Source organism: Leisingera sp. SS27, assembly GCF_028368855.1.
GTDB lineage: Bacteria > Pseudomonadota > Alphaproteobacteria > Rhodobacterales > Rhodobacteraceae > Leisingera.
In genome coordinates, this window is the sequence record NZ_JAQNCY010000005.1 from 56276 (window position 1) to 109542 (window position 53267).

62 protein-coding genes (2 of these 62 running past the window's edge) are annotated in these 53267 nt (G+C 63.1%); 20 read left to right on the forward strand and 42 right to left on the reverse strand.

Annotated features, from left to right (window positions below):
• On the forward strand, window positions 1-395 hold the 3' portion of the coding sequence (locus N6L27_RS12220) for an electron transfer flavoprotein subunit alpha/FixB family protein (protein ID WP_271907533.1). It extends 535 nt beyond the left edge of the window; the window shows 395 of its 930 coding nt (coding positions 536-930); its start codon lies beyond the left edge, outside the window; its stop codon occupies window positions 393-395.
• 98 nt (window positions 396-493) lie between these two features.
• Here N6L27_RS12220 and N6L27_RS12225 read toward each other — a convergent pair whose 3' ends face one another.
• A complete protein-coding gene (locus N6L27_RS12225; protein WP_271907534.1) occupies window positions 494-1315 on the reverse strand; it encodes a DUF6473 family protein in 822 nt (273 codons plus the stop codon).
• Window positions 1316-1469: 154 nt separating this feature from the next.
• On the opposite strand from N6L27_RS12225, the gene N6L27_RS12230 reads away from it, so the two are divergent.
• Entirely contained in the window at window positions 1470-2345 is an 876-nt protein-coding gene (locus N6L27_RS12230; protein ID WP_271907535.1) for a 3-hydroxybutyryl-CoA dehydrogenase, read from the forward strand.
• 93 nt (window positions 2346-2438) lie between these two features.
• Here N6L27_RS12230 and N6L27_RS12235 read toward each other — a convergent pair whose 3' ends face one another.
• From N6L27_RS12235 to N6L27_RS12265, 7 genes are read right to left on the reverse strand one after another with little or no spacing between them, the layout of a single operon-like run.
• The gene (locus tag N6L27_RS12235; protein ID WP_271907536.1) at window positions 2439-3335 is read right to left on the reverse strand and encodes a lysophospholipid acyltransferase family protein; all 897 of its coding nucleotides are present in this window, start codon (window positions 3333-3335) and stop codon (window positions 2439-2441) included.
• Between the two features lie 34 nt (window positions 3336-3369).
• Complete coding sequence (locus N6L27_RS12240) at window positions 3370-3639, reverse strand: HPr family phosphocarrier protein (RefSeq protein WP_271907537.1); 270 nt, start codon at window positions 3637-3639, stop codon at window positions 3370-3372.
• Window positions 3640-4047, reverse strand: a complete 408-nt coding sequence (locus N6L27_RS12245) for a PTS sugar transporter subunit IIA (protein WP_271907538.1) — start codon at window positions 4045-4047, stop codon at window positions 3640-3642.
• Window positions 4048-4056: 9 nt separating this feature from the next.
• The gene (rapZ, locus tag N6L27_RS12250; protein ID WP_271907539.1) at window positions 4057-4935 is read right to left on the reverse strand and encodes an RNase adapter RapZ; all 879 of its coding nucleotides are present in this window, start codon (window positions 4933-4935) and stop codon (window positions 4057-4059) included.
• The gene (locus N6L27_RS12255; protein ID WP_271907540.1) at window positions 4928-5365 is read right to left on the reverse strand and encodes an HPr kinase/phosphorylase; all 438 of its coding nucleotides are present in this window, start codon (window positions 5363-5365) and stop codon (window positions 4928-4930) included. The genes rapZ and N6L27_RS12255 overlap by 8 nt, the downstream gene beginning before the upstream one ends.
• 14 nt (window positions 5366-5379) lie before the next feature.
• Window positions 5380-7086, reverse strand: a complete 1707-nt coding sequence (locus tag N6L27_RS12260; protein WP_271907541.1) for a sensor histidine kinase — start codon at window positions 7084-7086, stop codon at window positions 5380-5382.
• Window positions 7087-7138: 52 nt separating this feature from the next.
• Window positions 7139-7843: a response regulator transcription factor gene (locus N6L27_RS12265; RefSeq protein ID WP_039186681.1), complete on the reverse strand. Its 705-nt coding sequence runs from the start codon at window positions 7841-7843 to the stop codon at window positions 7139-7141.
• A gap of 341 nt (window positions 7844-8184) precedes the next feature.
• Here N6L27_RS12265 and N6L27_RS12270 point away from each other — a divergent pair, with 341 nt between their 5' ends.
• Window positions 8185-9783, forward strand: coding sequence for a phosphoenolpyruvate carboxykinase (locus tag N6L27_RS12270; RefSeq protein WP_271907543.1), 1599 nt, complete (start codon window positions 8185-8187; stop codon window positions 9781-9783).
• Between the two features lie 69 nt (window positions 9784-9852).
• Here the strand turns inward: N6L27_RS12270 and dgt are convergent, their stop codons facing one another.
• From dgt to N6L27_RS12285, 3 genes are all read right to left on the reverse strand, one after another.
• A complete protein-coding gene (dgt, locus tag N6L27_RS12275) occupies window positions 9853-11214 on the reverse strand; it encodes a dGTP triphosphohydrolase (protein ID WP_271907545.1) in 1362 nt (453 codons plus the stop codon).
• A 63-nt stretch (window positions 11215-11277) separates the two neighbouring features.
• On the reverse strand, window positions 11278-12174 hold the full coding sequence (locus tag N6L27_RS12280; protein WP_271907546.1) for a cation diffusion facilitator family transporter: 897 nt from the start codon (window positions 12172-12174) through the stop codon (window positions 11278-11280).
• Between the two features lie 17 nt (window positions 12175-12191).
• Complete coding sequence (locus N6L27_RS12285) at window positions 12192-12959, reverse strand: sulfite exporter TauE/SafE family protein (protein ID WP_271907547.1); 768 nt, start codon at window positions 12957-12959, stop codon at window positions 12192-12194.
• Window positions 12960-13104: 145 nt separating this feature from the next.
• On the opposite strand from N6L27_RS12285, the gene N6L27_RS12290 reads away from it, so the two are divergent.
• From N6L27_RS12290 to N6L27_RS12300, 3 genes are all read left to right on the forward strand, one after another.
• Entirely contained in the window at window positions 13105-14790 is a 1686-nt protein-coding gene (locus N6L27_RS12290) for an acyl-CoA dehydrogenase family protein (protein ID WP_271907548.1), read from the forward strand.
• A 172-nt stretch (window positions 14791-14962) separates the two neighbouring features.
• A complete protein-coding gene (locus N6L27_RS12295; protein WP_271907549.1) occupies window positions 14963-15646 on the forward strand; it encodes an SGNH/GDSL hydrolase family protein in 684 nt (227 codons plus the stop codon).
• Window positions 15647-15884: 238 nt separating this feature from the next.
• On the forward strand, window positions 15885-16277 hold the full coding sequence (locus tag N6L27_RS12300; protein ID WP_271907550.1) for an META domain-containing protein: 393 nt from the start codon (window positions 15885-15887) through the stop codon (window positions 16275-16277).
• Here the strand turns inward: N6L27_RS12300 and recO are convergent.
• The 4 genes from recO to N6L27_RS12320 form a co-directional block, all read right to left on the reverse strand.
• The gene (gene recO / locus N6L27_RS12305; protein ID WP_271907551.1) at window positions 16261-16986 is read right to left on the reverse strand and encodes a DNA repair protein RecO; all 726 of its coding nucleotides are present in this window, start codon (window positions 16984-16986) and stop codon (window positions 16261-16263) included. The genes N6L27_RS12300 and recO overlap by 17 nt on opposite strands.
• A 69-nt stretch (window positions 16987-17055) precedes the next feature.
• The gene (locus tag N6L27_RS12310) at window positions 17056-17385 is read right to left on the reverse strand and encodes a DUF1491 family protein (RefSeq protein WP_271907552.1); all 330 of its coding nucleotides are present in this window, start codon (window positions 17383-17385) and stop codon (window positions 17056-17058) included.
• 82 nt (window positions 17386-17467) lie between these two features.
• The gene (gene era, locus N6L27_RS12315) at window positions 17468-18373 is read right to left on the reverse strand and encodes a GTPase Era (protein WP_271907553.1); all 906 of its coding nucleotides are present in this window, start codon (window positions 18371-18373) and stop codon (window positions 17468-17470) included.
• A gap of 298 nt (window positions 18374-18671) precedes the next feature.
• Complete coding sequence (locus N6L27_RS12320; protein ID WP_271907554.1) at window positions 18672-19547, reverse strand: LysR family transcriptional regulator; 876 nt, start codon at window positions 19545-19547, stop codon at window positions 18672-18674.
• A gap of 84 nt (window positions 19548-19631) precedes the next feature.
• On the opposite strand from N6L27_RS12320, the gene N6L27_RS12325 reads away from it, so the two are divergent.
• A complete protein-coding gene (locus tag N6L27_RS12325) occupies window positions 19632-19928 on the forward strand; it encodes a YciI family protein (protein WP_271907555.1) in 297 nt (98 codons plus the stop codon).
• A 214-nt stretch (window positions 19929-20142) separates the two neighbouring features.
• Here the strand turns inward: N6L27_RS12325 and rnc are convergent, their stop codons facing one another.
• The 9 genes from rnc to folK all read right to left on the reverse strand — a co-directional run bounded on the left by rnc (window position 20143) and on the right by folK (window position 27291).
• A complete protein-coding gene (gene rnc, locus N6L27_RS12330; RefSeq protein ID WP_271907556.1) occupies window positions 20143-20820 on the reverse strand; it encodes a ribonuclease III in 678 nt (225 codons plus the stop codon).
• On the reverse strand, window positions 20817-21653 hold the full coding sequence (gene lepB / locus N6L27_RS12335) for a signal peptidase I (RefSeq protein WP_271907557.1): 837 nt from the start codon (window positions 21651-21653) through the stop codon (window positions 20817-20819). Before lepB ends, rnc begins: the two co-directional genes overlap by 4 nt.
• A 58-nt stretch (window positions 21654-21711) precedes the next feature.
• Window positions 21712-22143 carry a holo-ACP synthase gene (acpS, locus tag N6L27_RS12340; RefSeq protein ID WP_271907558.1) on the reverse strand — a complete coding sequence of 144 codons (432 nt, stop codon included), beginning with the start codon at window positions 22141-22143 and terminating at the stop codon, window positions 21712-21714.
• Window positions 22140-22559 (reverse strand): ABZJ_00895 family protein, encoded by a 420-nt coding sequence (locus N6L27_RS12345; protein ID WP_271907560.1) that lies wholly within the window; start codon window positions 22557-22559, stop codon window positions 22140-22142. The genes acpS and N6L27_RS12345 overlap by 4 nt, the downstream gene beginning before the upstream one ends.
• Complete coding sequence (locus N6L27_RS12350) at window positions 22559-23311, reverse strand: pyridoxine 5'-phosphate synthase (protein WP_271907562.1); 753 nt, start codon at window positions 23309-23311, stop codon at window positions 22559-22561. Before N6L27_RS12350 ends, N6L27_RS12345 begins: the two co-directional genes overlap by 1 nt.
• A gap of 106 nt (window positions 23312-23417) precedes the next feature.
• Entirely contained in the window at window positions 23418-24059 is a 642-nt protein-coding gene (locus N6L27_RS12355; protein ID WP_271907564.1) for a DUF2062 domain-containing protein, read from the reverse strand.
• Between the two features lie 43 nt (window positions 24060-24102).
• Window positions 24103-26238 carry a RelA/SpoT family protein gene (locus N6L27_RS12360; RefSeq protein WP_271907565.1) on the reverse strand — a complete coding sequence of 712 codons (2136 nt, stop codon included), beginning with the start codon at window positions 26236-26238 and terminating at the stop codon, window positions 24103-24105.
• Window positions 26239-26274: 36 nt separating this feature from the next.
• Window positions 26275-26628: a DNA-directed RNA polymerase subunit omega gene (gene rpoZ / locus N6L27_RS12365; RefSeq protein WP_039186722.1), complete on the reverse strand. Its 354-nt coding sequence runs from the start codon at window positions 26626-26628 to the stop codon at window positions 26275-26277.
• 93 nt (window positions 26629-26721) lie between these two features.
• On the reverse strand, window positions 26722-27291 hold the full coding sequence (gene folK, locus N6L27_RS12370) for a 2-amino-4-hydroxy-6-hydroxymethyldihydropteridine diphosphokinase (protein WP_271907566.1): 570 nt from the start codon (window positions 27289-27291) through the stop codon (window positions 26722-26724).
• 137 nt (window positions 27292-27428) lie between these two features.
• Here folK and N6L27_RS12375 point away from each other — a divergent pair, with 137 nt between their 5' ends.
• Window positions 27429-27998, forward strand: a complete 570-nt coding sequence (locus N6L27_RS12375) for a LabA-like NYN domain-containing protein (RefSeq protein ID WP_019296609.1) — start codon at window positions 27429-27431, stop codon at window positions 27996-27998.
• A 65-nt stretch (window positions 27999-28063) separates the two neighbouring features.
• On the opposite strand, the gene N6L27_RS12380 is transcribed toward N6L27_RS12375, so the two are convergent.
• Window positions 28064-28522, reverse strand: a complete 459-nt coding sequence (locus N6L27_RS12380) for a c-type cytochrome (RefSeq protein WP_271907567.1) — start codon at window positions 28520-28522, stop codon at window positions 28064-28066.
• Window positions 28523-28664: 142 nt separating this feature from the next.
• On the opposite strand from N6L27_RS12380, the gene ispH reads away from it, so the two are divergent.
• From ispH to N6L27_RS12405, 5 genes are all read left to right on the forward strand, one after another.
• Window positions 28665-29615, forward strand: coding sequence for a 4-hydroxy-3-methylbut-2-enyl diphosphate reductase (gene ispH / locus N6L27_RS12385; RefSeq protein WP_271907568.1), 951 nt, complete (start codon window positions 28665-28667; stop codon window positions 29613-29615).
• A gap of 101 nt (window positions 29616-29716) precedes the next feature.
• Window positions 29717-30331 (forward strand): LysE family translocator, encoded by a 615-nt coding sequence (locus tag N6L27_RS12390; RefSeq protein WP_271907569.1) that lies wholly within the window; start codon window positions 29717-29719, stop codon window positions 30329-30331.
• A 22-nt stretch (window positions 30332-30353) separates the two neighbouring features.
• Window positions 30354-30953, forward strand: coding sequence for a class I SAM-dependent DNA methyltransferase (locus N6L27_RS12395; protein ID WP_271907570.1), 600 nt, complete (start codon window positions 30354-30356; stop codon window positions 30951-30953).
• A complete protein-coding gene (gene rnhA / locus N6L27_RS12400; RefSeq protein ID WP_039186736.1) occupies window positions 30946-31410 on the forward strand; it encodes a ribonuclease HI in 465 nt (154 codons plus the stop codon). The genes N6L27_RS12395 and rnhA overlap by 8 nt, the downstream gene beginning before the upstream one ends.
• A gap of 16 nt (window positions 31411-31426) precedes the next feature.
• Complete coding sequence (locus tag N6L27_RS12405) at window positions 31427-32050, forward strand: trimeric intracellular cation channel family protein (protein ID WP_271907571.1); 624 nt, start codon at window positions 31427-31429, stop codon at window positions 32048-32050.
• Between the two features lie 9 nt (window positions 32051-32059).
• On the opposite strand, the gene N6L27_RS12410 is transcribed toward N6L27_RS12405, so the two are convergent.
• The 4 genes from N6L27_RS12410 to def (N6L27_RS12425) all read right to left on the reverse strand — a co-directional run bounded on the left by N6L27_RS12410 (window position 32060) and on the right by def (N6L27_RS12425) (window position 34407).
• On the reverse strand, window positions 32060-32296 hold the full coding sequence (locus N6L27_RS12410; RefSeq protein ID WP_271907573.1) for a GlsB/YeaQ/YmgE family stress response membrane protein: 237 nt from the start codon (window positions 32294-32296) through the stop codon (window positions 32060-32062).
• A 12-nt stretch (window positions 32297-32308) separates the two neighbouring features.
• A complete protein-coding gene (gene fmt, locus N6L27_RS12415; protein WP_271907574.1) occupies window positions 32309-33214 on the reverse strand; it encodes a methionyl-tRNA formyltransferase in 906 nt (301 codons plus the stop codon).
• Window positions 33215-33377: 163 nt separating this feature from the next.
• The gene (def, locus tag N6L27_RS12420; RefSeq protein WP_271907575.1) at window positions 33378-33875 is read right to left on the reverse strand and encodes a peptide deformylase; all 498 of its coding nucleotides are present in this window, start codon (window positions 33873-33875) and stop codon (window positions 33378-33380) included.
• 13 nt (window positions 33876-33888) lie between these two features.
• Complete coding sequence (gene def / locus N6L27_RS12425) at window positions 33889-34407, reverse strand: peptide deformylase (RefSeq protein WP_065266824.1); 519 nt, start codon at window positions 34405-34407, stop codon at window positions 33889-33891.
• 99 nt (window positions 34408-34506) lie between these two features.
• On the opposite strand from def (N6L27_RS12425), the gene N6L27_RS12430 reads away from it, so the two are divergent.
• The gene (locus tag N6L27_RS12430) at window positions 34507-35679 is read left to right on the forward strand and encodes a MalY/PatB family protein (RefSeq protein ID WP_271907577.1); all 1173 of its coding nucleotides are present in this window, start codon (window positions 34507-34509) and stop codon (window positions 35677-35679) included.
• Between the two features lie 2 nt (window positions 35680-35681).
• Window positions 35682-36212, forward strand: a complete 531-nt coding sequence (locus N6L27_RS12435; protein ID WP_271907578.1) for a L,D-transpeptidase family protein — start codon at window positions 35682-35684, stop codon at window positions 36210-36212.
• Window positions 36213-36221: 9 nt separating this feature from the next.
• Here N6L27_RS12435 and N6L27_RS12440 read toward each other — a convergent pair whose 3' ends face one another.
• Complete coding sequence (locus tag N6L27_RS12440; protein WP_039147151.1) at window positions 36222-36590, reverse strand: hypothetical protein; 369 nt, start codon at window positions 36588-36590, stop codon at window positions 36222-36224.
• 214 nt (window positions 36591-36804) lie between these two features.
• Between N6L27_RS12440 and N6L27_RS12445 the strand changes: the two genes are divergently transcribed.
• The 4 genes from N6L27_RS12445 to N6L27_RS12460 all read left to right on the forward strand — a co-directional run bounded on the left by N6L27_RS12445 (window position 36805) and on the right by N6L27_RS12460 (window position 40994).
• Complete coding sequence (locus N6L27_RS12445) at window positions 36805-37779, forward strand: glutathione S-transferase family protein (protein ID WP_271907580.1); 975 nt, start codon at window positions 36805-36807, stop codon at window positions 37777-37779.
• A gap of 128 nt (window positions 37780-37907) precedes the next feature.
• A complete protein-coding gene (locus N6L27_RS12450; RefSeq protein ID WP_271907581.1) occupies window positions 37908-38870 on the forward strand; it encodes a threonine-phosphate decarboxylase in 963 nt (320 codons plus the stop codon).
• Window positions 38867-39778, forward strand: a complete 912-nt coding sequence (cbiB, locus tag N6L27_RS12455) for an adenosylcobinamide-phosphate synthase CbiB (protein WP_271907583.1) — start codon at window positions 38867-38869, stop codon at window positions 39776-39778. Before N6L27_RS12450 ends, cbiB begins: the two co-directional genes overlap by 4 nt.
• Window positions 39779-39824: 46 nt before the next feature.
• Window positions 39825-40994: a lytic murein transglycosylase gene (locus N6L27_RS12460; RefSeq protein ID WP_271907585.1), complete on the forward strand. Its 1170-nt coding sequence runs from the start codon at window positions 39825-39827 to the stop codon at window positions 40992-40994.
• Here N6L27_RS12460 and N6L27_RS12465 read toward each other — a convergent pair.
• From N6L27_RS12465 to N6L27_RS12480, 4 genes are all read right to left on the reverse strand, one after another.
• Window positions 40991-41335, reverse strand: coding sequence for a hypothetical protein (locus N6L27_RS12465; protein WP_442915770.1), 345 nt, complete (start codon window positions 41333-41335; stop codon window positions 40991-40993). The two genes, N6L27_RS12460 and N6L27_RS12465, sit on opposite strands and share 4 nt — an antisense overlap.
• Before the next feature lie 71 nt (window positions 41336-41406).
• Window positions 41407-41877 (reverse strand): YbjN domain-containing protein, encoded by a 471-nt coding sequence (locus N6L27_RS12470; RefSeq protein WP_271907588.1) that lies wholly within the window; start codon window positions 41875-41877, stop codon window positions 41407-41409.
• Window positions 41878-41942: 65 nt separating this feature from the next.
• Entirely contained in the window at window positions 41943-45398 is a 3456-nt protein-coding gene (locus N6L27_RS12475) for a chromosome segregation SMC family protein (RefSeq protein ID WP_271907590.1), read from the reverse strand.
• A gap of 165 nt (window positions 45399-45563) precedes the next feature.
• Window positions 45564-46772 carry an aminotransferase-like domain-containing protein gene (locus tag N6L27_RS12480; protein WP_271907592.1) on the reverse strand — a complete coding sequence of 403 codons (1209 nt, stop codon included), beginning with the start codon at window positions 46770-46772 and terminating at the stop codon, window positions 45564-45566.
• A 157-nt stretch (window positions 46773-46929) separates the two neighbouring features.
• Here N6L27_RS12480 and N6L27_RS12485 point away from each other — a divergent pair, with 157 nt between their 5' ends.
• Window positions 46930-47700 (forward strand): FadR/GntR family transcriptional regulator, encoded by a 771-nt coding sequence (locus tag N6L27_RS12485; RefSeq protein ID WP_271907594.1) that lies wholly within the window; start codon window positions 46930-46932, stop codon window positions 47698-47700.
• Window positions 47701-47703: 3 nt separating this feature from the next.
• Here N6L27_RS12485 and N6L27_RS12490 read toward each other — a convergent pair whose 3' ends face one another.
• From N6L27_RS12490 to N6L27_RS12525, 8 genes are all read right to left on the reverse strand, one after another.
• Complete coding sequence (locus N6L27_RS12490; protein ID WP_442915771.1) at window positions 47704-48771, reverse strand: M48 family metallopeptidase; 1068 nt, start codon at window positions 48769-48771, stop codon at window positions 47704-47706.
• A complete protein-coding gene (locus N6L27_RS12495) occupies window positions 48772-49827 on the reverse strand; it encodes a YjgN family protein (protein ID WP_271907597.1) in 1056 nt (351 codons plus the stop codon).
• Between the two features lie 255 nt (window positions 49828-50082).
• On the reverse strand, window positions 50083-50640 hold the full coding sequence (locus tag N6L27_RS12500) for a F0F1 ATP synthase subunit B (protein WP_271907598.1): 558 nt from the start codon (window positions 50638-50640) through the stop codon (window positions 50083-50085).
• Window positions 50641-50644: 4 nt separating this feature from the next.
• Window positions 50645-51172 carry a F0F1 ATP synthase subunit B' gene (locus N6L27_RS12505; RefSeq protein WP_039186781.1) on the reverse strand — a complete coding sequence of 176 codons (528 nt, stop codon included), beginning with the start codon at window positions 51170-51172 and terminating at the stop codon, window positions 50645-50647.
• A gap of 83 nt (window positions 51173-51255) precedes the next feature.
• Window positions 51256-51492: a F0F1 ATP synthase subunit C gene (locus N6L27_RS12510; RefSeq protein ID WP_008553903.1), complete on the reverse strand. Its 237-nt coding sequence runs from the start codon at window positions 51490-51492 to the stop codon at window positions 51256-51258.
• 88 nt (window positions 51493-51580) lie between these two features.
• Window positions 51581-52381 carry a F0F1 ATP synthase subunit A gene (locus N6L27_RS12515; RefSeq protein WP_271907600.1) on the reverse strand — a complete coding sequence of 267 codons (801 nt, stop codon included), beginning with the start codon at window positions 52379-52381 and terminating at the stop codon, window positions 51581-51583.
• A gap of 40 nt (window positions 52382-52421) precedes the next feature.
• On the reverse strand, window positions 52422-52766 hold the full coding sequence (locus N6L27_RS12520; RefSeq protein ID WP_442915772.1) for an AtpZ/AtpI family protein: 345 nt from the start codon (window positions 52764-52766) through the stop codon (window positions 52422-52424).
• 195 nt (window positions 52767-52961) lie between these two features.
• Window positions 52962-53267, reverse strand: partial view of a DMT family transporter gene (locus N6L27_RS12525; protein ID WP_271907604.1) — the 3' end only. 591 nt of this gene lie beyond the right edge of the window; the window shows 306 of its 897 coding nt (coding positions 592-897); its start codon lies beyond the right edge, outside the window; the stop codon is at window positions 52962-52964.

Here is a 53267-nt window from a genome sequence, read left to right on the forward strand (position 1 = left end):
AAGACAAGGTAGCCGCAAGCGACCGTCCGGAACTGACCTCGGCCGGCATCGTTGTCTCCGGCGGCCGCGGCGTTGGCTCCGAGGAAGACTTCAAACTGATCGAGAACCTGGCCGACAAGCTGGGCGCCGCCGTTGGCGCGTCCCGCGCGGCGGTCGACTCGGGCTATGCCCCGAACGACTGGCAGGTGGGTCAGACCGGCAAGGTTGTTGCACCGGACCTGTATGTCGCCATCGGCATCTCCGGCGCCATTCAGCACCTCGCCGGCATGAAGGACTCCAAGGTCATCGTGGCGATCAACAAGGACGAAGAAGCACCGATCTTCCAGGTTGCGGACTTTGGCCTGGTTGCCGACCTGTTCGAGGCCGTCCCGGCCCTGACCGGGAAACTGGGCTGAGCCCAGCCGGACAGCTGACCAATAGGAAGGCCCGCCATTTGGCGGGCCTTTTTCCGTTCTGAAGGTGCAGGCCTATTACGGGCCGGGGCGGTTGCCGCTCAGGCGCGCAGCAGCGGCTCCAGGCCGCTGGCCAAGGCTTCTGCGATCCTCAAATGCTCCTTGGGGCCGATCATGTGGCGCGCGGCCGGCAGCTCCATCGGGCCGAAGATCATGCCGGAGATATCCTGCGCCGCGGCGGCGGAGGCAGCCTTGAGTTCCAGGAGGCCCTGCACCTTGGGGCGCAGCGCCTCAGCCATGGCGCGGTCGACCAGCACCGGCTCCTCCGGGAAGCCTGCCTCGGCGTCCAGCGCATAGCGCAGCCACAAGAGAAGGACGCGGCCGTCCAGTTCCTCCACCAGCCTGGTCATCCGGTCGACCCAGCTGCGCTGCAACTGTTCACGCACCTGCTCGAACCGCTGTGCGGAGATATCACGCAGAGAGCACAGCAGGTGCTTGTTGAAGTGGAATTCGGTGAAGTCGACCTCGGGGTACAGGGTCTTGAGCGCGGGCTGGGCTGCCAGAAACCGGTCGTTGCGGCGCGGGTGCACCCGGTAGTAGGGGTTGGAGATATTCTGCGCACCCAGCATCTGCACCACGGTCAGCCGGGCATTGCGGGCCACATCAATCAGGGTGTCATCCTGCGCGAAGCTGTCCAGGCCCGCATTCACGCTGCCCAGATTGATGCAATCCATGCTCAGACGGGCCTGCAGCAAATCCACAAACGGAAATTCAACGAATCGCCCATAGACTTCGGTTCCGCCCAGGAAGGCGACATAAGGGTCATCCAGAGACCGCAGCGGCCCCCTGACAAGCAGCCTGGAGTCGCCATATCTGACTGGTTCCCCCGCAAGCCCCCCCGGGCTTTTGAGTTCATAGCTCATAAATACCACCAATTTTTCACCCGAGACTCACCTTGGCGGGCAACCATTGCAATTTCCCTAAAGTGAGAATTTGCCTCAAATCCAGGCCAGCTGCCCTTGTGCCTGCCCGCGCCCGGCCAGTATGGTTGCCGCAGCTATTTCAGGAGCCTGAGGCATGGAAATTCAGAAGGTTGGAGTGATCGGCGCGGGTCAGATGGGCAACGGCATTGCCCATGTCATGGCGCTGGCCGGATACGAGGTCGTGCTGAATGACGTCAGCCAGCAGGCGCTGGATGCTGCGCTGAGCCTCATCCACAAGAACATGGAGCGCCAGGCCAGCAAGGGCAAGATTTCCGAAGCCGACGTGAAGGCGGCGCTGGCGCGCATCGTGCCGTCGCTGAAGCTGGCAGACGTGGGCGCAACCGATCTGGTGATCGAGGCCGCAACCGAGCGGGAGACTGTGAAGCAGGCCATTTTTGAGGACCTGCAGCCGCATCTGCAGCCGCATACGATCCTGACTTCCAACACCTCCTCGATCTCGATCACGAGGCTGGCCAGCCGCACCGACCGGCCTGAGCGGTTCATGGGCTTCCATTTCATGAACCCGGTGCCGGTGATGCAGCTGGTGGAGCTGATCCGCGGCATCGCCACTGATGAGCCGACCTTCAAGGCGTGCCAGGACGTGGTGGCGCGGTTGGGCAAAACCTCCGCCAGCGCAGAAGATTTTCCTGCCTTCATCGTCAACCGGATCCTGATGCCGATGATCAACGAGGCGGTTTATACGCTGTATGAGGGCGTCGGATCGGTGAAGTCGATCGACGAATCGATGAAGCTGGGTGCAAACCACCCGATGGGGCCGCTGGAGCTGGCGGATTTCATCGGGCTGGACACCTGCCTGGCGATCATGAACGTGCTGCATGACGGGCTGGCGGATACCAAGTACCGGCCCTGCCCGCTGCTGACCAAATATGTCGAAGCCGGCTGGCTGGGCCGCAAGACCCAGCGCGGGTTCTATGACTACCGCGGCGAAACCCCGGTGCCGACGCGCTGAAACTGACCGGCGGAAGGGGGCGCTGCCCCCTCTTGGCCTCGCGGCCATTTCACCCCCGGGATATTTTCAGCCAGATGAAGAAACGGATCGGGCTCAGCCCTGCTTGCCGAGGCTCAGCGTGTGCTCGCGCAGCCAGGCCATGAACCCGCGCGGATCGGTTTGCAGCTGCGCCATCTGCTCATCGGTCAGCGGCTTGCCGACCACTGGCGCCTGAGGCTTGTTGCAGGAGCGGACGATTTCATGCAGCAGAAGGCCCTGGCGCAGGATCGGGGAAACCTGGCAGGCGATCTGATACCAGCGCGAGTTCGAGCCAGGATAAAAGATCGGCACCACCCGGGCACCGGAGCGGCGGATCAGCTGGGCGGTGAACACGTTCCATTCGCGCTCGACCGCAGGGCCGAACCAGCTGTCTGACGACATCACCACACCCGAAGGGAAGAGGGCCACGGCGCCGCCCTCCTTGAGGTAGGCCATGGTTTTGGCGCGCATATCGACCATCTTGCGCTGTGCTTCGGGGTCATGCGGGAAGGGCACCGGGATCATGAAGGAGGTCGCGGCCTCATCCAGGCCGGTCAGCACTGAGCGGGTCAGAATGCGGTAGTCCGTGCGGCGGCGGCCGATCAGGTCGGCAAAGATCATGCCGTCCACCATCCCGTGCGGATGGTTGGCGACAATCACCACCGGGCCGTCTGCAGGAATGTTGTCGATCTGCTCCTGCGGGGTCTGCAGGTCGATGCCCATGGTGTTGAGCGCGCCGCGCCAGAACTTCTGGCCGCGGTATTCGGCGTTGTTCTTCTCGAACTTGTTGACCATGCGCAGGATCGTCAGCTTGCCGGTCAGCCATTCGATGGTCTTGATCGCCAACGAGGTCCAGCGGTCGTCAAAGGAGTTGGCATAGGTCAGCGTGCGGCGGTCATAAACCTCGCCCGTTGTCTGCTCAGCGGTTTCCGGCGCGATGCCGGTCTTCCTGTCTTGTGCGGTGTCCGCCAATGTGCTTCTTCCCGTTCCGCCGCCGGCGCGGGGCCTAGTAGCCCTCGCCGAACTTGTCGGCCACCAGAGCCTCCAGCGCATGCGCAAGCGCTTCAGCATCGGGCCCCGAAGTCTCGACGTCAATAGTCGTTCCTTTCGAGGCTGCCAACATCAAAAGGCCCATAATACTGTCGCCAGAGGCCGACATTCCGTCCTTCAGCACCTCTGCCGTGGCGTCAAACGCTTCGACCACCTCCACCAGCTTGGCGGAGGCGCGGGCGTGCAGCCCTTTTTCATTGATGATTTTCAGCGTCTTCAGAGCCATTTAATGTGCCTGCTCCCCGTCAGGGTTTACGTTCTGGGCGTTGATGTACTTGCGCCCGGCCTCCATCGCCTGCCGCACCGCGTCGGCAACCGGAAGGTGGCGGGATTTTGCCAGTTTGATCAGCATCGGAAGATTGGCGCCGTAAAGAATCCGGCGGTCTGCGGGCGCGCAGGCCTTGAGGCTGAGGTTCGAGGGCGAGCCGCCGAAGAGGTCGGTCACCACCACAACGCCGCCGCCGCTGTCCACCTTGTTAGCTGCCGCGCAAATCTCATCCTGCTTGGCGGCGCGGTCATCCTCCGGGCCGATGGCGATGGCCATCAGGCTGGGCTGCGGACCCACAACGTGTTCCACTGCGGCAAGGTATTCCTTTGCCAGTCCGCCATGCGCTACGATCACTATCCCGATCAACCCGGCCTCTCACTTCTTTTGCTGGCCTTGCAGCTCGCGGTGTCTAATTGACACTTGCAAGCCGTCCTCTGCAAGGGCCTTGGCCAGGGTTTGTGCCATTGCCACCGATCTGTGCTGGCCGCCGGTGCAGCCAAAGGCGATGGAGAAGTGCGATTTGCCTTCCTCGCGGTAGGCCGGCAGCAGCAGCCGGGTAAGGTCCAGCACCCGGTCGAAAAACGGCTGGAACCGGGGATCTGCGCGGACATAGTCCTGCACTGCCGGGTCCTGGCCGTTCAGCGCGCGCAGGTCCGGCTCCCAATAGGGGTTGGCCAGAAAACGGCAGTCGAACACCATGTCGATGCCATGCGGCATGCCGCGCTTGTAGGAGAAGCTTTGCACCGACAGCGCCAGGGTGCGGCCGCCCGGGGCAAACCAGCGCTCGATCTCGGCTTTCAGCTGGTGGACATTCATGTCCGAGGTTTCCAGCAGAATGTCAGCCCGGTCGCGGATCGGCGCCATAAGATCCAGTTCGCGGCGCACGCCTTCACCCGGAGATTCGGCCGGTGCCAGCGGGTGGCGGCGGCGGGTTTCAGAGTACCGGCGCAGGAGCACGTCCGGCTGCGCATCGAGATAGAGCACGGTCAGCTCCAGCTCGCGGCGGCCTGACAGCATGTCGATCACGTCCAAGAGCGCGCGCGGCGAGAAGTCCCGGTTGCGGCTGTCCAGCCCCAGCGCCATCGGGCGCGGTGCGGCGGCGGCGTCGAACAGGCCCGGCAGCAGCCGCAGCGGCAGGTTGTCGATTGCCTCGAACCCGAGATCCTCCAGCACATTGATCGCGGTGGTGCGGCCCGCGCCGGAGGGGCCGGTGACCAGCACCGCCGGGACCGCCTGTTTGTTCTGTTCAGGCATCCGGGTCCAGCGCCCCGCATCTGAGGTATTGCATCAGCGCCGGGGCAAAATGGGCGCCATCAACCCGTTTCACACGCGCCACCTCCTGCCCCAGAAGCAAAGTAGTGTGGCGCACCGGTAGGCGTTCGGTCTCCGCCTCGTCCAGGTCTACCAGCGCCGTCACCGGCACCGGGCTGCGGATCTGCGCCTGCAGCAGCCCCATGTAGCGGGCCTCGATCAGCCCGCGGATCGGTTCCGGCGCGCTTGCGACCAGTTCGCCGTGCAAGAGCTGCACCAGCACCCGGTCGTCGGCCACCAGCTGGGCGCCGAAGGCCATCAGCTGCAGCGCCAGCGCCGATTTGCCCTGGCCTGAGATGCCGGTGATCAAAAGCCCCTGCCCCTCCAGCGCAACACAGGAGGCATGCAGGATGAGGCTTTGCGGTTCAGACATGAGCGGCACCGGTTTCAGACAGGCAAGCCTACCACAAATCGCGCACCAAGCGGCTCAGAAGTGACGTCAGCCTCGGTCGGGCGGATGTTTTCGGCCCAGATCACGCCGCCATGCGCCTCGACGATCTGCTTGGAGATCGCCAGGCCAAGGCCGGAGTTGTTGCCGAAGTGCTCCACCGGGCGCTGCGAGTAGAAGCGTTTGAAGATCTTGGAAAGCGCCTGATCGGGGATGCCGGGGCCGGTGTCCTCGACCACGATCAGCACCCGGTTGGCGCGGCGGCGCGCCCAGACGCGGATGGCGTCGCCTTCCTCGCAGAAGGAGATCGCGTTGGTGATCAGATTGACAAAGACCTGCGCCAGACGCGCCTCCAGCCCCTGCAGCAGAACCGGCTGGGCGGGCAGATCAGTGATGTAGTCGATGCTTTTGGCGCGGGCGTCCTCGCCCAGGTACTGATTGAGGTTGCCGAGCATGGACAGAAGGTCGAATTCTTCCTCTTCTTCCTTGACCAGTTCGGCATCCAGCCGCGAGGCGTTGGAGATGTCGCTCACCAGCCGGTCGAGACGGCGCACGTCGTGTTCAATCACCTCCAGCAGCTTTTGCCGCTGGTCGTCCCGTTTGACCATGCGCAGGGTGCCAACCGCGGATTGCAGGCTGGCGAGCGGGTTCTTGATCTCATGCGCCACATCCGCGGCGAACTGCTCGTTGCTGTCGATGCGGGAGTAGAGCGCCTTGACCATGCCGCGCAGGGCCCGGCTGAGGCGGCCGATCTCATCGGGGCGGGCGGAGAGGTCCGGGATCCGGATCCGGCCCGGGTTGGATTTACGGCTGCCACGGTCGCGGCCCAGTTCAGCCGCCTCCGCCAGGTCAGCCAGCGGATTGGCGATGGTCGAGGCCAGCACCAGGCTGAGACCGACAGAGACCAGGAGCGCCACGATGAACATCTGCAGCACCCGCTCCTGTTCGCTGCGCACCAGCGCGTCCACTTCGCCGGTGGGCGACGCCAGGGCGATCACACCTACGGCGGTGCCGTTGTGCATGATCGGGGTCGCGGCGGAGATCACCCGGCTGCCGCTGGTGTCCACCACTGTTTCAACGCCGGTGCCGCCGTTCATCGCCCGGTCCACCAGCCCGCCAAGACGGTCCTCCAACGAGGGGCCGGAGACAGGCGCCTGCTGCTCAGCCCCGCCGGCCAGCCCCCAAAGCCTGGAAAGCGCATCGCTGATCAGGGTGCGGCGTTCACCGCTGTCGTTCAGGACGTTCAGCGCATCGCTCCGGTTGACACCCTTGATGCTGGAAATGAGGTTTCCGGTGGTGTCGAAGACAAAGGCCTCCACCCCGCCGCGCAGGCTGAGGCCTGCCAGCGTGTCTTCCACCTGGATGCCGTCACCGGCGGCAAAACTGACAGCGCCGGCGGCAGGCATCTCTGCCTCGAACACGTCGGCGGCCAGCATCGCCTCGGACACCAGGGCGCCGGCGCGCTGCTGCACCAGGCTGTGACGCGTGGAGTTCAGGTACAGGATACCCGCAACCATGATGGTCAGCGCGATCAGGTTGAAGGTGATGATCCTGCGGGTCAGCGGCGAACCCTTAAGCGGCAGGAAGCCGCGGCGGGCACGCTTGACCTGCATCTCCCGCGTGACCGACTGGTCCGGGGTGACCCAGTCCTCGCCCAAGACCACATCGCCATCCTGTTGGCGTTGCATAACACTGGTATCGCGCATCCGCGCCACTCCCCTGGCCCCGGGGGCACAAGGCCCCGCTTGGATAGGCCGCTTACTCTTCGTTGTACCGGTAACCGATGCCATAGAGGGTTTCGATTGCCGCGAAATCCGAATCCGCGCTGCGCATCTTCTTGCGCAGGCGCTTGATGTGGCTGTCGATGGTGCGGTCGTCCACATAGACCTGATCATCATAGGCGACATCCATCAGCTGGTCGCGGCTTTTGACAAAGCCGGGCCGCTGGGCCAGCGCCTGCAGCAGCAGGAATTCGGTCACCGTCAGCGACACGTCCTTGCCCTTCCAGCTGACCGCGTGGCGCAGCGGATCCATCCGCAGGTTGCCGCGTTCCATCACCTTGGCCTCAGGCGACGCGGTGCCCTCGGCGTCGCTGCTGATGGCCTCCTGCCGGCGCAACAGCGCCCGGATGCGTTCCACCAGCAGGCGCTGCGAAAACGGTTTTTTGACGTAGTCGTCGGCGCCCATGCGCAGGCCCAGCACCTCGTCGATCTCATCATCCTTGGAGGTGAGGAAGATCACCGGCATCTGGGATTTCTGGCGCAGCCGCTGCAGCAGGTCCATGCCATCCATGCGCGGCATCTTGATGTCCAGCACCGCCATATCCGGCAGTTTCTTGTTGAAGGCATCCAATGCGGCCTGCCCGTCATTATATGTTTCGACCTCGAAGCCCTCGGCCTCGAGCGTCATGGAAACGGATGTCAGGATGTTCCTGTCATCGTCAACCAAAGCAATCTTCGACATCGGAATTGCCCCTAATCTGCTCTGTTATGTTTTGTTTTTACCATGTTCATCGCCGTTCTGGTGCGCCGAATCAATCCCATTTGAAGAATCGGGGCCATCTTTGGACACAATTGGGGCAAAAATACCTTAGCGTTCGCTGAACAGACGGGCACTTGCCGCGGCGCAGAACAATGGTTGCGCTAAACATCGCCTTGATGGCGCTAACTGGTTGAAACCGGCCTGTTCACCGCCCGAAACGCCATGTTAAGACCGCGCCACCGGCAGCGATGCCGTTTCTATTGCCCCACTGGCGCAGCCGCGCAGCCTGCGTGCCGCCCGCGCCGCCACAGGAGAAAAAACGCATGACATCTGGACGGGTTAACCCGCAATTCCGCCTCGAGGATCAGGGCATCGAGGGTCTGGGCAATGTCTATTACAACTTCATGGAGCCGGCGCTGATCGAAGCCGCGCTGAAGCGCGGCGAAGGCACGCTGGGCAATGGCGGCGCCTTCCTGGTCACCACCGGCAAATTCACCGGCCGGTCGCCCAAGGATAAACATGTCGTGAAATCCGACAGCGTGCGCGACACCATCTGGTGGGACAACAACGCGGCGATGAGCGCCGAGGGTTTTGATGCGCTCTATGCCGACATGCTGGAGCACATGAAGGGCAAGGACTACTACGTCCAGGATCTGGTCGGCGGTGCCGACCCGGCGCATGCGATCAACGTCCGCATGGTAACTGAGCTGGCCTGGCACAACCTGTTCATCCGCACCATGCTGCGCCGTCCCGACCGCGAAGACCTGGATGATTTCATCGCCGACTTCACCGTCATCAACTGCCCGAGCTTCCAGGCCGACCCCAAGAAGCACGACTGCCGCAGCGAGACCATCATCGCGATGAACTTCGACCGCAAGATGATCCTGATCGGCGGCACCGAATATGCAGGCGAAAACAAGAAATCGGTATTCACCCTGCTGAACTACCTGCTGCCGGAAAAAGGCATCATGCCGATGCATTGCTCCGCCAACCACGCCAAGGGCAACCCGGTCGATACCGCCGTGTTCTTTGGCCTCTCGGGCACCGGCAAGACCACCCTCTCTGCTGACCCGGACCGGGTTCTGATCGGCGATGACGAGCACGGCTGGGCCGACAACGGCACCTTCAACTTTGAAGGCGGCTGCTATGCCAAGACCATCAACCTGAATGCCGAGGCAGAGCCGGAAATCTACGCCACCACCTCCAAGTTCGGCACCGTGATCGAGAACATGGTGTTCGATCCGGAAACCAAGGAACTGGATTTCAACGACGACAGCCTGACCGCCAACATGCGCTGCGCCTATCCGCTGCATTACATCTCCAATGCATCGGCCAGCGCCCGCGGCGGCCACCCGAAGAACATCATCATGCTGACCTGCGATGCCTTCGGCGTGCTGCCTCCGATCGCGCGGCTGACCCCGGCGCAGGCGATGTACCACTTCCTGTCCGGGTTCACCTCCAAGGTGGCAGGGACCGAGCGCGGCGTGACCGAGCCGGAACCGACCTTCTCCACCTGCTTTGGCGCGCCCTTCATGCCGCGCCGCCCGGAGGTTTACGGCAACCTCCTGCGCGAGAAAATCGCCCAGCACGGCGCGACCTGCTGGCTGGTGAACACCGGCTGGACCGGCGGCGCCTATGGCACCGGCTCGCGCATGCCGATCAAGGCAACCCGCGCGCTGCTGACAGCGGCGCTGGACGGCTCGCTGGCGGATGCGGAATTCCGCAAGGACGTGAACTTCGGCTTTGACGTGCCGGTCAACGTGCCGGGCGTGCCGGAACTGCTGCTGGATCCGCGCCGCACCTGGGACGACAAGGACGCCTATGACACCCAGGCGGCCAAGCTGGTGCAGATGTTCTCTGACAACTTCGAGCAGTACCTGCCGTTCATCGACGAGGACGTGAAAGCCGCCGCCATCGGCTGACGCTTTCCGCTTTCGAAACAGAAAACCCGGCCAATGGCCGGGTTTTTTTGTTTGGGGTGCTGATACCGGTCAGACAGTCAGGCTTCCAGTCACCATGTCCCGCACCTTGACCGCGTAGCGGTCCGTCATGCCAGAGACGAAATCCGCCAGCGAATGCATGGCGGTATAGGCATCCTCCACTCCGCGCAGGTCGAGGTCCACTGCGCGGATCAGCTGCGCCCAGTGAGAATGCTGCTTGGCCAGCACTGCCTGATCCCAGCCGCAGGCGGCAAGATCGGTGTAAAGCTCATGAAAGTGGCCGAGGATGCAGTGCAGCACCTGGCGGCCCGCAACCTCCAGTTCTGTCTTGCGGCGCGCGGCAAAGATGCGTTCCACCGACAGGCGCTGCAGTTCGGCAAAGGCGTCCGCCTTGGATGAAGCGCCGATCAGGTCGCCGTCGAACTCGCCGCTCATGATGGCGTCGTAATTGTCGAGGAATGCCTGCACCGCGGCGCTGGTGGCGGCACCGATGGAGAGCGCGCGCAGCAGGGCGACACGCTCACCCAGCGGCATCGCGGCGTCTTCCTCGCGGTTGCGCTTGCCGGTGATGTCTTCCAGCACCGCAGCCACATCGGCGCGGTCCAGATCGCCCACTGCACCTGCGTCCTCGATATCCATGATCCGGTAGCAGATGTCATCGGCGGCCTCGACCAGGAAGGCGAGCGGGTGGCGGCGGTACCAGCCTGCGCTTTCGCGGATCATGCCGGTGGCGCTGCAGATTTCATCGAGCAGCGCCGTGTCGGAAGCAAAGACGCCGAATTTCTTGAGGCCTGCATATGGCGCCGGGCCGTCGCCGCAAACGGCATCGCGCACCTGGCGAGTGCAGGGGTATTTCAGGAAGGCACCCAGCGTCGCATAGCTGAGCCGCATGCCGCCCTCGCGCCGGGCCATTTCCAGCCGCCCGGCGATGCGCAAACCTTGCGCGTTGCCCTCGAAATGCGCGAACTCGGCCTGGCGGTCTGCCGGGATCCGGGCGGCCAGCCCTGCGCCTGCCTTGAACTGCGCGGCGAACCAGCCGCCGATGCTGTCCTCGCCGGAATGGCCAAATGGCGGGTTGCCGATGTCGTGGAGCAGGCAAGCGGATTGCACATGGCCGGCAATGCGCAAGACCTGATCCGGGTTGATGCGTCCTTCCTTCAGCAAAGCCTGGCCGACACTAGAGCCCAGCGAGCGCCCGACGCTGCAAGTCTCCATGCTGTGGATCATCCGGTGATGCACATGGTCGTGGCTGTAGAGCGGATGCACCTGGGTTTTCTGTGCCAGCCGCCGGAACGGCTCAGAGAACAGGATGCGGTCATAGTCCTGCAAATAGGCCTCGCGCCCCGGGGCCTCGGGATACTCCGGCCGGCACAGCCGCCCCGGGTTCAGCAGCCTGTTCCACTCCATCGCCATGTGCCTGCTCCTTTGCCTGTCTGAAGGCGGTTAAACGGGAGGCGGCAGGGAATTGCAAACGCTTCAGTGCGGTTTGATCCCCGCAGGCTCCAGCTTGTGCTCCGGCTCCACGTGAATCACCACTTGCGCCTCCGGCAAGGCGTCCCGGAGGGCAATCTCGATCAGGTCGCAGATGCCATGCGAGGCCCGCACCGTCATGGCTCCATCCACCACCAAATGAAACTCGATAAACAGCGCGCGGCCTGCCCGGCGGGTCTTGAGGCCATGCACCTGCAGCGCGCCTGCCGCCATGCGTTGGATTACCGCCTCGATTTTCCGGCGCTCCTCTTCCGGTGCGGCGGTGTCCATCAGTCCGTTCACGGATGCGGCGATCACCAGCCAGCCTTCGCGCAGGATGTTGACGCCGACCAGCAGCGCCAAGAGCGGGTCAAGCACCGCCCAGCCGGTGGCAAGCGCCAGCACCAGCCCGGCCAGCACACCGGCAGAGGTCCAGACGTCGCTCATCAGGTGGCGTCCGCCGGCCGACAGCGCCGGTGATTTCAACCGCCCGCCTGCGCGCAGCAGCACCCGCGCCCAGGCCAGGTTCACCAGCATCGCCAAACCGTTGACCACCATGCCGGCAGCCCCCCAGCCAGGATCGCCTGCGCGGGCCAGCGCGCTGAAAGCCTCATGCAGGATCACCAGGGCCGCAATCACGATCAGGATGCCCTCGATCACGGCTGAGAAGTATTCGGCCTTGTGGTGGCCGTAGGGGTGGCCTGCGTCCGGAGGCCGCTGGGCATAGCGCACCGCAAACCAGGCCATCACCGCGCCGCCGATGTTCACCAGCGATTCCAGCGCATCCGACAGAAGCGCCACGGAGCCGGTCATTTGCCAGGCGGCCACCTTCAGCGCCATCACTGCCAAAGCGATAAGGATGGAGCCGGTTGCCAGCTGTTCTGCACTGAGCCGTTGCTGCATGCTGCCCTGCCCGCCCATTACATCAGAACGCCGCGGCGCAGCAGGTTCAAACCGGCGATCAGCAGAACCACCAGAGTTGCGCGGCGGAACAGCACCTGATCGATCCGGTCATGCAACTGCCCGCCGATCCACATGCCCGCCACCGCCGGCACGATCAGCGCCAGCGAAAAGGGCGCGGTCTCAGCCCGGATTACGCCGGACCCGATGTGCGCCACCAGCAGCGCCACCGCGCCAAGGCCGTAGATCACCCCCTGCACCCGGATCTGTTCGGTTTTCTCAGTGTTCAGAGCGGTCAGGTAAGCCACGGTTGGCGGTCCCCAGACACCGGACACACCGCCGATCAAGCCCGCAATGCCCCCCACCATCGCCTCGCTGCGGCGGGAGGGATTGGCGTTGGTGAATGTCTTGCCCATCAGCTGGATGCAGGCAAAGACAGTGACCGGCAGGCCAATCACCAGCAGCAGCGCCTGCTGCGGAAGCAGCCGCACCATCTGGGCGCTGAGCAGCAGGCAGACCAGGCCGATCAGCAGAAACACGTGGAACTTGCGGATCGATGCCATGGCCGCCGCAGGCCCCTGCCGCAGGGCTTGCATGCCGTTTGTCACCAAGGTGGGCAGAACCAGCCCGGCCAGCGCCAAGTCCGGCGCCAGAAACATGCTGAGGCCGGAAATGAAGATCATCGGCATGGCAAAGCCCACCAGGCCTTTGACGGTGCCCGCCAGCAGCGCGATGCCAAAGGCCGCTGCCAGCTCTGCCGGGGAAAGAAGCGAAAACAATGCGGTCATCCTTCCGCTCTACCACATCCGCAGCGTGCTGCACGGGCAAAATCAACACGCAAGATTTGATCCAAACGACGCACCCGTGAGTATTTTTGTTGCGCTGCACCTGCAAAATGATTTACCACCGGGCGACCGAAGAAGGATCTGATTCATGGCCCACGACGGACAGGACTTGCATATGAAACCGACTCTCATTCCCGACCTGCTGGCGCTGACCGGCGCCGCGCTGGAACCGCTGGACCAGCTGCTTGAGGCCGCGCGCGCCTCTGTCAAGGATATGGTGAGCAGCGACGGCCGTGTGTCCGGAAAGCTGATCGAGGAAAACCAGGTGGCAGCGCATGGTCTGTCCTGGCTTGCCACTTACGTTTACTCGCTGCGCCAGATGCAGAAATGGGCTGAAAAGCTGCAGGCTGAGGGCAAGTTCGGCGAGATGGAGCAGCTGCTGCACCAGATCGGTTTTGGCGAATACCTGTGGCAGGTCTACGGCGGCATCCAGATGAACCAGGGCGAGATCATCCGCCTGCAGGATCTGGGCCTTTCTCAGGATGCCCAGCGTGCGCTGATGGTGCCTGCGGTGATGACGCTCTGCGAGCAGGGCAACAGCCAGACCGCCCGCTCCCGTCTGGTGGAGCTGATGGAGGAACAGGCCGGTTCCACCATGTTCGGCGCCTCCGGCCTGGAGGAAGAGCTGGAAATGATCCGCGACCAGTTCCGCCGCTATGCGGTGGAGAAGGTCGAGCCGAATGCCCATGACTGGCACCTGAAGGATGAGCTGATCCCGATGGAAGTCATAGAGGAACTGGCGGAGATGGGCGTCTTCGGGCTGACCATCCCGGAGGAATACGGCGGGTTCGGCCTGTCCAAGGCCTCCATGGTGGTGGTCTCCGAAGAACTGTCGCGCGGCTATATCGGCGTCGGCTCGCTGGGCACCCGCTCTGAGATTGCGGCGGAGCTGATCCTCTGCGGCGGCACCGAGGAGCAGAAAGCCAACTGGCTGCCGAAACTGGCCAGCGCCGAGATCCTGCCCACTGCAGTTTTCACCGAGCCAAACACCGGCTCCGACCTCGGCTCCCTGCGGACCCGCGCGGTCAAGGACGAGAACGGCGATTACAAGATCACTGGCAACAAGACCTGGATCACCCACGCCGCCCGCACTCATGTGATGACCTTGCTGGCGCGTACCGATCCGAACACCACCGACCACCGCGGGCTGTCGATGTTCCTGGCGGAAAAGACCCCGGGCACCGACGAGGCCCCCTTCCCCACCCCTGGTATGACCGGCGGTGAGATCGAGGTGCTGGGCTACCGTGGCATGAAGGAATACGAGCTGGGCTTCGACAATTTCCACGTGAAGCAGGAAAACCTGCTGGGCGGCGCGGAGAACAAGGGCTTCAAGCAGCTGATGGAGACCTTTGAATCGGCCCGCATCCAGACCGCGGCCCGCGCCATCGGTGTGGCCCAATCGGCGCTGGACATCGCCATGCAATACGCGCAGGAGCGCAAGCAATTCGGCAAATCGCTGATCAACTTCCCGCGCGTTTCCGGCAAGCTGGCGATGATGGCGGTGGAGATCATGATCGCCCGGCAGCTGACGTATTTCTCGGCCTGGGAAAAAGACCACGGCCACCGCTGCGATCTCGAGGCCGGCATGGCCAAGCTCTTGGGCGCACGGGTTGCCTGGGCGGCGGCCGACAATGGCTTGCAGATCCACGGCGGCAACGGTTTTGCGATGGAATACAAGATCTCCCGCGTGCTGTGCGATGCCCGCATTCTGAACATTTTCGAGGGCGCCGCCGAGATCCAGGCCCAGGTCATCGCCCGCCGCCTGCTGGGCTGACCGCTGACAGAGACCACCGCAGGGGAGCAATCCCTTCCTTGCCCGGCGTTCGCGCCGGGCATTTTTGTCCGGATCCTCGTTTTCTGCGTCCGGTCCGCAACCTTTGCGCAAAATAAATCTGTTTCCGATTCAGGTTATTCGCAGCCGGGCAAAACCCGTTTAACAAGGGTGTATGACTTTCCTTCGCTGCCTGCTTCTGCCCATTCTGTTTCTGCTGTCCGCTTGCGGCGATGCTGTGCCGGAAGGCCAGTCCGCACGTATCCTTGCGATGGGGGATTCCCTTCTGGCCTGGCACAGCCTTGCAGGCAAATCCATTTCGGACACGGTGTCGCGGGAATTGCAGGAACCGGTGGTGGACCGCTCGGTCTCAGCCGCGCGGATCCTCTACAAGCTGCCGGTTTCCGGTGCTGCGGGCATGAACATCGGCAAGCAGTACACCCCCGGCGAATGGGACTGGGTGATCGTGAACGGCGGCGGCAACGACCTGTGGCTCGGCTGCGGCTGCTTTGCCTGCGACCGCAAGATGAACCGGCTGATTTCCTCCGACGGGCGCACGGGCGCAATTCCGGCGATGCTGATCGGACTGCGCGAAACGGGAGCCAAGGTGATCTACGTAGGCTATCTGCGCAGCCCCGGAGTAGGATCACTGATCGAGCATTGCCGGGACGAAGGCAACGAGCTGGAAGCCCGCATCACCCGGCTGGCATCGCAAGAGGAGGGTATCTTCTTCCTGTCGAACAAGGACCTGGTGCCCTATGGCGACCGCTCCTACCACGCAGCCGACATGATCCACCCGTCGGTCAAGGCAAGCCACGAAATCGGCCGCAAGGTCGCGCAGATCATCCAGGAAAACTGAAACGGCAAGCTCCCGCCCCCTTGGCTGCGCATTCACAGAATGCGCGCACGGCGTTGGAGCTGGCGCCGTTGCTAGAGTGCGGCAGGCGCCGCGCCTTGGCGCGGCGCCGGGCCCAACGGACGCAAGGCATCTTCGATGCCGCTGCTGCGGCGGGCGGGAGCCTCCGCTGGCGCCTGCGGCCTTGCTCGGCCTCCCGCCCCGTTCCAAACTGCATGCAAACATCCTTTCGGAGGTCTCTATGCTGCGCGCCGTTCTGATTGCTTCCCTGCTGCTGCCAAGCGCCTGCACAAGTGATGAAACCCTGTCGGCCTATGGCGCCGCAGGCAACAAATGGCGGTTGCAAAGCATTGACGGCACCGCCTTTACCGCTGATGCCATCCTGACCTTTCCGGAACCGGGCGAGATCGCTGGTCAGGCGCCTTGCAACAGGTTTCTGGGCAGTCAGAACGCGCCCTATCCCTGGTTTGAAACCGGGCCGCTGGCGGTGACGCGCATGGCCTGCCCGGAGCTGGAGGCGGAGGCGGTTTTCCTGAAAGCGCTGCAGGAGATGACGCTGGCAGAGGTTGCCGGCGACGTGCTGATCCTCAGCAATGAGGCAGGGCGTGAAATGCTGTTCAAAGCCGGCGGCTGAGCAAATTCAGCAGCCGGGCCCGCGCCTCTGGCGGCGGGTGATTGCCCAGCGACGGGGCCAGATGCGTCTCCAGGAAATGCCCGGTCGTGCGCAGGGCCTGAACAATTTCCGCGTCTTCCGCATTGCCCAGGCCCAGCATCACTGGCGGCAGCGGCAGCAGACGGTCTGCCCAATCCCCGGCGCCGTCACGTGAAACAGCCCGGCCCGTTTTCGGTGAGACATAGGCCAGGCCGAAGCGGCTGCCGGTCACAGCACAGGCCGACAGGTCGAGGCCGAAGCCCATCTCCTCCAAGAGCGCCAGTTCCCAGCGCAAGTAGGCGAGCGGCCACAGATCTTCGTTGCCCAAAAGGTCCAGCAGCTGTTCGCTTCGGGTATAAAGACCGGCGTGCGGTTCGCGCTCCGGCAGGCAGAAGGACAACAGTGCCGTCACGGTATTGAGCCCGGCCAGAGCCAGCCGGCCGGAGAGGGCAGCGGCAGCACGGCTGCGCAGGGGTTCGGCCTGGTAGCTGCCCAGGTGATCTTCCAGCCGCGCCCGCCAGGTCACATCCAGCTGTGCGCCGGGCTGCAGGATTGGAGCCATCCGGCGGCCGGCGCCGCCGCGCACCACACCTGCGTGGCGCCCGTGTTCTTCGGTGAAGACGTCAATGATGGCCGAGCTTTCGCCATGGCGGCGCACCGAAAGCAATATGCCGTGATCACGCCATTCCAACACCTGACCTCCCTGTCCTGCGGCCCGCCCTACCAGAGCGCATTGCCGGATGGGCTGCAAGCGGGCGGATCATTCCAGACCGGGTTCGTCCAGCAGATGACGGCCCTGGCGGTCCTCCACCTCGATCACCCAGAGGTCAGGGTCGAAGTCGCGCTGGCGGCGGATGGAAGCGTCGACGTCCGTCTCTGCGCCTGCGGCCAGCTCATCCCATTTGCGGTTGCCGCTCATCAGGTCATAGGTGCGGTGAAATGCGCAGGCCTGGCCGTCCAGCGTGTTGAGCTTGACCAGCACCGCACCGGCGGTGTCGTCGCCATGGGAGGTTACAAAGGCCGGGATATCCTGGAACCGGAGACGGGCCAGGTAGGCATCAACCCAGAAGCGGGCAGTGAGGCGGGTCATGCCGCACCCTCGCCAGCGCCCGCGCTCAAGGCGAGTGCCTCCGGCGGGAGTATTTCTGCAAAGGTGAAAAGCATGGGCGGCGTCAATTGCCGTCTTTGAAGTCGAGGCCCATTTCGGAATAGCGCTCGGCCTCTTCCAGCCAGTTCGGGCGCACCTTCACCTGCAGGAACAGGTGCACCTTGCGGCCGAGAAACTCCTCCAGCTCAACGCGGGCGGCCTGGGACACGGATTTAATGGTCTCGCCGCGTTTGCCCAGCACGATGCCTTTGTGGCCGTCGCGGACCACATAGATGATCTGATCAACCCGGGCAGAGCCGTCCTTGCGCTCCTCCCATTTCTCGGTCTCGACAGTCAGCTGGTAGGGCAGCTCCTGGTGCAGGCGCAGGGTCAGCTTCTCGCGGGTCATCTCCGCCGCGATCATCCGCATCGGCAGATCGGCGATCTGGTCCTCAGGGTAGAGCCAGGGGCTCTCCGGCAGCTTGCCCGCCAGCCACTGGCGCAGATCGTCGACGCCATGACCGCGTTCAGCCGAGATCATGAAGGTTTCGGCAAATGTGTAGCGGCTGTTCAGATCCTGCGTAAGGCTCAGCAGTTTTTCAGCCGGCACCTTGTCGATCTTGTTGATTGCCAGCGCCACTGTGCGGCCCTCGCCGATCTCGGCAAGACCTTCGAGGATGGTTTCGACCCCTTCGGTGATGCCCCGGTGGGCCTCCACCATCAGCACAACAACATCAGCATCCGCAGCGCCGCCCCAAGCGGCGGCGACCATCGCGCGGTCCAGTCGGCGGCGGGGTTTGAACAGGCCCGGCGTGTCGACAAACACCAGCTGCGCGTCGCCCTCCATCGCCACACCGCGGATGCGGGCGCGGGTGGTTTGCACCTTGTGGGTCACGATCGAGACCTTGGCCCCGACCATGCGGTTCAGAAGGGTGGATTTGCCCGCGTTGGGCTCTCCGATCAGGGCAACGAATCCGGCGCGTGTGGTCATCTGTACTGGTCCTGTTTGCAGATCAGTGCCTCTACAGGAATTTACCCACAGGGGCCAGAGGCGTTTTCGGCGGGTTTAGAGCGTGTTCAGTTTCATTGGTTTCATCAGGCAACGAAAACGCGTTCGAGCGAAGGCGGGAAACAGCTTTTTCGTTTCCGATTGAACTGAACACGCTCTCGCCAGCGTTGAGGACTGTTCCAGCACAGGCTGGGTGCCAGCGCGGCTGGAGTTTTCAGTTTCCTGCCAAGACCTGTTGGACCTTTCTGCAGCTGCGCGCCCGCCTGCAAGCCCGTGTCAGTCAACGAAACAAATCTGCCTCAAGCAACCAGGTGATGATGGCCTCGATCCGGTCCACGCCTCGCATGTCAGAGTGACGAAGAAGCCAGACATCACGCGCCATGCCGGGCATGGCCGATGCGGGCTGAAGCTCGATCAAGCGCGATTCCCGGCGAGCGGCCGCTACAGGTAACACAGCGCGCAACGGTGCCGCCAAGCAAGCTTCAAAGGCGGTTTCCAGATCGTGCACCTGAATCTGAGAGCGCGGCCCATTGGTCTGACGCGCCAGTGTTTCCGTCCAGGCGGCTTGGGGGAGATGTGCCGCAACCGGGTCATAGACAAGCCAAGGGCGGTCTTCGGGGGCGATTTCCAGAGCGTCTCTGGCTGTGAAGGCAGAGAACGTCACACATCCCATCTTCTGCGCCAGAACCGCATTACCGCCTTCGCGTGGCTCGCCGAAACGCAGGGCCAGATCCACCTCGCGTCTGGTCAGGCTGAGGTTTTGGCTGTCTGGAATCAAGCTGATGTTCAGGCCGGGGTGACGAGTGGAATATTCTGCCAGACATGGCGCAAGCAGGCGGTTCAATAGAAACGGCACCGCAGTCAGGCGGACGGTACCGCGGAGTTGCGTATCCTTGCCAAGCAACGCCTGTGCCGCATGAACGTGCTGCTCCATTTGCTCGGCGTGCTCTGCAAGGTGCTGGCCGGTTTGCGTAAGCTGGCTGAGACCGGATTGGCTCCGATTTATCAAATGGGCTCCTGCCCGTTTTTCCAGTCCCTTGATCCGGCGTGACACCGTGGTGGCATCAAGACCCATAATATCAGCTGCACCGGCGAGGCTTTCGGCCCGCGCAATTGCGAGCAAAAAACGTAAATCGTCCCAATTCATCTGCTGCATAGATGCAGTTTATACCGGCAAATTTGAGCGTTGAGAATGCATTTTTGCTGCAGCAAACTCGACCTGTTCAAAACGGAGGCAAGTATGCTCTACGCAATCCACTTTCATGACAACATTGATGCAGACCCTGGCATTCGCCCGTTTTTCATGCAGCAACACCTCGCATTTCTAAGCGAGAACAAGAGCTTCGTTCGTGCCGCCGGGCCACTGAAGGAGGATGATGGCTCAGTGAAAAGCGGCCTCTGGCTGGTCGATGCCGAGACACTTGATCAGGCTTGGGCGTTGGTAAAAGCCGATCCTTTCTGGCCGACTGGTCTGCGTGACAAAGTAGAGATCAAGCACTGGGCGCAGGTCTTTGCAGGCGGGCATGCGCTTGTCTGACCTTGCCCTGTTCGCGGCACTGCCAGGCTGAGGATGGGCATTCTGCAGCCGCATCCTGTTTACGGCGGCTGCCGTTGCTCGTGCCGGGCAAATTGCCGTTGCGTCAGGCGGATGAGACCTGGTTTCCGACAACCCCGGCGACTGGGCCTTCCATTGCAATGTGAATGGTACAAAAGAACCGGACTGGCCGGCTGCATCCGAGTGGTCCGATGGATCAGCCGAGCTGTTCCAGCAGGGCCTTGGCAGCGGCCTGTTCAGCCTGCCGCTTGGAGCCTGCGGTGGCCTGCGCTTCGGTGCCGTCCTGCAGACGGGCAGCGATGGTGAAGACCGGCGCGTGGTCGGGGCCGCTGCGCGAAACCTCCACATAGGTGGGAACCTTCTGGCCGCGGGCCTGCGCCCATTCCTGCAGCGAGGTTTTGGCATCGCGCGCGTCGGTTTCAACGTGATGAATGCGGCTGCCCCAAAGGCGCAGGATCACCTCCGCCGCGGCATCAAAGCCCGCGTCCTTGTAGACCGCGGCAATCACCGCCTCCATCGCGTCGCCCAAGAGCGCCTGCTTGCGGCGGCCGCCGGACATCATCTCGGAGCGGCCCAGTTTCAGCACCGCGCCGAGGTCGATTTCCTTGGCGACGTCGGCGCAGGCTTCCTTGCGCACCAGCGCGTTGAAGCGCGGCGCCAGCTGGCCCTCGGTTGCGGTCTTGTCGTGCTCCAAAAGCGCGGTGGCCATCACAAGCCCCAGCACCCGGTCGCCCAGAAACTCCAGCCGCTGGTTGTCTTTGCGGGTCGAGGAAGACACCGACGCATGGGTCACAGCGCGCTGCAGCAGGTCGGGGCGGGCGAACTTGTGTCCGATCCGGTCTTCAAACGCGCGCAGTTCCTTGGACAGTTTCACTGGATCCCCTTGAAGAAGCGGTCGCTGCGCCAGGTCCAGAAGTAGAGCATCGAGCGCCCGGCGGAGGAGAACATGATCCGGTCGGCACGGCCGATCAGGTTTTCATACGGCACGAATCCAACCCCGCCCGCAGACTGCGGCAGCCGGCTGTCCGAGGAGTTGTCGCGGTTGTCGCCCATAAAGAAGTAATGGCCTTCGGGCACCTGGTAGACACTGGTGTGGTCAACGCCCTGGTTGGTGATGTTGAGCACGGTATGCTCATTGCCGCCGGGCAGGGTTTCGATCTGGCGCGACTTTTTGCAGATGGCGCCCTGGCCGACCGGCGCGTTCTCGCAGCGCGGCATCGAGCCTTGCGGGCCCTGGCGCTCCATCACTTCCTCAAAATCGCCTGCGTCCTGCAGCTTGACTGCTTCACCGTTGATGAAAAGCACACCGTTCTTCATCTGAATCTTGTCACCCGGCAGGCCGATCAGACGCTTGATGAAGTCGTTGCCATTGACAGGATGGCGGAACACCACCACGTCGCCGCGCTCCGGCTCGCCGCCGATCAGGCGGGTGTTGTCGCCGTCCAGGAAGCCGCAGATGTTTTTGGCATCAATGTTCACTCCGATCGCGGGCATGCGGATGCTGGGGCAGGAGGCGTAGGAATAGCCATAGGCCATCTTGTTCACGAACAGGAAATCCCCGATCAGCAGGGTTTCCTTCATCGATCCCGACGGAATCCAGAAAGGCTGAAAGAACAGGGTGCGGAAAACACCGGCGATCAGCAGTGCGTAGACAATGGTCTTGATCGTCTCGATGATCGAACTGCTGGTCTTTGCTTTGGCCGTCATCAGGCTCTCCGGTTTGGAAACAGGGTCCGGGGCTACATGCGGGCCTGAGGGGGGCAAGTCAAGTTCCGGCGGGCGATTCCGCAGGGTGCGCGGGGATTGGGCGTGCCTCGATCAGCACAAAGGCCTGCGCCCAGGGGTGATCATCGGTCAAAGTCACGTGAATCACGGCCTCATGGCCGGACGGGGTCATCTGCTCCAGACGTTCGGCGGCCCAGCCGGTCACATGCATCACCGGCTGTCCGGTGCGCAGATTAGTGACCGCCATATCCTTCCAGGCGATTCCCATGCGCAGGCCGGTCCCCAGCGCCTTGGAGCAGGCTTCCTTGGCGGCCCAGCGCTTGGCATAGGTGCCTGCCACGTCGCGGCGGCGCTCCGCCTTCCGCTGCTCTGTTTCCGTAAACACCCGGTTGCGGAACCGGTCGCCAAAGCGGTCCAGCGTACGTTGGATACGCTCAATATTGGCAAGGTCGGTTCCGATACCCAGGATCATTCTTCCAGCCGCTTCAGGCCCAATTTGATGCCATGGCCAAGGAACAGCCGGTTGACCATCAGGATGACTGCCAGCAGGAGCAGGAAGATCCCGGCAAGGTAGACGAAGGGAATTGTCTGCCGTGCCTCTGCCACCATCGGGCTGTTCCAGTAAAGCGGCAACTGGATGATGGTCAGCACCGCCACCACCCCGGTCATTGCCGCCGCACAAGCCCAAGCATCCCTGCCTGGCAGCGGTGCGCGGGTAGTCTGGGCAATGCGCATGCCTTCGACAACCGACGCTGCCATCGGCGGCAGCACCGTCGCCAGCCCGGCTGGCATTCCGATGCCGAACTGCGCCAGCAAAAACCCGGCCAGAAGCATCGCAACAGAGGCGCCCATCCACCAAAGCCCGTAACGGATCAGATTGACCTGCATCATCCCTGCTCCCGTGCGGCATCCATCAGACGGCGCATTTCCTGAACTGCAGGGGTCAGGCCGCGGAAGATTGCCTCGCCAATCAGGAAGTGGCCGATATTCAGCTCGCGCACCTCCGGGAAAGCAGCAACCGGCTGCACGCAGTCATAGGTAAGACCGTGGCCCGCGTGCACCTCCAGCCCCAGCGAGTGGGCATAGGCGGACATGTCCCGCAATGCCTCCAGTTCGCGGTCGCGGTCCCCGAACCGGCCTTCGGCGTGATAGTCGCAATAGGCGCCGGTGTGCAGTTCGATCACTTCGGCGCCAATGCGGTGGGCGGCGTCGATCTGTTTCCGGTCAGCGGCGATGAAGATCGACACACGGCAGCCGGCATCCCGCAACGGAGCGATGAAATGTGCAAGGCGATTTTCCTCGCGCGCCACTTCCAGCCCGCCTTCGGTGGTGCGCTCCTCACGCTTCTCCGGGACGATGCAGACCGCGTGCGGCTTGTGGCGCAGGGCGATCTTCTGCATTTCATCCGTCGCCGCCATCTCGAAATTCAACGGCACTGTCAGCGCCTCCATCAGCGCATCGATGTCCGTGTCCGTGATATGGCGGCGGTCCTCGCGCAGGTGCGCTGTGATCCCGTCAGCGCCCGCTTCCTCGGCCAGTTTGGCGGCGCGGACCGGGTCCGGATAGGCACCGCCGCGGGCGTTGCGCACGGTGGCCACATGGTCGATGTTCACGCCCAGGCGCAGCTGATGATCTGTCATGAGAGGTTACTCATCCGTCTGAAGTCAAAGCCTTGGCCCCGAGACTAGACGGACAGCCGGCAAGAGCAACCCTGCAGGCGATATTGGTACAATCCGGCGGCCCCGTTCACGTGCCGGTGTCGACCTCGGCGCGTTTCTTGATCGCCTCAAACTTGGCCTTGATCTTGGCCCGGCGGCGCTGCTGGTAAACCCTGATCACCGGCAGGCTGAGCAAGTAGCAGACCGTGGCAGCAACAACACCCGGGATGACGCCGCCAATCATGTAGGGATAGAACACCTCGTTGTAGAACAAGTGCAGGCCCTGCCAGTCGGCGGGTCGGTCCATGAACAAGGCGATCAGGTTGTCCTTCAAATCGCCGCCTGCGGCCAGAAACTTACCCACCAGGGATTTGTCGACTTCCTGGTCGAACTCGGTCCCCAACAGCCAGTGCCCGGTCTGCAGTGAGGCGACCCCGATTGGCACATAGGTCAGCGGGTTGCCGAAGAAGGTGGCGCTGAGCGACGCCAGGATATTGCCGTTCATCAGCCGTGCAATGAATGCGGCAACAAAGAAATGCAGCCCGTAGAAGGGTGTGAAGGTCGTGAACACCCCCGCCCAGATGCCGCGGGCGATGCGCTCAGGCGAATCGGGCAGGCGCCGGACACGGTGCTTTACATACAAGAACGCCCTGCCCCAGCCGCCGCGCGGCCAGAGGAAATCCGCCAGCGCCCGGAGGGGCGGACGTCTGTCCCGGCGCCTGAATACCAAAGCTGTGCGTCCTTCCCAGTTCCCGGCTCAGAGTTTCAGCGGCTTACCCCGGAAAATGGCGCTCTTCCGGCTTTTCCCGGAACCGCGCCACCGCGGCAACATCGCTTTCCGCCTCAAGCGTCAGCATCAGCGAGTGCAGCTGCTCCACATCCCGCAGCTCCACATTGATCATGAGCCGGTAAAAGTCTGGTTTCCTGTCTACAAATTCCAGGTCCGAAATATTGGCCTTTTTCTCACCGATCAATGTGCAAATACGCCCCAGCACGCCGGCGTCATTGCCAATGGTCAGCTCCAGCGTGGTGCCATAGGCAGCCGGGTGGGTACCGCTGTGCCACTGCACGTCCATCCAGCGTTCCGGCTGGTCCTCGAACTCGCCCAGCTTGTCGCAATCGGCAGCATGCACCACCACCCCGCGGCCGCGGTAGGTGATGCCGATGATGCGCTCGCCCGGAAGCGGCTGGCAGCAGGCCGCGCGCTCAAAGCTTTGGCCCGGTTCCAGGCCGATCACCGCACGGCGCGGGGAGATCTCGTCGCCGTCGCCGGTGGAGGTCAGCTCCGGATAGACCGACTGCACCACGTCATGGGCAGTAATCTCCGCTGCGCCCAGCCGCGCCAGCAACTCGTCCACGCCGCTGGCGCGCAAGGCGCGGGCCGCGGTTTCCAGCGCCTTGTCGGTGGCCTTCTTGCCAACGTGCTCAAACGCTGAGCGCGCCAGCTCATGGCCCAGCTTGACGAACCGCGCCCGGTCCGCTTCGCGCAAGCTCCGGCGGATGGCGGTGCGCGCCTTACCGGTGGTGGCGATTTCCAGCCAGCTGACCTGCGGGGTTTGCCCTTCGGCGGTGATCACATCGACCGACTGGCCGTTGCGCAAACGTGTCCACAAGGGCACGCGGATGCCGTCAACCTTGGCACCAACACAGGAGCCGCCGATACGGGTGTGGATGGCGTAGGCGAAATCAATTGGTGTCGCGCCCTTGGGCAACTTGATCACGTCCCCCTTGGGCGTAAAGCAGAACACCTGGTCCGAATACATCTCGAGCTTAACGGCCTCGAGGAATTCGTCGTGGTCATCCTCTGCGTCGAACTGCTCTGTCAGTGAGGCGATCCATTTTGCCGGGTCAACGGCAAAGGGGTTCTCGGTGCGCACCCCGTCCCGGTAGGACCAATGCGCCGCCACGCCCGTTTCGGCAACATCGTGCATCTGGCGGGTGCGGATCTGCACCTCCACCCGTTTGCCGTCGCGGCCCGACACCGTGGTGTGGATGGAACGGTAACCGTTCGATTTCGGCTGGCTGATGTAATCCTTGAACCGGCCCGGCACCGCCCGCCAGCGCTGGTGGATGGCGCCCAGCGCGCGGTAGGCGTCCTCTTCCGACAGGGTGATAACCCGGAAGCCGTAAATGTCAGACAGCCGCGAAAAGCCCTGATCCTTGGCCTGCATCTTGCGCCAGATCGAATAGGGTTTCTTGGCGCGGCCAAAAACCTCCGCCTCAATCCCGGCCTTTTCCAGTTCCAGCCGCATGTCGCCGGTGATCCGGTGGATCACGTCGCCGGTTTCGCGCTGCAGGGTCACAAAACGGCGGATGATCGACTGGCGGCCTTCCGGATTCAGCACGCGGAAAGCCAGATCCTCCAGCTCCTCGCGCATCCATTGCATACCCATGCGGCCCGCCAGCGGCGCGTAGATATCCATCGTCTCGCGCGCCTTCTGGGCCTGCTTTTCCGGGCGCATCGCCTTGATGGTACGCATGTTGTGCAGGCGGTCGGCGAGCTTGACCAGGATCACCCGCAGGTCCTTGGACATCGCCATGAACAGCTTGCGGAAGTTCTCCGCCTGTTTGGTCTCCCGGCTGGAGAGCTGCAGGTTGGTCAGCTTGGTGACGCCATCGACCAGCATCGCCACCTCTTCGCCGAAACGGCGGGAGACTTCCTCGTAGTTGGCCTTGGTGTCTTCGATGGTGTCGTGCAGCAGCGCGGTGATGATGGTCGCATCATCCAGCCGCTGTTCGGTCAGAATGGCGGCCACCGCCACCGGATGCGTGAAATAGGGCTCGCCTGAATGGCGGAACTGCCCTTCATGCATCTGCTCGCCAAACGCAAAGGCGTCCGCGATCCTGTCCGCATTTGTCTTGGGATTGTAGTTGCGGACCAGAGCAATCAGGTCGTCAGGGGAAATCATGTCCGGTCCGCAGCCTCAAATAGTCAGACGCGCGCCTCAGCCCTGGCCCTGGGCCTCCATCAGCGCACGCAGCAGTTTCTCTTCCGACATGTCGTCGTCAGCCGGCTTGTCGTTGTCCGCACCCATCAGCAGAGCCATGGAATCCTCTTCCGGCTCATCAACTTCGATCTGGGTCTGGTTGCTTTCGATCAGGCGCTCGCGCAGTTCGTCGGCGCTTTGGGTCTCGTCAGCGATTTCACGCAGGGACACAACCGGGTTCTTGTCGTTGTCGCGCTCGACAGTGATCGGGGCACCCGCCGAGATTTCGCGGGCACGGTGCGCAGCCAGCATCACCAGCTCAAAGCGGTTGGGCACTTTATCGACGCAATCTTCAACCGTCACGCGGGCCATCAGCGACTCTCCATATCATTCCTGGTCCAGAAGGCAGACATCTACGCCCATATCTTTCTCTTGACAAGGGCGGAAAACACCGCATTGCGCGGCTCAGAGCGGGGTTACCTCAGCCACGTCCTGATCCGGCAGCTCCGCCAGCATTTCAGACACTGTTTTCTGCAGGACCGGGTGGCGCCAGCGGGGCGCGATGTCGGCCAGCGGCACCAGCACAAAGGCGCGGTCCTGAATGCGCGGATGCGGCAGGATCAGCTGACCCGGCGCCTCCTGCATCTGGCTCTCCAAGGGCAGTCCCTGCCAGCGGGCATATCCCGCCGCGTCCGGCAGCACCGCGCCGTCAAAGTCCACCAGATCCAGATCCAGCGTCCGCATCCCCCAGCGCTGTTCCCGCACCCGGGCAAATTGCGCCTCCACCTGATGAAGCCGCTCCAGAAGACCGCCGGCGGACAGCGTGGTGTCCACCGCCACCGCCGCATTCACATAGTCCGGCCCGGCACCTGCCGGGAAACAGGGTGTCTGAAAGAACCGGGAGACGCTGCGCAGGGAAACCTCCTGCGACTGCAGCGCACGGATGGCCTTTGCCAGGGTGATCTGAGGCGCATCAGCGTCAGCGGGCAGGTTGCCGCCCAACGCAATCAGCGCCGTTTTACGGTTTTCGGCCATCTTTGACCCTATTCAAACGGACAGTATACTTGCGGCAAATGACAAATAACTTACATTAAGTCTACCCGTTTCGCCGATTTCAAAATCACACTCACGGAACCCCCGGCCGAGACGGTTATACCGGAAGGAAAATTTTGATGTTTTACAAGGACGAACGGCTCGCGCTGTTCATAGACGGTTCAAACCTGTACGCCGCTGCCAAGGCGCTCGGGTTTGATATCGACTACAAGCTCCTGCGGCAGGAATTCATGCGCCGCGGCAAGCTTCTGCGGGCCTTTTATTACACCGCCCTGCTGGAAAATGACGAGTATTCGCCGATCCGGCCGCTTGTCGACTGGCTGCACTACAACGGTTTCACCATGGTCACCAAACCGGCCAAGGAATACACCGACAGCATGGGCCGCCGTAAAGTCAAAGGAAACATGGACATCGAATTGACTGTCGATGCCATGGAGCTGGCGCCGCGTGTCGACCATATCGTGCTGTTCTCGGGTGATGGAGACTTCCGCCCGCTGATTGCCAGCCTGCAGCGCCAGGGCGTGCGGGTTTCGGTGGTCTCGACCATCCGCAGCCAGCCGCCGATGATCTCTGACGACCTGCGCCGCCAGGCCGACAATTTCATCGAGCTGGAAGAGCTGCGCGACGTGATCGGCCGCCCGCCGCGCGAGCAGAGCGAACCGCGTTCCGCGACAGCCGCACACGGCTGAGCCGGAACCGCCGGAAAACACACCGGAACAGGCGCCAGATGGGGTGGCGCCTGTTCCGGCCCCGGCTACTCGGCGTCCTGATTGTTGATCTGGTTGTGGCGGGCAATGATATCCGCAGGCCAGCGGCTTTTGATGAAGGCGAGAACCTCCAGCATCTCCTGTTCGCTCAATACCCCGGCGTAGCCCTGCATCCGGCTGCGGTAGCCGTTCCCGACAAGCTGCTCCATGCCATGCCGGGTGATTTCCAGCAGTTGCGCGTCGGGATGGTGCCAGGTATGGCCGCTTGCGTCTTGCGGCGGCGCCGGCATGTAGCCCTCGCTGTCCCGCGTCTGCCAGTCCGGCTCGCCCCGCAGGTCTGCGCCGTGGCAGCTGGCGCAATGATCCTGATAGATCCGCTGCCCGGCGGCAACTGCCTGCGGATCCTGATAGGGCAGGATACCGGCTGTCCGGGTATCCGCGCCCGTCAGCCAAAGATATCCCGCGCCCGCCAGCCCTGCGGCAACGGCGGCAATCACCCGTTTCATTCTGTCCTCGCTTCTGATGCCAACCGGCCTTTTCCTTTGCCGCCTTCCGGCGCTGGAAGGACCAGTCACATCTGTGTGAGGTCTCCGCGGCACTGGACCTTGCCGCCCGAAGCGCTTACCTCTGGCGCGCAAGGAGACGCCCATGACCAAGCCAGCCCTGACCCTCTACCTCGCCGCGCCGCGCGGCTTTTGCGCCGGTGTCGACCGCGCCATCAAAATTGTTGAAATGGCGATCACCAAATGGGGCGCCCCGGTCTATGTGCGCCATGAGATCGTGCACAACAAATTCGTGGTCGACAGCTTGCGTGAGAAAGGCGCGGTGTTTGTCGAGGAGCTGGACGAATGCCCCGACGACCGGCCGGTGATCTTCTCTGCCCACGGGGTGCCGAAATCGGTGCCTGCCGCAGCTGAGGCCCGCGAGATGATCTATGTGGACGCCACCTGCCCGCTGGTTTCCAAGGTGCATATCGAGGCCCAGCGCCACGCGGAGGCCGGGCTGCAGATGATCATGATCGGCCACAAGGGCCATCCGGAGACCATCGGCACCATGGGCCAGCTGCCTGAGGGCGAGGTACTGCTGGTTGAGACTGCCGCAGATGTGGCAACAGTTGATGTGCGTGATCCGGACCGGCTGGCCTATGTCACTCAGACCACCCTGTCGGTGGATGACACCAAGGGCATCGTTGCAGCGCTGGTAGAGCGCTTTCCCAACATCATCGGCCCGCACAAGGAAGACATCTGCTATGCCACCACCAACCGTCAGGAGGCGGTAAAGTCGGTGGCGCCCAAGGCGGACGCGCTCTTGGTGGTCGGCGCGCCAAACTCCTCCAATTCCCGCCGCCTGGTCGAAGTCGGGGCCAAGAACGGCTGCGCGTATGCCCAGCTGGTGCAGCGCGCCGGCAACATCGACTGGCGCGCGCTGGAAGGTATCCGTTCGGTTGCCATTACCGCCGGCGCCTCTGCCCCCGAACTGCTGGTCAACGAGGTGATTGACGCTTTCCGGGAGCGGTACGAAGTCACTGTCGAAGTGGTGGAAACGGCTGTTGAAACGGTGGAGTTCAAAGTACCTCGCGTGCTGCGGCAGCCTGCGTGAGCGCACAGGCCCGCGTGCAAACCAAGTGACAGAAATTACACACGTTTCAGGCGAACCGTGTTACGCATGAAGTCCCGGGCATTATTACTGGAGCCGCTTTCATGATCACGCTGCACTTTCTGATCACCGCCTTTGTTGTAGTCCTCGCCCCCGGCACGGGTGTCATCTACACGCTGGCGCTAGGCCTTGGCCAAGGCTGGCGCGCCTCGATCTGGGCCGCGGTTGGCTGCACCTTCGGCATCCTCCCGCATCTGGCCGCGGCGACACTGGGTCTTGCCGCCGTCCTGCACAGCTCTGCCCTGCTGTTTCAGATCGTCAAGGCGGCGGGCGTTGCCTATCTCCTGTACCTCGCATGGCAGGCGCTGCGCAGCGGCGGCGTGCTGGCAGTCTCTTCAAAACGCACCAGCCAGCCCGGCTGGAAAGTCGTCTGGCGCGGCGCGCTGATCAACATCCTGAACCCCAAGCTGTCGGTGTTCTTCCTGGCGCTGCTGCCGCCGTTTTTGAGCGGCAACCCCTCCAGCGCCACGCTGGAGATGTCGGTTCTGGGGCTGGTGTTCATGGCGATGACCTTTGCCGTCTTCGTGCTGTACGGGCTGTTCGCTGCCCAGGCGCGCACGTACCTGTTGAACAGCGAACGGGTGCTGAAGTGGATGAGCCGCGGCTTTGCTGCCGTTTTTGCGGGGCTTGCGGCCCGTCTGGCCATGGAGCGCGCCTGACAGCTGAACGGGGAGATAGCAGATGAGCGACCGGCAAACACTGGAGGTCTATGCCAAGGCAGCGCAGGCATACGCGGATGGTTTTGCGCGGTCCGATGACAGGTTTCACGATCCGGATTTTGAAGCCTTCACATCTCTATTGCCGACCGCCGCCCATGTTCTGGATCTGGGCTGCGGTCCAGGCCATTGGGCGGCACGCTTCAAGGCGCAGGGCTTTGAGGTTTCGGCCCTGGATGCCTCCGTTGAGATGGCCGAACTGGCGAAATCTGATTTTGGAATTGAGGTGGAAGTTGCGCCCTTCGAAACGCTGGAGAGCAAAAGCGGATATGATGGCATCTGGGCCAACTTCAGCTTGCTGCATGCGCCGCGGGCTGATCTCCCCGGTCATCTGTCCTGCATCCATCGTGCCTTGAACCCCGGCGGCATCTTTCATATTGGCATGAAGCTCGGGAACGGCGAAGGGCGGGACAAGCTGGGACGTTTCTATGCCTACTACAGCGAGGATGAATTGAAAAATCTGCTTCTAGACGCGGGCTTCACCGTAACCCGGAGCCGCCGCGGCAACGGCCAGGGCCTGGCTGGCGGTGTCGAAACCTATGTAATCCTGACCGCTCATGCCTGAATTATTTGCTTATACCGACGGCGCCTGTTCCGGAAACCCCGGCCCCGGCGGCTGGGGCGTACTGCTGCGCGCCATGGACGGTGACACCATCGTCAAAGAAAAAGAACTGAGCGGCGGCGAAGCGGAGACCACCAACAACCGGATGGAGCTCCTGGCCGCAATCAACGCGCTGGAAAGCCTGGCACGGCCCTCCACGATCACCGTGGTGACCGACTCGGCCTATGTGAAAAACGGCGTTACCGGCTGGATCTTCGGCTGGAAGAAAAACGGCTGGAAGACGTCGAACAAGAAGCCTGTAAAGAACGTTGAGCTGTGGCAGCGGCTGGACGAGGCGCAAGCCCGCCACAAGGTGACCTGGGAATGGGTCAAGGGCCACGCAGGCCACCCGGAAAACGAGCGCGCGGATGAGCTGGCACGCGCGGGCATGGCCCCCTTCAAGAAGAAGAAAAGCGCCTGATGCGCGAGGACATCGCATGACCTTTCTGGCGCTGCTGGACTATGCCTCAGTGCTGGTCTTTGCGCTCTCTGGCGCCCTGGTCGCCAGCCGGGCGCAGCTGGACATTGTCGGTTTTGCCTTTGTCGCTTGCCTGACCGCGCTTGGCGGCGGCACCCTGCGCGACCTGCTGCTGGACCGCAATCCGGTGTTCTGGATCGGCAACCCCAATTATATCCTGCTGGCGGCCCTTGCGGCGGTGGCGGTTTTCTTTAGCGCGCATCTCCTGGAAAGCCGCCTGCGCTGGATCGTATGGCTGGACAGTTTTGCATTGGCGGTTGCGGTCTCTGCCGGCACCGGCGCTGCGATCTCGCTGGACAGCCCGCCGGTGATCATCGTGCTGATGGGCATGGCCACCGGCACCATGGGCGGGCTGATGCGCGACGTGGTCTGCAACGAGGTGCCGCTGGTGCTGAAACAGGGCGAGCTCTACATCACCTGCGCCATGGCGGGCGCCATCACTGCCGTTGCCGCCATCTGGCTGGAGTTTGAACTGAAGTTCGCGCTGCTGGCCTGCGCCGGGATCTGCTGGGTGCTGCGGGCAGGCTCCATCCTGTTCGGCTGGCACCTGCCGGTTTATAAAAGCCGCCCGCCGCGCAGCTAGGCGGGGCTGCTAACGCTGGACGTATTTCTGCCAGAGCCAGATCAGCACCAGGGCGCCCAGCACCGCACCCACGAAACCGGCCATGAAGCCCATCACCGCCAGCAGCGCGCGCAACACCAGGCCGCCCACCAGCGCCCCGGCCATGCCGATGCAGACCGTGGTGATGATATCGGTTTCCAACTTCATCAGCCGGGTCGCCAGAAAGCCTGCCGCGGCGCCGATGATGATCAGAGCTATGATGGGCATCAGACCCTCCGGTTACAGGCGGCTGCCCTTCGGAACCGGGAAGCCGCGCAGGAATACATCGGGATCCTGCGCGCTTTTGCCCGCACGTTGCAAGCGCAACAGCTGCACCGCACCGGCCCCGCAGGCAACGGTCAGACTGTCATCCAGCACCTCGCCGGGCGCGCCCTGCCCCTCCGCCAGCCGTGAGGCCAGCAGCTTGATGCGCTGGCCTTCCACTTCGCACCAGGCGCCGGGAAACGGCGACAAGCCGCGGATCTTGCGGTCCACTTCCGCTGCCGGGCGCGACCAGTCGACCTGCGCCTCTGCCTTGTCGATCTTCTCGGCATAGGTGACGCCCTCATCGGGCTGCACTTCCGGTGTCAGCTCCGGCAGGCGGCTCAAGGCTTCAACGATCAGTGCCGCGCCCACCCCCGACAACCTGTCATGCAGCTGGGCGGTGGTTTCTTCCGTGCCGATGTCAGTGGCCTCGCGCAAGAGCACCGGACCGGTGTCGAGCCCCGCCTCCATCTGCATGATGCAGACGCCGGTTTCAGCGTCACCCGCCATGATTGCCCGATGGATCGGCGCCGCGCCGCGCCAGCGCGGCAAAAGGCTCGCGTGGATGTTGAGGCAGCCCTGCCGGGGCGCATCCAGAATGGCCTGCGGCAGGATCAGCCCATAGGCCACGACCACCGCCACATCGGCATTCAAAGCGGCAAAGCTCTCTTGCTCCTCCGCGCCCTTCAGCGAGACCGGATGGCGCACCTCCAGCCCCAGAGCCGCGGCGCGGGCGTGGACGGGTGTCGGCCTGTCCTTCTTGCCGCGGCCCGCAGGCCGGGGCGGCTGGCAATAGACGGCGATAATCTCGTGCCCGGCCTCCACCAGCGCGTCCAGCACCGGCACTGAAAAGTCAGGCGTTCCCATGAAGATGATGCGCATCTGCGTCCCCGTCCTGCCCCGCTGCCATGCCGCACATCCGGAGGGACCGGCCTGCGTCAACGCAGGTTGTCGCCCGGTTCCGGGGTAGGCGTTTCGCGCCCGCCCTGGGGGCGGGCCGGGCGCGAACCGGACCGCAAGCGGCCCGGGAGTTCAGTTTCTGGCCTCAGCCGTTCAGCTTCTTCGCCTTGCGGATCAGCATGTCGCGCTTCACCTTGCTCAGATGGTCGAAATACATCCTGCCGTTCAGGTGGTCGATCTGGTGCTGCACCGAGGTCGCCTCGATGCCGACGAAATCCTTGCGGTCAACCGTGCCCTGCTCGTTGATAAAGCGGACAGTGACGGCGCGCGGGCGTTTGATCTTGGCAGAGACGCCGGGCAGGTTCGGGCTGGCCTCGTCATGCTCGCGCAGTTCGACCGAGGAATGCAGGATCTCCGGGTTCGCCAGCTTCACCGCGCGGCCGCGTTCGGCAGAGCCGTCCACCACCGCCAGCCGCAGCATCACGCCGATCTGGTTGGCGGCCAGGCCCACACCCGGCATCGCCTCCATGGTGTCGACCATGTCATTCCAGATTTCGCGGATCTCGCCGGTGATCTCTGTCACCTCTTCAGCCTTGGTGCGCAGGCGCTTGTCGGGCCAGGGCAGGCAGGTGCGGACGGTCATGTCAGTCTATCCCTCAGGCGCGGGCGCGTTCGCGCTTCAGCTTCTGCATCTTGCGGGTGATCATCTGGCGCTTCAGCGGCTTCAGGTAATCGATGAACAGCTTGCCGTTCAGGTGGTCGATCTCATGCTGCACGCAGGTCGCCCACAGCCCGTCAAAGGTTTCGGCTCTTGCATTGCCGTCGCGGTCCATCCATTCGACCTCCACCACCTTGGGGCGGGTCACCTCAGCGTATTGATCCGGGATCGACAGGCAGCCTTCCTCGTAGACATTGGTCTCGTCCGAGGAGGAAATGATCTGGGGATTGAACATCACCAGCGGACGCGGCTCGCCATCCTCTTCCTTGACGCAATCGAGCACGATAAGCCGCTGCAGGATGCCGATTTGCGGCGCCGCCAGGCCGATGCCCGGGGCTGCGTACATGGTTTCCAGCATATCATCCGCCAGCACGCGCAAGTCATCGCTCAGGTCCGGCACAGGCGCGCAGACCTTTTTCAGGCGGGGATCGGGATGGATCAGGATCGGTCGTTTCATGCGCCTCATGTATGCGATCAGCCGCCCCATCGCAACGCCCCCCTTGCGCGCGCCGCCGCAACGGTTAGCTTCGCTTCCAATCATACGGGAGTTCACCACATGAATTTTGACAAACCCACCGACCGGCGCGGCACCCACAGCTCGAAATGGGACAAGATGGAGCGTTTGTTCGGCGTCTCCCCCGAGGACGGTCTGGCGATGTGGACGGCGGACTCTGACTATGAAACCGCGCCTTGCGTGATCGAGGCCGTCAAAAACGCCGCGGAGCATGGCGTGTTCGGCTATTCCTGGCAGCACCCCGAGTATCTGAAAGCGGTGCAGTGGTGGATGAAGAACCGGCACAGCTGGGCGATTGAGACCGATTGGATCCTGACATCGCAAGGCCTGGGCAACGCCATCGCGCTATGCCTCGACGTCTGGAGCGAGCCCGGCGACGGGGTGGTGATCTTCTCGCCTGTCTATCACGAGTTCGCCCACAAGGTGAACAAATCAGGCCGCAAGGTGACCGAATGCCCGCTGGCACGGGACGGCGACACCTACAATCTGGACCTGGATGATGCGCAATCGCGCCTGAACGGGACGGAGAAGCTGCTGCTATGGTGCTCGCCGCAGAACCCCTCGGGCCGGGTCTGGACGCCGGAGGAACTGCGCGCGGTGGCCGAATTTGCCAAGCGCAACGGGCTGATCCTGGTCTCGGATGAGATCCACCACGATCTGGTCTACCCGGGCAGCACCTTTGTGCCGATGGACGTTGCCGCGCCCGAGGCGCGCGCCTGGACTGTGACCCTGACCGCGCCCTCCAAGACCTTTAACATCGCAGGCCAGCGCACCGGAAACATGATCATCCCGGACCCGGACCTGCGGGCGGCAATGCGGCACAAACAGAACACGCTGGACTATGACCCCAGCGCCCTTGGCGTGGCGATGATCACCGCCGCCTATTCGCCCGAAGGTGCCGAGTGGGTCGATGCCCAGATCGCGCATCTGGAGGGCAACCGGAAACTGTTTGACGAGACTGTGAACGCGCTGCCCGGCCTGAAGTCTCTGCCGCTGGCCTCCACCTACCTGGCCTGGGTCGATTTCTCCGGCACCGGCATGAGCCGCGAAGAATTCATCAAGCGCCTGCGCGAAGACGCCAAAATCGCCACATCGCCCGGTGACGGCTTCGGCACCGGCGGCGAACTCATGGAACGCTTCAACCTGGCGACCCAGCGGTCGCGGGTGGAGGAAGCCTGCCGCCGCCTGACCTCAGCCTTCTCGGACCTGCAATAAGCATGAAGCGCCTGCTGCGCCTCTTGGCGCTGGTCCTCCTGACCGGCGCCGCCTGGATGGCCTGGCAGGCCTTTGCCCCGCGTCCCGCGCCGCCGCCGCAATCCGCGGCGGTGGATAGGATCGATCGTATCCTGATCGAAAAATCCGCCCGCCGCCTGACCGCCAGCCGGGATGGAGAGACCGTGCTGGAATTCTCTATCGCGCTTGGCTTTACCCCCGAGGGCGACAAACAGCAGGAAGGTGACGGCAAGACGCCCGAGGGTGTCTTCCGCATCGACCGGCGCAACCCGAACAGCGCCTATCACTTGTCATTGGGAATAGATTATCCGCAGTCTGAGGACCGCGCCCGCGCGCAGGCCGCGGGGGTCAGCCCGGGCGGCGATATCTTCATCCACGGGCAGCCGAATGCGGTGGGCAATCTGGTCACCCTGCCGGGCGACTGGACCGCCGGATGCATCGCTGTCAGCAATGAACAGATGGAAACGCTCTGGCGCCTGGCTGGGATCGGGACGGAAGTGGAAATCCGCCCCTGACTTCGCGGCTCAGATCTTGCCCTGGGATTGGTCAAAGGGGATGAGACCGGCAGGCGCATCCGGTGATTTGTAGAAATCCACCGGCGCCTTGTCCGCAGCCGGGGTGGAGCGCTTGAATTCATAGCGCATCTCGCCGCCCTCCTCCTCGCCAGCCACGATCAGGCATTGCGACACATGGCGGGCGCCATCGTAAATGTCTACCAGTCCGCGCAGCATCGGCGCGGTTTCCGCTTCAACCGAAAAACCGGTCTTCCACAGCCGCAGCACCGGATACAGCTCATTATCCGCCATCACCCGCAAACGGCTCTTACGCCGCATCCCCTGCAGGCGGGCGGTGTCCAGCGCTTCCTGCACGGCTTTGGGTACGTAGGTATTCATGGCAGCGGCCTTCCAGATGCTTCGGTTTACACGGGTCCTTCTTTCAACGGTGCGTCACAAATATATAAAATCAAGTGAACATTTTCGAAAATTTGACGGCCGCGCAATTTTGTTGCTCCTGTGCAGGGTTGCAGACGGCCTGCGCGCTGGCTTGCATAGGCGCAGGCGCCTTGCCCGCATATGTTTGCCCTGCACAGCAGCAGGAGCAGACGCGATGGGTCTTTTGATCGACGGGAAATGGCACGACCAGTGGTATGATACCAAATCCACCGGCGGCGCCTTCAAGCGCAGCGAATCGCAGTTCCGCAACTGGATCACCGCCGACGGCAGCGCCGGCCCCTCGGGCAAGGGCGGCTTCCCGGCCGAAAGCGGGCACTACCACCTTTACGTCTCGCTTGCCTGTCCCTGGGCGCATCGCACGCTGATCTTCCGCCAGCTGAAAGGCCTGGCAGAGCATATCTCTGTCTCCGTTGTGCACCCCGACATGCTGGGCGAAGGCTGGACCTTTGAAACAGACGATCACGGCGCCACCGGCGACGGCTTGTTCGGCAGCTCGCATATGCATCAGATCTACACCCGCGCCAATGCGGAATACACCGGCCGGGTGACGGTACCGGTGCTGTGGGACAAGGCGCAGAACACCATCGTCTCCAACGAAAGCGCCGAGATCATCCGCATGTTCAATTCGGCCTTTGACGGGATCACCGGCAACAGCGATGACTATTGGCCGGAAGAGCTGCGCGAGCCGATTGAAGCCGTAAACGCCCGCGTCTACAGCACCATCAACAACGGCGTTTACAAATGCGGCTTTGCCACCTCGCAGGAAGCCTATGATGAGGCAGTAGAACCGCTGTTCGAAAGCCTGGACTGGCTGGAGGACCTGCTGTCGCAGCACCGCTACCTGCTGGGTGAGCGCATCACCGAGGCCGACTGGCGGCTGTTCACAACCCTTGTGCGTTTCGATCCTGTCTATCACACCCATTTCAAGTGCAACCGCAAGCGGCTGATGGATTACCCGAACCTCTGGGCCTACACCCGCGAACTCTACCAGTGGCCGGGAGTGGCTGAAACCGTGGGTATGCAGCATATCGTGCGCCACTATTACTACAGCCATGACACCATCAATCCGCATCGGATCATCCCCGCCAACCCGGAGATCAACTGGCAGGAACCGCATGGGCGCGGATGACACACGCGTTTGCGGCTACCCCGCCGTAAATAGGGAGTTCACGCCCCGCGCAGCATAGGTTAATACGCGCAGTGCCTCAGATGGCAGCCGGCAGTGGCCGGTGTGAACTCTCACCGGTGGCGACCGCGATGCATGACCTCTCACACGACCCCGCAAACCAGCCCCGCGACCATGGCGGCAACCTCAGCGCTGCCATAGCCGAATTCGGCGGCAGCCGCGGCGGCTGGATCGACCTCTCTAGCGGCATCAACCCGCACCCCTACCCGCTGCCGCAATTCAGCGCGGGCGACTGGGGCGCCTTGCCGGATGCGGATGCGGTGGCAGACCTGGAACAGGCTGCCCGCAGCTTCTGGAACATCCCGGAAGAGGCCGCTGTCCTCGCGGCCCCCGGCGCGTCTGCGCTGATTGCCGCCTTGCCCGCGCTGGCCGAGCCGCGCTGGGTGCAGATCTCCAAGCCCACCTACAACGAGCACGCCGCCGCCTTTGAGGCCCGCGGCTGGATTGTAAGGGTGCACGGCCCTGCCGAGGCCAAGGTAGCGGTGCATCCCAACAACCCGGATGGCCGCCTGTGGCGCGAGGACGAGCTTTCTGCGCCGCTCACGATCATCGACGAGAGCTTTTGCGACGTCTGCCCGGGTGAAAGCCTGATCCGTATGGCTGCCCGCCCCGGCGTTATCGTGCTGAAGAGCTTTGGCAAATTCTGGGGCCTCGCCGGGATGCGGCTGGGCTTTGCCATTGGCGATCCCAAGCTGATTGCGCAGCTGTCCGGCTGGCAGGGGCCCTGGGCGGTCTCCGGCCCGGCCCTGCGCACCGGTGCCGCGGCCTTGCAGGACCATGCTTGGGCCGAAGCCACCCGTACCCGGCTGCAACAGGATGCCGCCCGGCTGGACGAACTGGTGCTCGCAAGAGGCGCCAGCCTGGCAGGCGGCACCGATCTGTTCCGGCTCTACAATGTGGATGATGCCGCTGCTTGGCAGCGGAAACTGGCCCGCGCCCATATCTGGAGCCGCATCTTCCCCTATTCCAAAACCTTCCTGCGCCTTGGCCTGCCGCCTGCGGATGGCTGGGACCGGCTGGAGGCTGCGCTTTGACCACCGCCGGAATGCTTGCCGCTGCCCTGCTGCTGGACGCCGTGTTCGGCGAGCCGAAATGGCTGTGGTCGCGCGTGACCCACCCGGCGGTACTGATGGGCAGGCTGGTAGGCTTCCTTGACCGAAAGCTCAACACCGGCCCCAGCCGCCGCGCCAAAGGCGTATTGGCAGCAGCGGCCCTGGTTCTGGCTGGCTTCATTGCGGGCAAACTGCTGGCCCTGCCCGGTACACTGGTCGAAATTCTGGTGGCGGCAATCCTGATCGCGCAGCGGTCCCTGACCGAACATGTTGCCGCAGTTGCCAACGGCCTGCGCCGCAGCCTGAAGGAAGGCCGCCGGGCTGTTGCCATGATCGTCAGCCGCGACACAGAAGCCATGACCGCACCGCAGGCCGCGCGCTCTGCCATCGAAAGCGGCGCCGAGAACCTGTCGGACGGCGTCATTGCGCCTGCCTTCTGGTTCCTGATTGCCGGGCTGCCCGGGCTGATCATCTACAAGATGGTCAACACCGCCGACAGCATGATCGGCTACCGCAACAAACGGTACGAAGACTTCGGCTGGGCCTCTGCCAGGCTGGACGATTTGCTGAACCTGATCCCGGCCCGACTGACCGGTTTGCTGATCGCCGCCGCCGGCGGCCAGTTGCGCCATTGGCGCGCTATCGCAGAGGATGCGCGCAAGCACCGCTCCCCCAATGCCGGCTGGCCGGAGGCAGCTATGGCACGGGCGCTGGACGCCTCGCTGGCCGGCCCCCGCTCCTACGACGGTGAGATGCGCGATTTCGCCTGGGTCCACGCCAGAGGCGCAAAAAGCGCCAGCGCCGAAACCATCACCCGTTCCGTTGCGCTCCTTTGGCAGACCTGGGCGCTTGCGATGGCCCTGACGGTTGCCATTGCCGCGGTTTTCTAGCACATAAGACCCTGTGGGAGCGGTAAGACCAAGGAGCGCCAGAACCATGCGCCTATTGCCCTTTGTCCTCGCAGCAACCCTGCTGCCAGCGGCAGCAACAGCCCAATGCGGCGGCGGCTTTCAGAATTTCGTGAAGCTGATGAAGGAAGAGGCGGTTCAGGCCGGTTATGATACCGCCACGGTCAATACCTTCTTTGCCGGCACCCGTCAGGACACCCGCGTGCTCAAGGCAGACCGCGGCCAGGGCGTGTTCCAGAAACCCTTCATCGATTTCTCACGCCGCCTGATTTCGCAGAACCGGCTCAAAACCGGCCGCCAGATGGCGCAGAAGCACGATGCCACCTTCCAGAGGATCGAAAGCACCTATGGCATCGACCGCGGCGTGCTGCTGGCCTTCTGGGCGTTTGAGACCGACTATGGCGGCTATCAGGGCGATTTCAACACCCGCGACGCGCTGGTCACGCTGGCACATGACTGCCGCCGCCCGGAGCTGTTCCGGCCGCAGGTCTTTGCCGCGCTGGAGCTGTTCAAACAGGGCAACTTCGACCCCAAGCGCACCACCGGCGCCTGGGCAGGCGAGATCGGTATGGTGCAGATGCTGCCGGGTGACATTCTGCAGCATGGTGTCGATGCCGATGGCGACGGCAAGGTCAGCCTGAAAACCTCCGCTCCGGACGCGCTGATGTCCGGCGCGCGGATGCTGTCGCACTTGGGCTGGCAGCCGGGTCAGCCGTGGCTGCAGGAAGTCACCATCCCCGAAGATCTGGACTTTTCCCTCAGCGGCACCGCTCAGAAGAAATCTGTGGCGCAGTGGCGCAAACTTGGTGTCTCCGCCCGGGACGGCAAGCTGCCTGAGCCTTCGATGCGCGCCTCGCTGCTGCTGCCGCAGGGGCACAAGGGGCCTGCGTTCCTGGCCTATCCGAACTTCGACGTCTATTTCGAATGGAACCAGAGCTTTACCTATGTGCTGACCGCCGCCTATTTCGCCAACCGGCTGCAGGGCGCGGACATCTATGAAGCTGGCAGGCCCGATGGCGGGCTGACAAGCGCTCAGATGAAGCAGCTGCAGCAGAAACTGCAGGCCCTTGGCCACAATGTGGGTGACATCGACGGCATTCTTGGCGCCCGCACCCGGGTTGCGGTCCAGAAGGAGCAGAAGCGCCTTGGCCTGCCCGCCGACGCCTGGCCCACGCCTGCACTGCTCAAGAAACTCTAACGCACCGGGAATCGTTCGCCCTGGCGGGTAATAAGAATTATCCGGCTACCGTTGCGGACAAACAGATCACAGCGGCTGAAGCCATTTGTGAAGTCAACGCAGATGCTGCCATCGCCGGCGATCCGGTAGGTGCCCCAGGCGGTGCCGCCGCCATTCTCAGCGGAATAGGTATAGGCATAGGCCCCGCCACCGCCGTATTGCGACTCTCCACCGTCAAAAAAGCGGAAGGACTGGCCCGGCAGTGCTTCCAGCTCCGCCTGCGCGAAAGGTGTGTCGCCTGGGCGCAGCTGCCAGCTGTCAGCCGCCGCGCTGCCTGCGAGCAGGCAAAGGAAAAGGGGCATGATCCGTTTCATGCCCCCACCCTAACGATTGATCTTTCAGCCTGCTGTCACGATCCGGTGACAAGCAGACGTCAGTTCCAGTCGATGAACTCTTCAAAATCCTGCATCGCGCGGTTCCAGAGACCAACCGCATCGGCAAAGTCATCCGGCGTCATGCCGTCATCACCCAGCAGCACGTCCATCTCGATCCGGGCAGAGCCTTCTTCAGAAACATAGGCACGGGCAAAGCGGTTGTTGGTGTTCCATTCGTTGATCTTGGACAGGCGCACGCTGCCATCGGTCTGGTAGCCGGAGAAGAACTGGATCGCCTCGCAGTCAGTGTTGTCGCTGCAGCCGTAATAGTAGACCGAGAAGTCGTTGCCGTAATACTCGACTTTGAGGTTCGGGTCACCGACGCTGTCAGTGGTTACTTCGACCTTGGCACCTTCGTCCTTGAAGAAATTGGCGACGCTTTCGCCGGTCTTGGCCACCACATTGCCAGCCATCGCGGCAGCCGGGGTCATCAGCACCGCAGCAGCGGCAATTGCTTTCAGCATATTCATTTGTCACTCCACAAAACTTTGTCTTTGCAAACAGGCACCGGCACAGATCCCCTCTGCGCCAGTACTCAGGCCACCATCGCCTCTGCTTTCTTGAGGTCAACCGAAACGAGCTGGCTGACACCCTTTTCCTGCATGGTGACGCCAAAAAGCCGGTCCATCCGCGCCATCGTCACCGCATGGTGGGTGATGATCAGGAAGCGGGTGTCGGTCTGGCGGCACATCTCATCCAGCAGATCGCAGAAACGGGTGACGTTGGCGTCATCCAGCGGGGCGTCGACCTCGTCCAGCACACAGATCGGTGCCGGGTTCGACAGGAACACAGCAAAAATCAACGCCATCGCGGTCAGCGTCTGCTCACCGCCGGAGAGCAGCGACAGGGTGGACAGTTTCTTGCCCGGCGGCTGGCACATGATCTCAAGGCCCGCATCCAGCGGGTCGTCGCTTTCGACCATCACCAGATTGGCCTCGCCGCCGCCGAACAAATGGGTGAACAGCATGGCAAAGCTGCTGTTCACCTGCTCAAACGCCGTCAGCAGCCGCTCGCGGCCCTCGCGGTTGAGGCTGGCAATACCGTCGCGCAGGGTCTTCACCGCGCCTTCCAGGTCCAGCTTTTCCGCCACCAAGGTGTCATGCTCGTTCTGCACGCCGCGGGCGTCTTCCTCGGCACGCAGGTTCACCGCCCCCAAGGCATCGCGCTGGCGCTTGTAGCGGTCGACGTCGTGCTCCAGATCATCCGAGGCCGGCATTTCATCCGGCGACACGCCCAGCTTCTCCAGCAGCGCCTGCGGGGTGATCTGCTGCGCCTCAATGATCCGGCCCGCCGCCTGCGTCACGGCATCCTTGGCCGCATCGCTGCGTGCCTCGGACCGTGCCCGCGCCTCGCGCGCCTCGGAGGCCAGCCGTTCGCATTCGCGTTCCTTGTGCACCGCCTCGCGCAGCTCGGCCTCCGCCGCAATCAGCGCCTCGGTTGCAGCCGACTTGCGCGCTTCAGCCTCGGCAATCGCCTCGTTCAGCTCTTCTCGCTTTTCGGCAATCTCCGTCGGAACCGCGTTGGCTTCCTCCAGCTCCTCCTGCGAGGCCTCGCGGCGCTCCGCCAGTTCCTCGATCCGCGCCTCGGCGCTTTCCAGGCGGTGGCGCCAGCCGGACAGCTCCTTGGTCACTTCCTGCCCGCGCTTGGTGCGGGCCTCGCCCTCGCGGCGCAGCTCGTCATGGCTGGACCGGTGGGTCAGCATTGTGATCCGCGCCGCCTCCACCGATTGCTTGATATCCTCAACCGCGGTCCGGGCCTGGTCCAGATCGCCAAGTTCCCCCAGCACCTTTTCCGCCTCTTTCAGCTGCAGACTGGCGTTCAGCGCGTCTTCTTCATGGCGCGACACCGCAATGCCGAGGGTTTCCAGCTTGCCCTCGGCCAGGTTGCGGTCGGCCTCGGCGCGGCTGAGGGCACGGGCCGCATCGGCAACCCGCTGATCCGCCACCCGGCGCGCCTGGCGGGCATTCTGGTCGGCCAGCGTCACCTCTTCCAGTTTTTGCAGCAGCATCTCATGCGCGGCGCGGGCGCCATCAGCTGTGGCACTGACGCGCTCCATCTCCTGCTTCAGCGCTTCCAGCTTGTTCAGCTGCTCCAGCCGCAGGGCTGCTGCACTGGGCGCGTCCTCGGCCCAGGCGCGGTAGCCGTCCCAGCGCCACAGATCGCCTTCCAGCGTGACCAGCCGCTGACCCGGCAACAGCTGCGCCTGCAATCCTGCCGCCGCATCGCCATCGACCAGACCGATCTGCGCCACCCGGCGCGACAAGGCCTCAGGACCGGAGACAAACAGTGCCAGGGGCTGCACGCCCTCCGGCAGCGCCGCGTCGCGGTCATAACCCGGCAGAGACAGCCAGCCGGTCGGCCCGTCCGCATCCGCCACCGGTGCGCGCAGATCATCGGCCAGCGCCGCGCCCAGCGCCTTCTCGTACCCCGGTGCCACGTTCAGCTCATCCAGAACCTGGCCGCCCTCGGCGGTGTCGCGTTCCACCAGTTTGGCCAGCGCAGTCACTTCGGCACGCAGCGCTCCCAGCTCACCCTCAGCCTCAGAGCGCTGAGAGCGCGCCTCCGCCTCACGGGCTTGGGTCTCAGTACGCGCCTCATCCGCCGCTTCCAGCGCCTCTTCGGCCATTTCAGAGGCCTCACGCGCCTCTTCCTCAGCCGACACCGCTGCCTCGAATTTCTCTGCCGCTAGTTCCAACGCGTCCTGCGCCTCGCCCTGGGCGGCGCGGGCTTTCTCCGCCTCACCCTCTGAGCGCCCCAGCGCACGCTGGCAATCCTCAACCGCGCGCCGCGCCGACTGGTGACGGGCGGCCAGACGGGCCACATCCTCTGTCACCTGCGCCAGGTGATCTTCACGCGCCTGCAGGATGGAGCCCGCATCGCGTGCCAGCTCCGCAGCCTCCACCAGCTTGCCGTCATGGCCGTCGCCGGCCTTGGACAGCTCCCGCTGTTCCCATTCCAGCCGCTCGATGGTTTCGCCCGCGTCCTTGTTCAGGCCGGTCTCGCGCTCGATATCGTTGCCCAGCTGCACAATCCGGCTGCTGAGCCGCTCGATGGTCTGGCGCGCCTGCGCCTCCTGATCGCCCAGCGAGTCGCGCTGCACCACCAGCCGCTGCAGGATGGCGGCCGCGATGGCCTCTTCCTCACGCAGGGGCGGCAATTTTTCCTCAAACGTGCCACGCTGCGTGGCAGCCGCACGCACCAGCGCCTCCGCCTTGGCGGCCTGCTCAACCCGCACCCGCAGCTCATCCTCAGACGCCAGCCGCGCCTCATCCGCCTCGCGCCAGCGGCGGTAGAGCAGCATGCCCTCGGCCAGCCGCAGCTTCTCGCCGATCTCGCGGTAGCGCTGCGCCTGCCGCGCCTGCTTGGCCAGCTGCGCCAGCTGCGCCGCCAGCTGCTCGATCACGTCATCGACGCGCAGCAGGTTGGCCTCGGTATTCTTCAGCTTCAGCTCTGCCTCGTGGCGGCGCTGGTAGAGACCGGAAATCCCCGCAGCCTCTTCCAGAATGCGGCGGCGCGCCTTGGGCTTGGCGTTGATCAGCTCTGCAATCTGACCCTGCCGCACCAGCGCCGGCGAATGCGCGCCGGTGGAGGCATCGGCAAACAGCATCTGCACGTCACGCGCCCGCACGTCCTTGCCGTTGGATTTATAGGCGCTGCCCACATCACGGGTGATGCGCCGCACGATCTCCAGACCGTCGGCATCATTGAAGCCCGAAGGCGCCAGCCGCTCCGAATTGTCGATGTTGAGGCTCACCTCGGCAAAGTTGCGCGCAGGCCGCGAGGAGGTGCCGGCAAAGATCACATCCTCCATGCCGCCGCCGCGCATCGCCTTGGCGCGGGTTTCCCCCATCACCCAGCGCAATGCCTCCAGAAGATTGGATTTGCCGCAACCGTTTGGACCCACAACCCCTGTCAGCCCATCGGCAATGACCAGTTCGGTAGGATCAACAAAGCTTTTGAAGCCGTTCAGCCTGAGCTTGGAAAACCGCAAAGCTGCCCCTTCGTGATTCCGTATCGAGAAAGTTCAGCGGTTCCTACCCGTTGAGTCAACGCTCCGCACCCCCAAATCGGGGCGAATTCTGTTCAAACCACACCATATCTTGTGGATAACCCGAACCAAACGGCGGTGTTTTGCCAAGCAGGAGCTTGTCTGGCCTCAGACGGACCGCAACAGCCGCCCCAGCCGGGCAATGCCTTCCTCGATGGCCGCGTGGTTGGAATTGGAGAAGCTCAGCCGGATTGTGTTCTGGCCGCTGCCATCGGCAAAAAACGCCTGACCGGGCACAAAGGCCACCCGCTCCGTCTCAAGCGAGCGCGCCAGGAGCTGCGCACCGTCCATCCCCTCCGGCAGGGTAATCCAGACGAACATGCCGCCCTCAGGCCGGGTCCACTCGGCCCCCTCGGGCATGTACTCATCCAAGGCCGCCAGCATCACGTCGCGGCGGCGCTGATAGACCGCGTGCAATTGCTCAACATGTGCGTCGAAGCAGGCTTCTGCAACGCCGTGCACAGCCATCTGGTTGATGGTCGAGGTGTGCAGATCCGCCGCTTGTTTCAGCAGCACCATCTGCGCAATCACTGGCTTGGCCGCCACTGCCCAGCCGATCCGCAGACCCGGCGACAGGGTCTTGCTGAACGATCCGCAATAGACAGTGCGGCAGTCGTCGATTGAGCCCTTCTGTTCAATCTCCAGCGCCAGCACCGGCGGCACCGGCTCCCCGTCATAACGCAGCGACTGATAGGCTGCGTCTTCGATGATGGCACACTCCAGCGCGTCCGCGATGTCCAGCAGCCGCAACCGCCCGGCGCGATCCAGCGTCTCACCGGTCGGGTTGGCAAAGTCTGGCGACAGATAGGCAAATTTCACCGCGCTGCCTGCTTCTGCCGCACCCTCGGCATAACTCTGTGCGGTACGGTTTCCCTTCAGTGACAGCCGGTCGTAGCGCGGCTCATAGGCGTTGAACGCCGCCAGCGCCCCCAGATAGGTCGGCCAGCCGACCAGCGCGGTGTCGCCCGGCGACAGGAACAGCTTGCCCAGGTAATCCAGCGCCTGCTGAGAACCGGAGGTGATCAGCACGTTCTCAGCCTCGCAGGCAATGCCGATCCTTGCCATCTCCGCCACGATCCACTGGCGCAGCGGCAGATAGCCCTCGCTGACGGAGTACTGCAGCGCCTGCGCCTGCCGCTCCGGCGTCAGCGCGGTCTTGAACGCCTCTGCAAATTCGTCCGCCGGGAACAGCGCCGGATCGGGAATGCCGCCGGCAAAGGAGATGATGTCCGGCTGGTCCAGCAGCTTCAGAAGCTCGCGGATTTCCGACGCTTTCATCCGGCTGTTGCGGGTGGCAAATATCTGGTCCAGCTGCATGGCTTCCTCCTCGCTCAACAACTAGGGCCACGGTAGGAGGCTCCAAATTAAAGTCAATAATGCTGACCTATTGTTACAATCTTCGTGATGCGCTCCGCTCTTGCAGCTGTCCGCCCCGCGTGGTCATATAAATTGACCAATCCGCCAGAGCGACCAGATGCCTTTCCAAAAAGTCCAGACCGAAAAACTCTCCGCCTCCGTCGTCAAACAGATCGAGCAGCTGATCCTGCGCGGCATCCTGTCGCCCGGTGAACGGCTGCCTGCCGAACGGGAACTGGCGGAACGGCTCGGCGTCTCGCGCCCGTCGTTGCGCGATGCCATCGGTGAGTTGCAGGCCCGCGGCCTGCTGGCGTCCAAGGCCGGCTCCGGCGTCTTTGTGGCTGATGTTCTGGGCTCCGCCTTCTCGCCGGCCCTGATCCAGCTGTTCGCCACCCATGACGAGGCGGTGTTCGACTACCTCTCCTTCCGCCGCGACATGGAGGGGCTCGCTGCCGAGCGCGCCGCCCGGTTCGGCTCGGACTATGACCTGCAGGTGATCCAGGCGATCTTTGACAAGATGGAGGCGGCCGGCAATCCCGCCGTCTCTGAGGAAGCCGCCAGGCTCGATGCCCAGTTCCACTCTGCCATCATGGACGCCAGCCACAACGTGATCATGCTGCACATGATGCGCTCGATGTTCGACCTGCTGCGCGAGGGCGTGTTCTACAACCGCCGCATCATGTTCCAGCAGCACACCACCTATGAGGCGCTTCTGGAGCAGCACCGCGCCATCAACGCCGCCCTGCAGGCCCGCGACCCGCAAGCCGCCCGCACCGCTGTGGAGGCGCATCTGGACTATGTGAAACAGGCCCTCACCGACCACCAGCGGGCTGAGCGCAACGCAGAGGTGGCCCGGCAGCGGCTGGAGCATGAGACCGGGAAGGGGTGACGCTCAGCGCTGCAGTTGCCGGATCGCATCTTCTATGGACTGAATACGAACCGCTGAGTTCGGATGCGATGACATCCACTCCGGCGGCTCGGCCATTTCGGACTGCACGGTTTCAAAGAAGGTTATCAGCCCTTCGGGCGCATACCCTGCACGCGCGGCCAGCTGAACGCCGAATGCGTCCGCCAAAGCCTCCTGCTCCCGGCCGTACTGCAACGACAGCAGTACATTGCCTTCAAGCAGAATGTCCTCAAGCAAGGGCCCTGTGTCCCCAGCTACAAATGCTACAACCGCATACAGGCCAAGAGAGCGGTAAACTTGGCGAAGACCGTGCTGCTCTACCACATGGCCGATTTCGTGCCCAAGGACCCCTGCCAAAACGTCCTCGCCAGGGAAACGGTCCATGAATGCGTCGGACACCATAACAGTGCCGCCAGGCAAGGCCACAGCATTGGGTCCCATTCCAGGCATCTCGCGGAACAGCAGCTGAAAAGTGACACCATTCGGGGTGTCCTGCAGATGGTCCAGAAGCGTCTGGAAAACCTTTCTGGCCCGTTCCTTTTCCTCTGCCCCAAGTTCCGAGGGCTCCATCAGTGCAAAATCCAAAGCTTCGATGGTGCCCCGGTCCATCTGCTGCAGAACAACAGGAGGGGTCATCGCCGCAGCTGCCGACGCCAGCACGTCCAGGCCGTATTTCCAGACGAGAAATGCGGACAGGACCGCTATGGCGGCAAATGCGGCCAGACGCGGGCGGACTTGCTCAAGCGCATGCAGCCAGGCCCCGCCGGAACCGCCGGTCAGCGTCAGGACAGCATCGTGATCATCCGTTTCGAACATCGTGCCATCCGGCAGCCTCAGCCGGCGCGGCTGGCGACCCAGCGGCGGGTCCAGCGTGACCTCCGCCCAGGCGGAACTGCCAAGCGTCTCACCATCACGGGTGACGATTTCCACCTGCCTCAAGGCCGTGCCTTGGGGCTCGCGGTGCAACAGCAAATCTGCCTGCTGCAAGCGGGACGAAAGGCGCGCGTAGGCGCGCCCTTCGATCTTTAACGGCAAAGGAAAGTTTGTTCCCATTTAGACCGGGAGCCCCACGTCAATGCCTTCGAAATCGGTATAGGCATCACCCACAGCAGAGGTCCTCCGGCCTTGCACGTCAACGAAGCTGTCCAGAGACGATCCCAAAACCACCCCGGTATGGGCGGTCAGATACCGGACCATGCGGACCTGAGCCCACGGCAAAAGCAAACCCAGGCTGCAGACCACGGCAACCAGATTGGTCACTGCGAGCCATAACAGGGCGCCAGCGGAGATATCGGACCTGAACTGATGCCCCCCTTCTAACACGGTGTTGTTGTACACGGCGTTCCGGGTCATCGCGTGATACAGCAGGACAGCCGGCAGGAACGCGAGGAAAAAGATCCCGTAGAAGCCGGCCATGAAGAGCAGAACCGCGCTTGGGTCCGGGTTCGGCGATGCAAAGGAGTCCTGGAAGGAAGTCATGACCGTTGCGCCCATCAGTGCAAAAACCGCGGCCCCGACGATCACCACCCATGCCAAAGCGGCAAAGAAGGCTTTGTAGAACGGCCCCAAAGGCGCCTCGAAATGAAACGCTGCGGTGCCCAGGCGGTGGTTGTCAATGCTGAACCGCTTGACTGCCCGGTCCAGCAGCGGGAAGGTCAGATAGGCGGTGAGCGCAGTCAGGATGGGATAGATCAAGTAGACGAGAAAAGCCTTTCCGTACCCTGCCGAGAATCCGAAGCGGACGTTGGAAAAGCTTGTCATCCGCGCATTGAACATCATTGCCCGAATGATCAGCCAGGGTAAGATGAGAACCAATGCCAGCAGCAGAACCGGAGCCAGCATGGGCACCATTGTCAGAATAAGGTTGTAGATGACAAAGGCCCCGAAAACGATCAGCCGCCCGACAAAGATCTGGCCTCCGGTCGCGTGATAGTCGAAGTTGCGGCCTTCGACATAGGTGTTGTTGTAGAAATACTTGTGGCGGCGGACTTTCGCCCAGGCCGAATAGATGCCCAGCGTCAGGATGCTGAGCAGAAGATTTACGATCCAGATCCCGAACCATTCTTTCGCATTGCCGCGAAACTCAAATTCGCTGATGTTTGCGCTCATTTGTCAATGTCTCCAAAATACCGCAGGCCGCTTTTCCTTAATCCGGCCATGACCAAAAAACATTCGGCGCCCCTACCTGCATAGAGAGAACATTTCCAGACTGAACAACTTTGAATGCAGTTCTGTTGCCCAAAAGCGCGCCTTATGCCGGGAAAGGCTGCACTTGCAGGTCAAAGCGCCAGCGTTGCCTGCTGGACAACAAAAAACCCGGCCGCTCGGACCGGGTTCTTTTAGCTTGTCAGGATCAGCCAAAGCTTAGTGCAGCTTGGCGTCCACATCCGCGATGGCGGCGTCAATCAGCTTGTTGGCCTCAGCGGCGGTCATCTGCTTGGAGATCACCTGATCCGCAGCGGCAACAGCGATGGAAATCGCCTGGTCGCGCACTTCCTTCACAGCCGAAGCTTCTGCCGAGGCGATCTGGTCCTCAGCAGCCGCCAGGCGGCGGGCGATGGAGGTTTCCAGGTCCGCTTTGGCCTGTTCAGCCGCACGGCCAGCTTCGTCACGGGCAGCTGCCACGATCTGGTCAGCCTGGGCCTGAACTTCCTGCTGCTTGCGCTCATAAGACGCCAGAACGGTCTGGGCCTCTTCACGCAGGGCACGGGCTTCGTCCAGTTCCTTCTGGATGCCTTCGGCGCGGTTGTCGAGCTGGCCAGCCAGCAGTGACGGCACCTTGGCAAACAGCAGAATGCCGATGAACAGGACGAACGCCAGCGCAACAACCAGGTTGGTGTTGGACAGGTCCATGCCGCCGCCGGCCGCAAATGCAGGCGAAGCAGCGCCAAGGGTCAGGGCAAGAGCGAGAATGTTGCGCATGTCCTTATCCTTTCGTCCGCTCGGCAACTGCCTTGGCAATTGCGTCTTTGTCTGCCGAACCGCCCAGAGCAGCGACCAGCGCTTCTGCGGTATCGTTTGCAACTGCTTTCACGCTTTCCAGCGCGCCAGCCTTGATTTCGGCGATTGCCTTTTCAGACTCGGCAGCCTTGGCAGCGATCTGTTCGTCCGCTTTGGCAATTGCCTCGTCCAGCCCGGCCTGGATTTCTGCGCGGGTTTCAGCAGCGATGCGCTGAGCCTCGGCACGGGCATCCGCCAGAGCTTTGTTATATGCGTTTTCGGCCTCGACAGCCTTGGCTTTCAGGTCTTCAGCCGCGGCGAGGTCGTTGGTGATGGTCCCCTGACGCTCGGCCAGCACCGCAGCGATGCGGGGCAGCGCGACGCGCGACAGGATGAGGTAGATCACGACCAGGGCGACCACGAGCCAGAAGATCTGGTTCCCGAAGGTCGAGAAGTCCAGCTGCGGCATTGCGGAACCGCCGCCGTGTGCTGCCTCTTGCGTATTTGATGCCATGTCGTCCTCCCAGGAACTTGCCGTTACACCGGGCAGCGCAGGATCTGCACTGCCCGGCCGTAAGGAAATAGGTTCCTAAGGTCTTAGACGGCGAACATCAGCAGCAGAGCGACCAGGAACGAGAAGATGCCCAGTGCTTCTGCAAACGCGATGCCGATGAACAGGGTTGCGGTCTGGCCGGCAGCTGCCGACGGGTTGCGCAGAGCGCCTGCCAGGAAGTTGCCAGCCACGTGGCCCACACCGATTGCGGCTGCGCCGGAACCGATTGCTGCCAGGCCTGCGCCGACGAACTGACCGAGTTGTGCGATATCGCCTTCCATGATTTCTCTCCTTACGATGGAATGTGGTGATTTCTAGGTTGGGCGGGGCCGCTCTGGGCGCCGCCCGGTAAGCTTTCAGATCCTGGCCTTAGTGGCTCGGGTGCAGTGCATCCTTCAGGTACACGCAGGTCAGGATGGTGAACACGTAGGCCTGAATGAAGGCCACCAGAACTTCGAGTGCGTAAACCGCGGTGATGGCAAAGATCGGCAGGAAGCTGAACATGCCCAGTGCTGCGGCGAAGCCTGCGAACACTTTCAGAACCGCGTGGCCCGCCATCACGTTACCGGCAAGACGGATGGAGTGGCTGACGGGGCGCACGAAGTAGGAAATCAGTTCGATGATGGCCAGGATCGGGCGGAGCGCCAGCGGCGCGCTCGACACCCAGAACAGCCCCAGGAAGCCAACGCCGTTCTTGACGAAGCCGACCACGGTCACGGTCACGAACACCAGCGCCGCCAGAACTGCAGTGACTGCGATATGCGAAGTGGTGGTGAAGGAGCCGGGGATCAGGCCCAGGAAGTTGGCCATCACGATGAACATGAACAGGGTCATGATGTAGGGGAAGAACTTGACGCCGTCCTTGCCGGCAACATCCTCAACCATCTTGTAGATGAAGCCATAGGCCAGTTCCGCAACCGACTGGGCGCGGCCCGGCACGATGGCGCGGCGCGAGGAGCCCAGAACCAGCAGCGCGAACACGGCGGCTACAGCAGCGGCCATCCATGCGGTCACGTTGGTCGGAGTGTACCAGGAAATGTCACCGCCGAACAGCGCGCTCACCTGGAACTGGTCCATCGGGTGGATCGCAAGCTTGGCTTCTTCCGGCGCCAAGATCAGGCCGGATACCAGCACCAGTGCCAGAGCTGCGTAAAAGAAAATTTTGCCCATCGGTCCGCTTCTCCTGTCGCCGGTCGCCGATCCCGTCGGATCAGTCCCGGTCTTGCGCATTTTTGTCGGCCTCTTCGGCCAGTTTCTCTTTCTGGATCTCTTGCGCGGTGCGAAGCATCGTCTTCACCCCAGCCGCCAGGCCCAGCATTATGAACAGCACCATGAAGATGGGCAGGGTTCCAAACAGATGGTCCAGCCCGTATCCGATGCCAAAGCCGATCGCGAGACCGGCCACCAATTCGATCACCATCCGCCAGGCCTGGTTGGCCAGGGAATAATGCTCATCCGCGCGCGGCTTGGGCTCCTGGGCCTTACGCGCCGCCGCCAATTTCTCCTCCAGCTGCGCCATGCGCTGCTTTTGGTCGTCATCGGTCACGGGCGCCATCCTCACGCGAATTTCTAGAGAGGGTGCTAAGGCCAAGGGGCCGAGGAGTCAATTACAAGGATTGAAGATTCAAAACCGGATTACTTGATTGTTTTCGCTTATTATTTTTACCATCGCCACATGCCGCGCCGCTCTGCCGCAGCCGCTGTTAGCGCCAAACCATCCCGAAAACCATATTCAACCAAAAGGTTGATTTTAGCCCGCGGGCGGTTTCGGCAGCCGCCAGCGCACAATCCGCCCGTCGATCAGCAGCAGCCCCAGCAGGATCGCCGCCATGCCCCACAGGTGCTCTGCCAGCAGTGTCTCGCCCAGAATGTAAGTGCCCAGAAACAGCGCCGAAACCGGCGCAATCAGCGTCGGCATGGTGATGTTGGTCGGCCCCACCTTGGGCAGCACCCAGTAAAAGGCGATGAAGGCCGCCGAGGTCAGCACAAAGCCGATCACCAGCAGCGACGCCCAGGTTTCCATGCGCGTGATCACCGGCACCCCCTCGCTCCACAG

What these genes read in the sequence shown, in the direction of transcription:
- N6L27_RS12225 (WP_271907534.1), bottom strand. Translation starts at nt 1,315, where the DNA reads ATGAGCTATGAACTCAAAAGCCCGGGGGGGCTTGCGGGGGAACCAGTC.
- N6L27_RS12230 (WP_271907535.1), top strand. Translation starts at nt 1,470, where the DNA reads ATGGAAATTCAGAAGGTTGGAGTGATCGGCGCGGGTCAGATGGGCAAC.
- N6L27_RS12240 (WP_271907537.1), bottom strand. Translation starts at nt 3,639, where the DNA reads ATGGCTCTGAAGACGCTGAAAATCATCAATGAAAAAGGGCTGCACGCC.
- rapZ (WP_271907539.1), bottom strand. Translation starts at nt 4,935, where the DNA reads ATGCCTGAACAGAACAAACAGGCGGTCCCGGCGGTGCTGGTCACCGGC.
- N6L27_RS12255 (WP_271907540.1), bottom strand. Translation starts at nt 5,365, where the DNA reads ATGTCTGAACCGCAAAGCCTCATCCTGCATGCCTCCTGTGTTGCGCTG.
- N6L27_RS12260 (WP_271907541.1), bottom strand. Translation starts at nt 7,086, where the DNA reads ATGCGCGATACCAGTGTTATGCAACGCCAACAGGATGGCGATGTGGTC.
- N6L27_RS12265 (WP_039186681.1), bottom strand. Translation starts at nt 7,843, where the DNA reads ATGTCGAAGATTGCTTTGGTTGACGATGACAGGAACATCCTGACATCC.
- N6L27_RS12270 (WP_271907543.1), top strand. Translation starts at nt 8,185, where the DNA reads ATGACATCTGGACGGGTTAACCCGCAATTCCGCCTCGAGGATCAGGGC.
- dgt (WP_271907545.1), bottom strand. Translation starts at nt 11,214, where the DNA reads ATGGCGATGGAGTGGAACAGGCTGCTGAACCCGGGGCGGCTGTGCCGG.
- N6L27_RS12280 (WP_271907546.1), bottom strand. Translation starts at nt 12,174, where the DNA reads ATGCAGCAACGGCTCAGTGCAGAACAGCTGGCAACCGGCTCCATCCTT.
- N6L27_RS12285 (WP_271907547.1), bottom strand. Translation starts at nt 12,959, where the DNA reads ATGACCGCATTGTTTTCGCTTCTTTCCCCGGCAGAGCTGGCAGCGGCC.
- N6L27_RS12290 (WP_271907548.1), top strand. Translation starts at nt 13,105, where the DNA reads ATGGCCCACGACGGACAGGACTTGCATATGAAACCGACTCTCATTCCC.
- N6L27_RS12295 (WP_271907549.1), top strand. Translation starts at nt 14,963, where the DNA reads ATGACTTTCCTTCGCTGCCTGCTTCTGCCCATTCTGTTTCTGCTGTCC.
- N6L27_RS12300 (WP_271907550.1), top strand. Translation starts at nt 15,885, where the DNA reads ATGCTGCGCGCCGTTCTGATTGCTTCCCTGCTGCTGCCAAGCGCCTGC.
- N6L27_RS12310 (WP_271907552.1), bottom strand. Translation starts at nt 17,385, where the DNA reads ATGACCCGCCTCACTGCCCGCTTCTGGGTTGATGCCTACCTGGCCCGT.
- era (WP_271907553.1), bottom strand. Translation starts at nt 18,373, where the DNA reads ATGACCACACGCGCCGGATTCGTTGCCCTGATCGGAGAGCCCAACGCG.
- N6L27_RS12320 (WP_271907554.1), bottom strand. Translation starts at nt 19,547, where the DNA reads ATGCAGCAGATGAATTGGGACGATTTACGTTTTTTGCTCGCAATTGCG.
- N6L27_RS12325 (WP_271907555.1), top strand. Translation starts at nt 19,632, where the DNA reads ATGCTCTACGCAATCCACTTTCATGACAACATTGATGCAGACCCTGGC.
- lepB (WP_271907557.1), bottom strand. Translation starts at nt 21,653, where the DNA reads ATGACGGCCAAAGCAAAGACCAGCAGTTCGATCATCGAGACGATCAAG.
- acpS (WP_271907558.1), bottom strand. Translation starts at nt 22,143, where the DNA reads ATGATCCTGGGTATCGGAACCGACCTTGCCAATATTGAGCGTATCCAA.
- N6L27_RS12345 (WP_271907560.1), bottom strand. Translation starts at nt 22,559, where the DNA reads ATGCAGGTCAATCTGATCCGTTACGGGCTTTGGTGGATGGGCGCCTCT.
- N6L27_RS12350 (WP_271907562.1), bottom strand. Translation starts at nt 23,311, where the DNA reads ATGACAGATCATCAGCTGCGCCTGGGCGTGAACATCGACCATGTGGCC.
- N6L27_RS12360 (WP_271907565.1), bottom strand. Translation starts at nt 26,238, where the DNA reads ATGATTTCCCCTGACGACCTGATTGCTCTGGTCCGCAACTACAATCCC.
- rpoZ (WP_039186722.1), bottom strand. Translation starts at nt 26,628, where the DNA reads ATGGCCCGCGTGACGGTTGAAGATTGCGTCGATAAAGTGCCCAACCGC.
- folK (WP_271907566.1), bottom strand. Translation starts at nt 27,291, where the DNA reads ATGGCCGAAAACCGTAAAACGGCGCTGATTGCGTTGGGCGGCAACCTG.
- N6L27_RS12375 (WP_019296609.1), top strand. Translation starts at nt 27,429, where the DNA reads ATGTTTTACAAGGACGAACGGCTCGCGCTGTTCATAGACGGTTCAAAC.
- N6L27_RS12380 (WP_271907567.1), bottom strand. Translation starts at nt 28,522, where the DNA reads ATGAAACGGGTGATTGCCGCCGTTGCCGCAGGGCTGGCGGGCGCGGGA.
- ispH (WP_271907568.1), top strand. Translation starts at nt 28,665, where the DNA reads ATGACCAAGCCAGCCCTGACCCTCTACCTCGCCGCGCCGCGCGGCTTT.
- N6L27_RS12390 (WP_271907569.1), top strand. Translation starts at nt 29,717, where the DNA reads ATGATCACGCTGCACTTTCTGATCACCGCCTTTGTTGTAGTCCTCGCC.
- N6L27_RS12395 (WP_271907570.1), top strand. Translation starts at nt 30,354, where the DNA reads ATGAGCGACCGGCAAACACTGGAGGTCTATGCCAAGGCAGCGCAGGCA.
- rnhA (WP_039186736.1), top strand. Translation starts at nt 30,946, where the DNA reads ATGCCTGAATTATTTGCTTATACCGACGGCGCCTGTTCCGGAAACCCC.
- N6L27_RS12405 (WP_271907571.1), top strand. Translation starts at nt 31,427, where the DNA reads ATGACCTTTCTGGCGCTGCTGGACTATGCCTCAGTGCTGGTCTTTGCG.
- N6L27_RS12410 (WP_271907573.1), bottom strand. Translation starts at nt 32,296, where the DNA reads ATGCCCATCATAGCTCTGATCATCATCGGCGCCGCGGCAGGCTTTCTG.
- fmt (WP_271907574.1), bottom strand. Translation starts at nt 33,214, where the DNA reads ATGCGCATCATCTTCATGGGAACGCCTGACTTTTCAGTGCCGGTGCTG.
- def (WP_271907575.1), bottom strand. Translation starts at nt 33,875, where the DNA reads ATGACCGTCCGCACCTGCCTGCCCTGGCCCGACAAGCGCCTGCGCACC.
- def (WP_065266824.1), bottom strand. Translation starts at nt 34,407, where the DNA reads ATGAAACGACCGATCCTGATCCATCCCGATCCCCGCCTGAAAAAGGTC.
- N6L27_RS12430 (WP_271907577.1), top strand. Translation starts at nt 34,507, where the DNA reads ATGAATTTTGACAAACCCACCGACCGGCGCGGCACCCACAGCTCGAAA.
- N6L27_RS12435 (WP_271907578.1), top strand. Translation starts at nt 35,682, where the DNA reads ATGAAGCGCCTGCTGCGCCTCTTGGCGCTGGTCCTCCTGACCGGCGCC.
- N6L27_RS12440 (WP_039147151.1), bottom strand. Translation starts at nt 36,590, where the DNA reads ATGAATACCTACGTACCCAAAGCCGTGCAGGAAGCGCTGGACACCGCC.
- N6L27_RS12445 (WP_271907580.1), top strand. Translation starts at nt 36,805, where the DNA reads ATGGGTCTTTTGATCGACGGGAAATGGCACGACCAGTGGTATGATACC.
- N6L27_RS12450 (WP_271907581.1), top strand. Translation starts at nt 37,908, where the DNA reads ATGCATGACCTCTCACACGACCCCGCAAACCAGCCCCGCGACCATGGC.
- N6L27_RS12460 (WP_271907585.1), top strand. Translation starts at nt 39,825, where the DNA reads ATGCGCCTATTGCCCTTTGTCCTCGCAGCAACCCTGCTGCCAGCGGCA.
- N6L27_RS12465 (WP_442915770.1), bottom strand. Translation starts at nt 41,335, where the DNA reads ATGCCCCTTTTCCTTTGCCTGCTCGCAGGCAGCGCGGCGGCTGACAGC.
- N6L27_RS12470 (WP_271907588.1), bottom strand. Translation starts at nt 41,877, where the DNA reads ATGAATATGCTGAAAGCAATTGCCGCTGCTGCGGTGCTGATGACCCCG.
- N6L27_RS12480 (WP_271907592.1), bottom strand. Translation starts at nt 46,772, where the DNA reads ATGCAGCTGGACCAGATATTTGCCACCCGCAACAGCCGGATGAAAGCG.
- N6L27_RS12485 (WP_271907594.1), top strand. Translation starts at nt 46,930, where the DNA reads ATGCCTTTCCAAAAAGTCCAGACCGAAAAACTCTCCGCCTCCGTCGTC.
- N6L27_RS12490 (WP_442915771.1), bottom strand. Translation starts at nt 48,771, where the DNA reads ATGGGAACAAACTTTCCTTTGCCGTTAAAGATCGAAGGGCGCGCCTAC.
- N6L27_RS12495 (WP_271907597.1), bottom strand. Translation starts at nt 49,827, where the DNA reads ATGAGCGCAAACATCAGCGAATTTGAGTTTCGCGGCAATGCGAAAGAA.
- N6L27_RS12500 (WP_271907598.1), bottom strand. Translation starts at nt 50,640, where the DNA reads ATGCGCAACATTCTCGCTCTTGCCCTGACCCTTGGCGCTGCTTCGCCT.
- N6L27_RS12505 (WP_039186781.1), bottom strand. Translation starts at nt 51,172, where the DNA reads ATGGCATCAAATACGCAAGAGGCAGCACACGGCGGCGGTTCCGCAATG.
- N6L27_RS12510 (WP_008553903.1), bottom strand. Translation starts at nt 51,492, where the DNA reads ATGGAAGGCGATATCGCACAACTCGGTCAGTTCGTCGGCGCAGGCCTG.
- N6L27_RS12515 (WP_271907600.1), bottom strand. Translation starts at nt 52,381, where the DNA reads ATGGGCAAAATTTTCTTTTACGCAGCTCTGGCACTGGTGCTGGTATCC.
- N6L27_RS12520 (WP_442915772.1), bottom strand. Translation starts at nt 52,766, where the DNA reads ATGGCGCCCGTGACCGATGACGACCAAAAGCAGCGCATGGCGCAGCTG.